At 67.0% G+C, this 53,766-nt stretch carries 58 protein-coding genes (1 of these 58 only partly in view); 32 read left to right on the top strand and 26 right to left on the bottom strand.

From position 1 onward, the window contains the following. Window position 1 precedes the first annotated feature (1 nt). The 6 genes from trmD to ffh all read right to left on the bottom strand — a co-directional run bounded on the left by trmD (window position 2) and on the right by ffh (window position 4,859). Complete coding sequence (gene trmD / locus GV161_RS18370) at window positions 2-721, bottom strand: tRNA (guanosine(37)-N1)-methyltransferase TrmD (RefSeq protein ID WP_152017049.1); 720 nt, start codon at window positions 719-721, stop codon at window positions 2-4. Window positions 722-783: 62 nt separating this feature from the next. Next, window positions 784-1,419, bottom strand: coding sequence for a type B chloramphenicol O-acetyltransferase (gene catB, locus GV161_RS18365; protein ID WP_152017048.1), 636 nt, complete (start codon window positions 1,417-1,419; stop codon window positions 784-786). A gap of 202 nt (window positions 1,420-1,621) precedes the next feature. Further along, entirely contained in the window at window positions 1,622-2,293 is a 672-nt protein-coding gene (locus GV161_RS18360) for an HAD family phosphatase (protein ID WP_152017047.1), read from the bottom strand. Next, window positions 2,283-2,804 carry a ribosome maturation factor RimM gene (gene rimM / locus GV161_RS18355; RefSeq protein WP_152017046.1) on the bottom strand — a complete coding sequence of 174 codons (522 nt, stop codon included), beginning with the start codon at window positions 2,802-2,804 and terminating at the stop codon, window positions 2,283-2,285. Before rimM ends, GV161_RS18360 begins: the two co-directional genes overlap by 11 nt. Before the next feature lie 101 nt (window positions 2,805-2,905). After that, on the bottom strand, window positions 2,906-3,259 hold the full coding sequence (gene rpsP / locus GV161_RS18350; protein WP_152017045.1) for a 30S ribosomal protein S16: 354 nt from the start codon (window positions 3,257-3,259) through the stop codon (window positions 2,906-2,908). 31 nt (window positions 3,260-3,290) lie between these two features. Beyond that, window positions 3,291-4,859 (bottom strand): signal recognition particle protein, encoded by a 1,569-nt coding sequence (gene ffh, locus GV161_RS18345; protein WP_152017044.1) that lies wholly within the window; start codon window positions 4,857-4,859, stop codon window positions 3,291-3,293. A gap of 264 nt (window positions 4,860-5,123) precedes the next feature. Between ffh and GV161_RS18340 the strand changes: the two genes are divergently transcribed. Beyond that, window positions 5,124-5,537 (top strand): hypothetical protein, encoded by a 414-nt coding sequence (locus GV161_RS18340; RefSeq protein ID WP_152017043.1) that lies wholly within the window; start codon window positions 5,124-5,126, stop codon window positions 5,535-5,537. Here GV161_RS18340 and GV161_RS18335 read toward each other — a convergent pair. Then, the gene (locus tag GV161_RS18335) at window positions 5,534-5,917 is read right to left on the bottom strand and encodes an SgcJ/EcaC family oxidoreductase (protein ID WP_152017042.1); all 384 of its coding nucleotides are present in this window, start codon (window positions 5,915-5,917) and stop codon (window positions 5,534-5,536) included. The genes GV161_RS18340 and GV161_RS18335 overlap by 4 nt on opposite strands. A gap of 102 nt (window positions 5,918-6,019) precedes the next feature. Here GV161_RS18335 and GV161_RS18330 point away from each other — a divergent pair, with 102 nt between their 5' ends. The 6 genes from GV161_RS18330 (at window position 6,020) to GV161_RS18305 (ending at window position 9,625) form a co-directional block, all read left to right on the top strand. Then, window positions 6,020-6,607, top strand: a complete 588-nt coding sequence (locus GV161_RS18330; RefSeq protein ID WP_152017041.1) for a CAP domain-containing protein — start codon at window positions 6,020-6,022, stop codon at window positions 6,605-6,607. 64 nt (window positions 6,608-6,671) lie between these two features. After that, complete coding sequence (locus GV161_RS18325) at window positions 6,672-6,887, top strand: type II toxin-antitoxin system PrlF family antitoxin (RefSeq protein WP_152017040.1); 216 nt, start codon at window positions 6,672-6,674, stop codon at window positions 6,885-6,887. Further along, window positions 6,874-7,218, top strand: a complete 345-nt coding sequence (locus GV161_RS18320) for a type II toxin-antitoxin system PemK/MazF family toxin (protein WP_152017039.1) — start codon at window positions 6,874-6,876, stop codon at window positions 7,216-7,218. Before GV161_RS18325 ends, GV161_RS18320 begins: the two co-directional genes overlap by 14 nt. A 58-nt stretch (window positions 7,219-7,276) precedes the next feature. Further along, entirely contained in the window at window positions 7,277-7,903 is a 627-nt protein-coding gene (locus GV161_RS18315; protein WP_152017038.1) for a LysE family translocator, read from the top strand. A 10-nt stretch (window positions 7,904-7,913) separates the two neighbouring features. Next, window positions 7,914-8,513 carry a class I SAM-dependent methyltransferase gene (locus GV161_RS18310; RefSeq protein ID WP_152017037.1) on the top strand — a complete coding sequence of 200 codons (600 nt, stop codon included), beginning with the start codon at window positions 7,914-7,916 and terminating at the stop codon, window positions 8,511-8,513. A gap of 53 nt (window positions 8,514-8,566) precedes the next feature. After that, on the top strand, window positions 8,567-9,625 hold the full coding sequence (locus GV161_RS18305) for an MBL fold metallo-hydrolase (RefSeq protein ID WP_152017036.1): 1,059 nt from the start codon (window positions 8,567-8,569) through the stop codon (window positions 9,623-9,625). Between the two features lie 66 nt (window positions 9,626-9,691). Here GV161_RS18305 and GV161_RS18300 read toward each other — a convergent pair whose 3' ends face one another. Next, window positions 9,692-10,558 (bottom strand): GyrI-like domain-containing protein, encoded by an 867-nt coding sequence (locus tag GV161_RS18300; protein WP_152017035.1) that lies wholly within the window; start codon window positions 10,556-10,558, stop codon window positions 9,692-9,694. A gap of 141 nt (window positions 10,559-10,699) precedes the next feature. Between GV161_RS18300 and dapF the strand changes: the two genes are divergently transcribed. The 3 genes from dapF (at window position 10,700) to GV161_RS18285 (ending at window position 13,501) form a co-directional block, all read left to right on the top strand. Then, entirely contained in the window at window positions 10,700-11,584 is an 885-nt protein-coding gene (gene dapF, locus GV161_RS18295) for a diaminopimelate epimerase (protein ID WP_152017034.1), read from the top strand. Beyond that, window positions 11,584-12,858: a tRNA (N(6)-L-threonylcarbamoyladenosine(37)-C(2))-methylthiotransferase MtaB gene (gene mtaB, locus GV161_RS18290; RefSeq protein WP_152017033.1), complete on the top strand. Its 1,275-nt coding sequence runs from the start codon at window positions 11,584-11,586 to the stop codon at window positions 12,856-12,858. Before dapF ends, mtaB begins: the two co-directional genes overlap by 1 nt. 73 nt (window positions 12,859-12,931) lie before the next feature. Next, on the top strand, window positions 12,932-13,501 hold the full coding sequence (locus GV161_RS18285; protein WP_152017032.1) for a hypothetical protein: 570 nt from the start codon (window positions 12,932-12,934) through the stop codon (window positions 13,499-13,501). Between the two features lie 87 nt (window positions 13,502-13,588). Here GV161_RS18285 and GV161_RS18280 read toward each other — a convergent pair whose 3' ends face one another. The 3 genes from GV161_RS18280 to GV161_RS18270 all read right to left on the bottom strand — a co-directional run bounded on the left by GV161_RS18280 (window position 13,589) and on the right by GV161_RS18270 (window position 18,304). Next, a complete protein-coding gene (locus GV161_RS18280) occupies window positions 13,589-15,307 on the bottom strand; it encodes an AMP-binding protein (protein ID WP_152017031.1) in 1,719 nt (572 codons plus the stop codon). 358 nt (window positions 15,308-15,665) lie between these two features. Next, a complete protein-coding gene (locus tag GV161_RS18275; RefSeq protein ID WP_152017030.1) occupies window positions 15,666-17,744 on the bottom strand; it encodes an elongation factor G in 2,079 nt (692 codons plus the stop codon). A gap of 215 nt (window positions 17,745-17,959) precedes the next feature. Next, a complete protein-coding gene (locus tag GV161_RS18270; protein WP_152017029.1) occupies window positions 17,960-18,304 on the bottom strand; it encodes a helix-turn-helix domain-containing protein in 345 nt (114 codons plus the stop codon). A 90-nt stretch (window positions 18,305-18,394) separates the two neighbouring features. On the opposite strand from GV161_RS18270, the gene GV161_RS18265 reads away from it, so the two are divergent. After that, on the top strand, window positions 18,395-19,258 hold the full coding sequence (locus GV161_RS18265) for an NmrA family NAD(P)-binding protein (RefSeq protein ID WP_159650290.1): 864 nt from the start codon (window positions 18,395-18,397) through the stop codon (window positions 19,256-19,258). On the opposite strand, the gene GV161_RS18260 is transcribed toward GV161_RS18265, so the two are convergent. Together GV161_RS18260 and GV161_RS18255 are read right to left on the bottom strand one after the other, a co-directional pair. After that, window positions 19,255-20,043, bottom strand: coding sequence for an SDR family oxidoreductase (locus GV161_RS18260; RefSeq protein ID WP_152017027.1), 789 nt, complete (start codon window positions 20,041-20,043; stop codon window positions 19,255-19,257). The two genes, GV161_RS18265 and GV161_RS18260, sit on opposite strands and share 4 nt — an antisense overlap. Before the next feature lie 65 nt (window positions 20,044-20,108). Beyond that, window positions 20,109-20,852 (bottom strand): sulfite exporter TauE/SafE family protein, encoded by a 744-nt coding sequence (locus GV161_RS18255; protein ID WP_152017026.1) that lies wholly within the window; start codon window positions 20,850-20,852, stop codon window positions 20,109-20,111. Window positions 20,853-21,025: 173 nt separating this feature from the next. Between GV161_RS18255 and rplS the strand changes: the two genes are divergently transcribed. The 4 genes from rplS to GV161_RS18235 all read left to right on the top strand — a co-directional run bounded on the left by rplS (window position 21,026) and on the right by GV161_RS18235 (window position 24,734). Beyond that, window positions 21,026-21,418, top strand: a complete 393-nt coding sequence (gene rplS, locus GV161_RS18250) for a 50S ribosomal protein L19 (protein WP_110487983.1) — start codon at window positions 21,026-21,028, stop codon at window positions 21,416-21,418. 177 nt (window positions 21,419-21,595) lie between these two features. Then, the gene (locus GV161_RS18245) at window positions 21,596-22,054 is read left to right on the top strand and encodes a MarR family transcriptional regulator (RefSeq protein ID WP_152017025.1); all 459 of its coding nucleotides are present in this window, start codon (window positions 21,596-21,598) and stop codon (window positions 22,052-22,054) included. 62 nt (window positions 22,055-22,116) lie between these two features. Further along, complete coding sequence (locus tag GV161_RS18240; RefSeq protein ID WP_152017024.1) at window positions 22,117-23,697, top strand: MFS transporter; 1,581 nt, start codon at window positions 22,117-22,119, stop codon at window positions 23,695-23,697. After that, window positions 23,694-24,734, top strand: coding sequence for an HlyD family secretion protein (locus GV161_RS18235; RefSeq protein WP_152017023.1), 1,041 nt, complete (start codon window positions 23,694-23,696; stop codon window positions 24,732-24,734). Before GV161_RS18240 ends, GV161_RS18235 begins: the two co-directional genes overlap by 4 nt. A gap of 17 nt (window positions 24,735-24,751) precedes the next feature. On the opposite strand, the gene GV161_RS18230 is transcribed toward GV161_RS18235, so the two are convergent. Together GV161_RS18230 and GV161_RS18225 are read right to left on the bottom strand one after the other, a co-directional pair. After that, window positions 24,752-25,165, bottom strand: a complete 414-nt coding sequence (locus GV161_RS18230; RefSeq protein WP_152017022.1) for a hypothetical protein — start codon at window positions 25,163-25,165, stop codon at window positions 24,752-24,754. Between the two features lie 55 nt (window positions 25,166-25,220). Next, window positions 25,221-26,423 (bottom strand): aminotransferase class V-fold PLP-dependent enzyme, encoded by a 1,203-nt coding sequence (locus GV161_RS18225; protein WP_152017021.1) that lies wholly within the window; start codon window positions 26,421-26,423, stop codon window positions 25,221-25,223. A 110-nt stretch (window positions 26,424-26,533) separates the two neighbouring features. Between GV161_RS18225 and kynA the strand changes: the two genes are divergently transcribed. Next, entirely contained in the window at window positions 26,534-27,382 is an 849-nt protein-coding gene (kynA, locus tag GV161_RS18220; RefSeq protein WP_152017020.1) for a tryptophan 2,3-dioxygenase, read from the top strand. A 118-nt stretch (window positions 27,383-27,500) separates the two neighbouring features. Here the strand turns inward: kynA and GV161_RS18215 are convergent, their stop codons facing one another. Further along, window positions 27,501-27,899: a hypothetical protein gene (locus GV161_RS18215; protein WP_152017019.1), complete on the bottom strand. Its 399-nt coding sequence runs from the start codon at window positions 27,897-27,899 to the stop codon at window positions 27,501-27,503. 152 nt (window positions 27,900-28,051) lie between these two features. Here GV161_RS18215 and GV161_RS18210 point away from each other — a divergent pair, with 152 nt between their 5' ends. The 6 genes from GV161_RS18210 (at window position 28,052) to leuD (ending at window position 31,758) form a co-directional block, all read left to right on the top strand. Continuing rightward, window positions 28,052-28,228 carry a hypothetical protein gene (locus tag GV161_RS18210; RefSeq protein WP_159650289.1) on the top strand — a complete coding sequence of 59 codons (177 nt, stop codon included), beginning with the start codon at window positions 28,052-28,054 and terminating at the stop codon, window positions 28,226-28,228. A gap of 90 nt (window positions 28,229-28,318) precedes the next feature. Next, window positions 28,319-29,737, top strand: coding sequence for a 3-isopropylmalate dehydratase large subunit (gene leuC, locus GV161_RS18205; protein WP_152017018.1), 1,419 nt, complete (start codon window positions 28,319-28,321; stop codon window positions 29,735-29,737). Window positions 29,738-29,763: 26 nt separating this feature from the next. After that, window positions 29,764-30,009: a hypothetical protein gene (locus GV161_RS18200; RefSeq protein WP_152017017.1), complete on the top strand. Its 246-nt coding sequence runs from the start codon at window positions 29,764-29,766 to the stop codon at window positions 30,007-30,009. Further along, the gene (locus GV161_RS18195; RefSeq protein ID WP_152017016.1) at window positions 30,009-30,467 is read left to right on the top strand and encodes a metallopeptidase family protein; all 459 of its coding nucleotides are present in this window, start codon (window positions 30,009-30,011) and stop codon (window positions 30,465-30,467) included. Before GV161_RS18200 ends, GV161_RS18195 begins: the two co-directional genes overlap by 1 nt. 5 nt (window positions 30,468-30,472) lie before the next feature. Beyond that, entirely contained in the window at window positions 30,473-31,105 is a 633-nt protein-coding gene (locus GV161_RS18190; RefSeq protein WP_152017015.1) for a LysE family translocator, read from the top strand. 50 nt (window positions 31,106-31,155) lie between these two features. Next, window positions 31,156-31,758, top strand: coding sequence for a 3-isopropylmalate dehydratase small subunit (leuD, locus tag GV161_RS18185; RefSeq protein ID WP_152017014.1), 603 nt, complete (start codon window positions 31,156-31,158; stop codon window positions 31,756-31,758). A 209-nt stretch (window positions 31,759-31,967) separates the two neighbouring features. Here the strand turns inward: leuD and GV161_RS18180 are convergent, their stop codons facing one another. From GV161_RS18180 to GV161_RS18170, 3 genes are all read right to left on the bottom strand, one after another. Then, window positions 31,968-33,212: a DUF1501 domain-containing protein gene (locus GV161_RS18180; RefSeq protein ID WP_244624263.1), complete on the bottom strand. Its 1,245-nt coding sequence runs from the start codon at window positions 33,210-33,212 to the stop codon at window positions 31,968-31,970. A 2-nt stretch (window positions 33,213-33,214) separates the two neighbouring features. Continuing rightward, the gene (locus GV161_RS18175; protein ID WP_348521257.1) at window positions 33,215-34,645 is read right to left on the bottom strand and encodes a DUF1800 family protein; all 1,431 of its coding nucleotides are present in this window, start codon (window positions 34,643-34,645) and stop codon (window positions 33,215-33,217) included. A 169-nt stretch (window positions 34,646-34,814) separates the two neighbouring features. Then, window positions 34,815-35,603 carry a DUF4394 domain-containing protein gene (locus tag GV161_RS18170; RefSeq protein WP_152017012.1) on the bottom strand — a complete coding sequence of 263 codons (789 nt, stop codon included), beginning with the start codon at window positions 35,601-35,603 and terminating at the stop codon, window positions 34,815-34,817. Window positions 35,604-35,809: 206 nt separating this feature from the next. Between GV161_RS18170 and GV161_RS18165 the strand changes: the two genes are divergently transcribed. The 3 genes from GV161_RS18165 (at window position 35,810) to GV161_RS18155 (ending at window position 37,958) form a co-directional block, all read left to right on the top strand. Beyond that, window positions 35,810-36,373, top strand: coding sequence for a sigma-70 family RNA polymerase sigma factor (locus tag GV161_RS18165; RefSeq protein ID WP_152017011.1), 564 nt, complete (start codon window positions 35,810-35,812; stop codon window positions 36,371-36,373). After that, entirely contained in the window at window positions 36,370-37,128 is a 759-nt protein-coding gene (locus tag GV161_RS18160) for an anti-sigma factor (RefSeq protein ID WP_152017010.1), read from the top strand. The genes GV161_RS18165 and GV161_RS18160 overlap by 4 nt, the downstream gene beginning before the upstream one ends. Window positions 37,129-37,208: 80 nt before the next feature. Continuing rightward, the gene (locus GV161_RS18155) at window positions 37,209-37,958 is read left to right on the top strand and encodes an SDR family oxidoreductase (RefSeq protein WP_152017009.1); all 750 of its coding nucleotides are present in this window, start codon (window positions 37,209-37,211) and stop codon (window positions 37,956-37,958) included. 12 nt (window positions 37,959-37,970) lie between these two features. Here the strand turns inward: GV161_RS18155 and GV161_RS18150 are convergent, their stop codons facing one another. Next, complete coding sequence (locus tag GV161_RS18150) at window positions 37,971-39,155, bottom strand: MalY/PatB family protein (protein ID WP_152017008.1); 1,185 nt, start codon at window positions 39,153-39,155, stop codon at window positions 37,971-37,973. Window positions 39,156-39,305: 150 nt separating this feature from the next. Between GV161_RS18150 and GV161_RS18145 the strand changes: the two genes are divergently transcribed. Then, entirely contained in the window at window positions 39,306-39,776 is a 471-nt protein-coding gene (locus GV161_RS18145) for a hypothetical protein (protein WP_152017007.1), read from the top strand. Here the strand turns inward: GV161_RS18145 and GV161_RS18140 are convergent. The 3 genes from GV161_RS18140 to GV161_RS18130 form a co-directional block, all read right to left on the bottom strand. Beyond that, entirely contained in the window at window positions 39,760-40,851 is a 1,092-nt protein-coding gene (locus GV161_RS18140; protein ID WP_152017006.1) for an AAA family ATPase, read from the bottom strand. The genes GV161_RS18145 and GV161_RS18140 overlap by 17 nt on opposite strands. 67 nt (window positions 40,852-40,918) lie before the next feature. Further along, the gene (locus GV161_RS18135; protein WP_244624302.1) at window positions 40,919-42,595 is read right to left on the bottom strand and encodes a methyl-accepting chemotaxis protein; all 1,677 of its coding nucleotides are present in this window, start codon (window positions 42,593-42,595) and stop codon (window positions 40,919-40,921) included. Window positions 42,596-42,737: 142 nt separating this feature from the next. Further along, entirely contained in the window at window positions 42,738-43,322 is a 585-nt protein-coding gene (locus GV161_RS18130) for a GNAT family N-acetyltransferase (protein WP_152017004.1), read from the bottom strand. A 92-nt stretch (window positions 43,323-43,414) separates the two neighbouring features. On the opposite strand from GV161_RS18130, the gene GV161_RS18125 reads away from it, so the two are divergent. Further along, entirely contained in the window at window positions 43,415-44,032 is a 618-nt protein-coding gene (locus tag GV161_RS18125) for a LysE family translocator (protein WP_152017003.1), read from the top strand. Between the two features lie 4 nt (window positions 44,033-44,036). On the opposite strand, the gene GV161_RS18120 is transcribed toward GV161_RS18125, so the two are convergent. Then, on the bottom strand, window positions 44,037-44,732 hold the full coding sequence (locus GV161_RS18120; protein WP_152017002.1) for an SDR family oxidoreductase: 696 nt from the start codon (window positions 44,730-44,732) through the stop codon (window positions 44,037-44,039). Between the two features lie 147 nt (window positions 44,733-44,879). Then, window positions 44,880-48,479: a hydantoinase B/oxoprolinase family protein gene (locus tag GV161_RS18115; protein WP_152017001.1), complete on the bottom strand. Its 3,600-nt coding sequence runs from the start codon at window positions 48,477-48,479 to the stop codon at window positions 44,880-44,882. A gap of 233 nt (window positions 48,480-48,712) precedes the next feature. Between GV161_RS18115 and GV161_RS18110 the strand changes: the two genes are divergently transcribed. From GV161_RS18110 to GV161_RS18090, 5 genes are all read left to right on the top strand, one after another. After that, window positions 48,713-49,261 carry a TRAP transporter small permease gene (locus GV161_RS18110; RefSeq protein WP_152017000.1) on the top strand — a complete coding sequence of 183 codons (549 nt, stop codon included), beginning with the start codon at window positions 48,713-48,715 and terminating at the stop codon, window positions 49,259-49,261. Continuing rightward, window positions 49,261-50,565 carry a TRAP transporter large permease subunit gene (locus GV161_RS18105; protein ID WP_152016999.1) on the top strand — a complete coding sequence of 435 codons (1,305 nt, stop codon included), beginning with the start codon at window positions 49,261-49,263 and terminating at the stop codon, window positions 50,563-50,565. Before GV161_RS18110 ends, GV161_RS18105 begins: the two co-directional genes overlap by 1 nt. A 34-nt stretch (window positions 50,566-50,599) precedes the next feature. Further along, window positions 50,600-51,586: a TRAP transporter substrate-binding protein gene (locus GV161_RS18100; RefSeq protein ID WP_152016998.1), complete on the top strand. Its 987-nt coding sequence runs from the start codon at window positions 50,600-50,602 to the stop codon at window positions 51,584-51,586. 273 nt (window positions 51,587-51,859) lie between these two features. Further along, window positions 51,860-52,378: a winged helix DNA-binding protein gene (locus GV161_RS18095; protein ID WP_152016997.1), complete on the top strand. Its 519-nt coding sequence runs from the start codon at window positions 51,860-51,862 to the stop codon at window positions 52,376-52,378. Between the two features lie 21 nt (window positions 52,379-52,399). After that, window positions 52,400-52,726: a hypothetical protein gene (locus tag GV161_RS18090; protein ID WP_152016996.1), complete on the top strand. Its 327-nt coding sequence runs from the start codon at window positions 52,400-52,402 to the stop codon at window positions 52,724-52,726. Between the two features lie 7 nt (window positions 52,727-52,733). Here the strand turns inward: GV161_RS18090 and GV161_RS18085 are convergent, their stop codons facing one another. Continuing rightward, window positions 52,734-53,766, bottom strand: the 3' portion of a protein-coding gene (locus tag GV161_RS18085; RefSeq protein WP_152016995.1) for an acyl-CoA dehydrogenase family protein. The gene runs 641 nt beyond the window's last position; only the last 1,033 of its 1,674 coding nucleotides appear in the window; the start codon falls outside the window, past its right edge — the gene reads right to left on this strand; the stop codon is at window positions 52,734-52,736.

Genomic DNA, 53,766 nt, shown 5'->3' with positions numbered 1-53,766 from the left:
GTCAGCGCTTCGCGCTGCCACCTTCTCCCCCGAGGGGAGAAGGAGAGAGCAGATCCGGCCGCCGCTCCCGCGTGATCTGCTCCGCCTGCTCGCGGCGCCAGCGCGCGATGCGGGCATGGTCGCCGGAGAGCAGCGCCTCGGGCAGGCCCCTGCCCTCCCATTCGCGCGGGCGGGTATAGTGCGGATATTCCAACAGGCCGTTCTCGAAGCTCTCCTCAGTGCCGGAGGCCTCCTTGCCCATCACGCCGGGGATCAGGCGCACGCAGGCGTCGAGCAGCACCATGGCCGCCATCTCGCCACCGGAGAGGATGTAGTCGCCGACCGAGACCTCGGTCAGCCCCCGCCCCTCGATCACGCGCTCGTCGACGCCCTCGAAGCGGCCGCAGACGATGACGACGCCGTCGCCGGCGACGTAGTCGCGGACCATGCGCTGGCTGAGCGGCCGGCCGCGCGGCGACATCAAGAGGCGCGGCCGGGCATCGCCTGCCGGAACCGCAGCGTCGATCGCCGCCGCCAGCACGTCGCAGCGCAGCACCATGCCGGCGCCGCCGCCGGCCGGGGTGTCATCGACATTGCGATGGCGGCCGATGCCATGCTCGCGGATCTGATGCGTCTCCAGCGACCAGAGCCCGGTACGCAGGCCCTCTCCCGCCAGCGAAGCACCGAGCGGGCCAGGAAACATCTCGGGATAGAGGGTGAGGACGCTGGCGCGAAAGGTCATGGCCTCTGCTGGCATGAAATGGCGGCCGCGTCATCACCCGAGCGCAGCCGCCAACAGCGGTCTCAAGCCTGCCGGACGTGCTCGCACCAGTGGGTGTGGAGCTCCTCGATATCGCCGCTGGTCAGCAGCGCCATCGCAGCGCGCAACTGCTCGTCGCTCCAGTCCCACCAGGACATTTCAAGCAGCAACGCGATCCGCTTGTCATCGAAGCGCTTGCGGATCAGCTTGCCCGGATTGCCGCCGATGATGGCATAGGGCTCGACATCGCGGGTGACGAGCGCCCGCGTCCCGATCACCGCGCCATGGCCGATGGTGACGCCAGGCATGACGATGGCTTCCGAGCCAATCCAGACATCGTTGCCGATGACCGTGTCGCCGGCCGGCAGATAACCGTCGCACGCGCCGGCGAAGTTTGGTTCCTCCGGAACGTAGTGGAACGGGAAGGTGCTGACCCAGTCGTTCCGGTGGCCCTGATTGCCGGCCATGATGAAAGCGGCGCCCGAACCGATCGAGCAGAAGCTGCCGACGATCAGCCGGTCGGCGCCCTCGTGCGGCGGCAGGAAGCGGGCGCAATCGTCGAAGCCGTGGCCATGGTAGTAGCCGGAATAATAGCTGTAGCGCCCCGCGACGATGTTGGGATGGCGCACCTGCTCGGTGAGCGGAATGCCCTTGAACGGGCTCTCGAAGAAGTTGGTCATGTTCAGCTCGCAAAGGCTGGCGCTTTCTGGGAAGCCGCCGGCCGAAAGACACAGGAAAACGCGGGCGATCGGCCTTGCCGATCCCCGTCCGGTCTTGCGTTCCTCGCCTCAGACGAGTGGGAACGCGATGGAGCTGGTACAGTGAGCCTGCTTCATGGAGTGCGCAGCCTAAACGGGCGCGCTACGAGCAGCAACCGCCCGGTCAGGCGAAGGCGAGCGCCGGATTGCCATTCAGCGCCGCATAGTCGTCGACGCTGGCGATGACGTTGTCGAAGGCGGCGAAGGCCTGCGCCGGCAGCATGGTCAGTACTGCGACGGCGCGCATGCCGGCGCGGCGGGCCGCCTCGACGCCGTTGGGCGCATCCTCGAAGACGATGCAGTCGGCCGGCTTGACGCCCATGCGCTCAGCCGCCGCCAGGAACATGTCGGGACGCGGCTTGCCCGGGAAACCCTGGCTCGGCGAGACAATGGTGGCGAAGCGCTGGCGCAGGGAGAGCGTGTCGAGGATCAGGGCAATGTTCGGCGGGGCGGCGGCGGTGCCGACCGCCATCGGAACCTCGTGATCGCGCGCCCGGTCGAGCAGGTCGATCAGTCCGCCCAGCGGCTTGACCAGCGGGCCGTAGGTCTCGCGATAGAGCCCTTCCTTTTCCTCGGCGAGCCGGTCGAGCTCGGCCGCGTCGGCACCGGGGAAATGTGGGCCGATGATGTCGGAGATTGCCATGCCGGCGGTGCGGGCCGAGAAGGTCGCGCGCTCGAAGGGCAGGCCGTATTTGCGGTACCAGACCTCCCAGGCATCGTCGTGGTAGCGCATATTGTCGACGATGGTGCCGTCCATGTCGAAGATCAGAGCCTTGGCCGGTGTCTCAGGCAGCATCGTCATCCTCGAACAGACCGGCGGGAGGCAGAGCCTCGATGCGCTTGGCGGCGATGTCGATGCGCGGCGCATAGGCCTTGGTGAAAGGCATCAGCACCGAGCGGCCATCCGGCGTCTCGATGTCGATGAGGTCGCCGGCGCCGTAATTGGCGACGGCAGTGACAGTCCCGAGGATGGCGCCGTCCGGCCCGACGACGCTGCAGCCGACGAGGTCGGCCTGCAGGAACTCGTCCTCGTCCTCGGGCTGCTGCAGGCGCGAACGCTCGATATGGAGCTTCACGCCGTTGAGCAGTTCCGCTCCCTCGCGGCTGGTCACGCCCTTGAGGCGGGCGACGACCACTTCCTTGGCGGGCCTGATATCGGCGATCTCGAAGCGCCGGCCCTTCTCGTCGACAAGCGGGCCGTATTCGGCGAGCGCCAGCGGATCGGCCGTGAAGGTCTTGATCCGGACCTCGCCGCGCACGCCATGCGGCGCGCCGACGATACCGAGCAGGACGAGATCGTCGCTCATGTCAGCGCGTCATGCTCGGGCTTGACCCGAGCATCTCCTGCCGGAGATTCCCGGGTCTACGCTGCGCTTCGCCCGGGAATGACGCCCTGCACATGGTTGGCTCACTCAGCCGCAGGGGCGGCGGCCTTCTCGGCCTTCTTCTCGGCGCGCTCCTTGGCCTTGTCGCCGGGAACAGCCTTGTTCGGGTTATTGCGGGCCGGGCGCTTGGACACGCCGGCAGCGTCGAGGAAGCGCAGGACGCGATCGGTCGGCTGGGCGCCCTTGGCAAGCCAGGCCTTGGCTTTTTCCAGATCCAGGACAACGCGCTCGGGAGAGTCCTTGGCCTTCATCGGGTCGTAGGCGCCGATCTTCTCGATGAAGCGGCCATCGCGCGGCGAGCGGGCGTCGGCGACGACGATGCGATAGTACGGGCGCTTCTTGGCGCCACCACGGGTCAGGCGGATCTTCAGGGACATTGCTCTTCTTCCTTTGGTTCGAGCGGTAGAATTACTTCTTCTTGAACGGGTTGTTGCCGAGGCCGGGCATGCCGCCGAGGCCGGGCAATTTCGGCATCATGCCGGCGGGCGGGGTGACGCCCTTGGGCAGACCGGGGAAGCCGCCCGAAGGCAGCGAAGGCAGGCCGCCACCGGCGCCGAGCTGCTTCTGCAGTTCGGCGAGCTGGGCGGGATCCATCTTCGAGGGGTCGGGCATGCCGGCCGGCATGCCGCCACCACCGAGCCCGAACATGCTGCCGAGCTTGCCGAGCATGCCGCCCTTCTGGCGGGACATCTGCTTCATCATGTCCGCCATCTGGCGATGCATCTTGAGCAGCTTGTTGATCGCCTCGGGCGAGGTGCCGGAGCCGGCAGCGATGCGCTTCTTTCGGCTGTTCTTGAGCAGATCGGGATTGCGACGCTCGGCCGCCGTCATCGAATTGATGATCGCGATCTGCCGGGCGATGACCTTGTCGTCCATCTTCGAGCTGGCGATCTGGTTCTTCATCTGGGCCATACCAGGCAGCATGCCCATCAGCCCGCCGAGGCCGCCCATCTTCTCCATCTGCTGGAGCTGGGTGCGCAGGTCGCCGAGATCGAAATTGCCCTTGGCGAGGCGCTGCGCCAGTTCCTGCGCCTTGTCGGCGTCAACCGTGGCGGCCGCCTTCTCGACCAGGCCGACGATGTCGCCCATGCCGAGGATGCGGTTGGCGACGCGCGAGGGATGGAAGTCCTCGAGCGCGTCTGTCTTCTCGCCGGTGCCGACGAGCTTGATCGGCTTGCCGGTGACGGCGCGCATCGAAAGCGCCGCGCCGCCGCGGCCGTCGCCGTCCATGCGGGTCAGGACAATGCCGGTAAGGCCGACGCGGCCGTCGAAGGCCCGCGCCGTGTTGACCGCGTCCTGGCCGGTCAGCGCGTCGGCGACGAGCAGGACTTCATGGGGATTGGTCGCCGCCTTGACCTCGGCGACCTCGGCCATCAGCGCCTCGTCGAGCGTGACGCGGCCGGCGGTGTCGAGCATGACGACGTCGTAGCCGCCGAGCTTGCCGGCTTCGATGGCGCGCCGCGCGATCTGCACGGCCGACTGGCCGGCGACGATCGGCAGCGTCTCGACGCCGACCTGCTTGCCGAGGATGGCGAGCTGCTCCATCGCGGCCGGACGGCGCGTATCGAGCGACGCCATCAGGACCTTCTTCTTGTCCCGATCGGTCAGGCGCCTGGCGATCTTCGCGGTCGAGGTCGTTTTACCCGAACCTTGCAGACCCACCATCAGGATCGGCACCGGCGGCACGGCGTCGAAGGTGATGCCTTCGCCCTCGCCGCCGAGCGTGTCGATCAGGACGTCGTTGACGATCTTGATGACCTGCTGGCCGGGCGTGACCGACTTCAGCACCTCGGCGCCGACGGCGCGCTCACGGACCTTGTCGGTGAAGCTGCGCACGACCTCGAGCGCGACGTCGGCCTCGAGCAGCGCCCGGCGCACCTCGCGCAACGCGGCGTTGACGTCGTCCTCGGTCAGCGCGCCCCTGCGGGTCAGGCCCGAGAGGATGCCGGAAAGTCTATCGCTCAGCGTGCCGAACATGCGGTCCTGCTTTGCCTGGCCTCAAGAAGCCGATATCGCATCAGTCATCCGCCAAACGGTTTCGCGCCCGAGGGCGCAGACGCGCTGTCGGGCGTTGACCTCCGGGCTCATGAAAGCCGCTGGGCGGCCCGGTCGGCGGATGAGGTTTCGGCGATGTCGGCGAAACGAATGCGCGCGTTAAAGCGGACAAATGCGGCGAAAGTCAAGCTGAAGCGCGCAAGCGGCGGCTGCGCCAGCCGCGCGCTATCCTATCACGGAGATGACATGAAGCTTCCGGTCCTTGCCGCCGCGCTGTTCGCGCTCGGCCTCACCCAGGCGCAAGCCCAGTCCTGCGAAGGCAATTTCTCCGTGGTCGGCACGCCGATGCTGACCGGGCTGACCTACAAGACCTGGGATATCGTGCAAAAGCGCGCGCCGGCCCGGGTGTTGAAGGATCTCGGCGCCGCCGTCTCGTCCGAAGGCTTCGCCGACATGCGCATCGAGAATGCGACCAGCTCCGTGGTCGCCATCCAGGAAACCTCCGGCTCGGGCCGGCCGCAAACCCTGCGCATCACCGCCCGCAAGAGCGGCAGCGGCACGCGCGTCGATGCGGTCTTCGTCGTCCAGCAGGGCCAGGTCGCACCGGAAGCTTACGTCCGCGACGCTCTCTGCCGTGTGATCTCCGGCGCGCAGGGCTAATCCTGCGTCGTCAGCAGATTGGCGTCGCGGGAGAGCCGCCAGCGCCCGTCGGCTTCCTTGCGCAGGATCGTCAGCGTGTATCCGGAACGGCGGATGGCCTTGCCGTCCGGCGCGGTCGCCGTCATCTCGATCCGGTTGCGCAGCCAGGCGATGTCGCCGAGCACTGAGAGCTCATGGATGTCGCTGCGGCCCTCGATCGTCATCGTTCCCAGCCCCTTCAGCGCGGCGGCGAAAGCCTCCTTGCCAAAGGGCTCGGCGCCGGGAACCATGAAGACCACGTCGTCACTCATCAGGTCGAGCACGGTCGCCGCATCGCCCGCCTTGGTCGCGCTCATCCAGGTCTCGACGAGTTCCCGGATCGCCTGTTCGTCATCGCCCATGGGGTTTCCTCCTGGCTAGGGCTGCGATAATCGCGCCGTATTCCTCGCCTAGGTCCGGCCCTGCTTCGTCGGCGTGGCGCAGCAGAAGCCGAGATCGACACAATGACAAGACATGTGGGCGCAGCCCTCCTGACCGCCCTGCTTCTGGCCGGCTGCGCCGGGGCGCAGCGCGAAACCACGGCGCCGAGCCCGCGCAAGATCGAGCGCCTCGCCGCGGTGAAGGCCGATCCGGCCGAAGCGGTGCGTATCCTCAACGCCTATCGCGCCGGCAAGGGCCTCGGCCCGGTCCGGCTCGATTCGACACTGACCACGATGGCCCAGCGCCAGTCCGACGCGATGGCGGCCAGCGACGACCTCTCGCATAGCGCCGCCGGTAGCTTCAGTTCCCGGGTCAACGGCGCCGGCCTCGACACGGTGCGGGCCGCGGAGAATCTCGGGGCCGGTTACTACTCGACGCAGGAAGCCTTCGACGGCTGGAAGAAATCGTCGGGCCACGAGGCCAATCTCTCCATGCCGCAGGCGACGCGCATCGGCCTTGCCCTCGCAAAGAATCCGCAGACCCGCTACGGCGCCTGGTGGACGCTGGTGCTGGCGGGCGAACCCGAGAAGCGGCAGGAAATGTCGGCCGGGCCGCTGGTCCCCGTGCGCGGCAGCGGGACGACCACCTTCCGCTGGGGCGCGCCGCTCTAAGACGGCATCGCGAACGGATTGCAGAAAGAAAGGAAATTCCTTACCTATCCGACAGGAGGTCGTGATGATCACAAGCAAGCTGACAAGCAAGGCGCAGACGACGATTCCGCAATCGGTCCGCGCCGCCCTCAAGCTCCGGGATGGCGATGAGATCGCCTATGTGATCGCCGACGATCATGTCGTGATCAGCAAGGCGACCTCGCCGGCTGCTGAAGACCCGTTCGCGACATTCGGCGAATGGGACAGCGAGGCGGATCGGAAGGCTTATGCCGAGCTTTGAGCAGGGCGACGTCGTCCGTGTCCCCTTTCCCTATACCGATCGCGCGACGCGCCAGCATCGGCCAGCGCTGGTCGTGTCGGCCGGCGGCATTGGAGACGGCGCTGCGCTGCTTTGGGTTGTGATGATCACCAGCGCAGAGAACCGTCCTTGGCCGGGTGACGTGCCGCTGGGAGCGCAATACCGTGAAGCGGGGCTACCCGCGCCATCGACGATCCGCCCTTGCAAGATCGCCACGATCGAGGCGCGCCATGCGCAAGCGATCGGCCGGATCGGCAGCGAGCAGCTTGCAGAAGTCATGACGGCCTTGCACGGCTATCTGCGCGCAAGATAGCCCTTTACAATGACCCCACTCTGGTGATGGCTCTGGTTTTTAGCGGAGCCTTCACATCATGACCTTCGAAGCCTGGGCCGCCTTCGCCGCCGCCACCGCCATCCTCCTCGTCATCCCCGGGCCGACCATCCTGCTGGTGATCTCCTATGCGCTCGGCCAGGGCTGGCGCACCGCACTGCCGATGGCGGTCGGCGTCGCGCTCGGCGATTTCACCGCGATGACCTTGTCGATGCTCGGGGTCGGCGCGCTGCTCGCCACCTCCGCGACGATCTTCACCGCGCTGAAATGGGCGGGCGCGGCCTATCTGATCTATCTCGGCGTCAAGCTCTTCCGGGCCGGCGGCAGCCTCGATGCCGAGCCGCGCCGGGACGCGAGCTCGACGCTGAAGATGCTCGGCCATGCCTGGCTGGTGACGGCGCTGAACCCGAAGAGCATCACCTTCTTCGTCGCCTTCCTGCCGCAGTTCCTCGACCCGAAGGCCGACTTCTGGACGCAGATGCTGATCTTCGAGGCGACCTTCATCACCCTCGCCTTCGCCAACGCCTTCGGCTACGCGCTGATCGCCTCGCGCGCCCGCACCCTCGTCGGCAATCCCCGTGCGATCGGCCTGTTCAACAAGGCCGGCGGCACATTGCTGATCGGCGCCGGCATCGCCACCGTCGCGGTGCGCTCGGGCAGCAACTAAGGGATCACGCATGAGCGGACGCGACGCGGATACGCTCGGCTTCTACGCGGCCGAGGCACAGGTCTATGCCGGGCGCGCCCGCGAACTCGGCGAGGCGCGGTTGCGACGCTTCGCCGAACTCATACCGACAGGCGGCCAAGTGCTCGAACTCGGCTGCGGCGGCGGGCAGGACAGCGAAGCCCTGCTCGGGCTCGGCCTCGACGTCATGCCGACCGACGGCTCGCCCGAGCTCGCCGCACAGGCGCAGAAGCGCCTTGGCCGGCCGGTCTCCGTGCTGCTGTTCGAAAACCTCGTGGCGGATGCTGCCTTCGACGGCGTCTGGGCCAATGCCTGCCTGCTGCATGTCCCGCGGCCGGCCCTGCCCGGTATCGTCGCGAGAGTGCATCGGGCCTTGCGGCCGGGGGGCGTCTTCTACGCCAGCTACAAAGCCGGCGAGGCGGAAGGCCGCGACCGCTTCGGCCGCTACTACAACTATCCGGACGCTGCGTGGCTGCGCACGGCCTATGGCGAGAACGGCTGGAGCCGCATCGATATCGAGGAGGATCTGGGCGGCGGCTACGACCAGGAGCCGACACGCTGGCTGCACGCGACGGCGATCAAGTTGTCTTGAAACGGACGGCACGGTCTTGACGCTGCGCGATACGCGCACGACCTGACTATGCCATGACACGCCGCAAGCTCCTGCGCCTCCTCGGCATCCCCGCCCTTCTCGGCTCCTCCGGCTTCGCCTGGGCCTCCTATGCGCGCTCGCGCAATCCCTATTACCAGGGCCCGGTCAGCGACCATTTCGACGGTCTGATCTTCACCGACGGCCGGCCGGTCACCAAGGGTTTGACCGATGTGCTGCGCTGGCAGTTCTCGAAGCGCAAGCGCGAGGTCTTCCCGGCGCTGTATGAAGCGCCGCCGCAGGACAAGCCACCCGCGCGTGTCGAAGGCTTGCGCGTCGTCCATCTCGGCCACGCCTCCTTCCTCTACCAGGTCGCCGGCCTCAACATCCTGATCGACCCGGTCTTTTCCGAACGCGCCAGCCCGTTCTCCTTCTTCGGGCCCAAGCGCGTGAACGCCCCCGGTGTCGCCTTCGCCGACCTGCCGAGGATCGACGTCGTGCTGGTGACGCACAACCATTACGACCATCTCGACGTCGAGACGCTGGCGCAGGTCCATGCCCGCGACAATCCGCGCATGATCATGCCGCTCGGCAACGATGTGATCGTCAAGGCGCGCGAGGCGAGCGTTCGGGCCGAGGCGCATGACTGGGGTACGCGGCTCGAATTGTCGGACAAGGTCGCGACCGCGCTGGTGCCGAGCTATCACTGGTCGGCGCGCGGCGCCTTCGACAGGCGCATGGCGCTGTGGTGCTCCTTCGTGATCGAGACGCCGGCCGGCAAGCTCTTCCATATCGGCGATACCGGCTACCATGACGGCTCGCTCTATGAGCGGCTCGGCAGGGAGCACGGCCCGTTCCGGCTGGCGGCGCTGCCGATCGGCGCCTATGAGCCACGCTGGTTCATGAGCGACAATCACATGAACCCGGAAGAGGCGGTCAAAGTGATGCGCTCGCTGCGCGCCGAGCAGGCGCTCGGCCACCACTGGGGCACCTTTCAGCTCACCGACGAGGGCGTCACCCGCCCGCCCGAAGCGCTCACGATCGCGCTGGAGAAGGCGGGATTGCCCGAGGAGCGCTTCCGGCCGATGCGGCCGGGGCTGGTGTGGGAGGCGTGAAGACTGCGCCCGCCGTGACGTGGATGGTCGGGACAAGCCCGACCATGATGAGGGCAGCGCTGCCCGCTATTTCGGCTGGACGTAGACGTTGATCTCGAGGTTCGGATCGCCGGCGTCCTTGAGATCGCTGACATACTCCTCGAGGAAAGCGTCCTTCACGACGATGTTCTTGGCCTCAAGATAGGCCGTGATCGTCTCATAGGTCGAATCGATGTCGTCATAGGGCGCGGTATGAACGAAGCGCAGGGCGCGGCCGACCGGTGACTGCGCATTGCGCACGCCGTTCGCCAGCGGCGCGGCCGCTGCCTTGTCGACCGGCAGCATAGCCTCGAACTTGAAGCCGTTGTCGTCGGTCTCGACGAACAGGCTGAGTGGCCGGCCCGCGACCTTGAGCCCGGCCTTGTCGGCCTCCGCTCGCAGGAGCGCGATGGTTTCCCCCAGCTTCTTGAAGCCCTGGTCCCAGCTCGCCTGCCCGGCGAACAGCAATACGGGCTTGGCCGTCAGCTGGACCTCGTCGACATCGGAGGGGTCGCCCTTCTTGCCGGCGAGCGTCGCATTCGAGTCGGGCGTGCCGGTCTGCTGTTGCTGCACGGGCGGCACCGGCTGCGGGCTGGGCAGGGTCGGCGGCGGTTGGACGGGTTGCGGCTCGGCCGGCGCCTGGGGAGCCGGCTGCACCGGCTGCGGCGTCACGGGTGATTGAAGCGCCGGCGGCGGCTGCACCGGCTGCGGTTCGGCCTGAGCCGGCTGGCTGCCCTGGCTCTGGGTCGGCGCCTGCTGGGCCGGCTGGGCATTCTGCGCCGGCGTCGCGGTCCCCGGCGGCGCGGCGAGCGGCGTGCTCTCCACAGCCGTAGGCGGCGCCACGCGCGTCTGCGCGGCGGCCGGATAGGCAAAGGCGAGCACAATAAGGAGCGCGCTGAATCTCGACTGCCGCATACCCGAATATCCCGAGCTGACACGACCGATTCGCGCCGTGCCGCAAACTACGATGATCCCGCTACGGCAGGAAGATCGCGAAGGGTGGCATTTTTTCGGCATCGCGCTCATATACCGCCAGCATCATGGACTTGTGACGATATGAACGCCCTCGCCAATCGCCGGTTCCTCAAGATGAACGGGCTCGGCAACGAGATCACCGTACTCGATCTGCGCGGAACGAAGCATATCGTCTCCGAGGCCGAGGCTCGCGCCATCGCGAGCCAGGAGCGCACCCGCTTCGACCAGTTGATGGTCCTGCACGACGCCAAGGCGGCGGGAATCGACGCCTATGTCCGCATCTACAACACCGACGGCTCCGAGGCCGGCGCCTGTGGCAACGGCACGCGCTGCGTCGCCTGGGCGATGACCGCCGACCCTGAGATGGGTCAGGCCGGCCGCAACGGGCTCCTGCTGCAGACCAAGGCCGGGCTGCTGCCGGTGGCGCGTCTGTCGGAGGCCGTCTTCACTGTCGACATGGGGGCGCCACGCCTGGCCTGGGACGAGATCCCGCTGGCCGAGCCCTTCGAGGACACCCGCCGTTTCGAACTGCAGATCGGGCCGATCGACGATCCGATCCTGCACACGCCCTGCGCCGTCAGCATGGGCAACCCGCACGCGGTGTTCTTCGTCGACGATCCCTATCGCTTCAATCTCGAGCAGATCGGCCCGCTGCTGGAGAACCACCCGATCTTCCCGGACCGCGCCAATATCGGCCTCGCCGCGGTCAAGGCGCCGGACCATATCGTGCTGCGGGTCTGGGAGCGCGGCGCCGGCATCACCCGGGCCTGCGGCTCGGGCGCCTGCGCGGCGCTGGTCGCTGCCGTGCGGCGCGAGCTCTCCGAACGCAAGGCGACCGTCAGCCTGCCCGGCGGCGACCTCGTCATCGAATGGCGCGAGAGCGACGGCCATGTGCTGATGACTGGCCCGGCGGCGCTCGACTGGGAGGGCGTGCTGGAGCCCGGTCTCTTCGCCGCCGTCGCCTGATGGGCGTCGAGCTCGTCACCTTCGGCTGCCGGCTGAACCTCGTCGAGAGCGAGACGGTCGAGCGGCAGGCACGCACCGCCGGTCTCTCCGACCTCGCGGTGATCAACAGTTGCGCGGTGACCGCGGAAGCCGTGCGCCAGGCCGGCCAGGCGATCCGCCGGCTCGCCCGCGAAAAGCCGGAGCGCCCGATCGTCGTCACCGGCTGCGCCGCGCAGATAGAGCCCGCGCGCTTCGCCGCCATGCCGGAGGTGGCGCGGGTGCTCGGCAACGCCGAGAAGCTCGACGCGGCAAGCTGGCGGGCCCTCGCGAGCTCGAACAGCCTGCGGGCCGGTGCACCGGCCGACGTGCCGAGCAAGATCATGGTCGGCGACATCATGCAGGCGCGCGACGCCTCTCCACAGCGCACGCAGGCGCTCGGCCAGCATACGCGTGGCTTCCTGCAGGTGCAGAACGGCTGCGACCATCGCTGCACCTTCTGCGTCATCCCGCTCGGGCGCGGCAATGCCCGTTCTTCTTCGGTGGAAGAGGTCGTCGCGCAGGCGCGCCGCCTCGTCGAGGAGGGCGCCAGCGAGATCGTGCTGACCGGGGTCGACCTGACGAGCTATGGCCGGGAGCAATCGGACGGGCCGACGCTCGGCGCTCTCGTCGGCGCGATCCTCGCAGCGCTGCCCGAGCTGAAGCGCCTGCGTCTGTCCTCGCTCGACGCTGTGGAGGTCGACGACGATCTGCGCGATCTCATCGCCGAGGAATCGCGGCTGATGCCGCATCTGCACCTGTCGCTGCAATCGGGCGACGACCTCGTGCTGAAACGGATGAAACGCCGCCACAGCCGTGCCGAAGCGGTCAGCTTCTGCAAGGAGTTGCGGGCCCTGCGCCCCGACATCGTCTTCGGCGCCGATCTGATCGCGGGCTTCCCGACCGAGGACGAGGCAATGTTCTCGCGCACGCTCGCACTGATCGAGGAGTGCGGACTATCCTATGTCCACGGCTTCCCGTTTTCGCCGCGGCCCGGCACGCCGGCGGCACGCATGCCGCAGGTCGCCGGCGGCGAGATCAAGGAGCGCGCGGCCCGCCTGCGGGAGGCCGCAGAGGCTGCCTATGGTCGGCATCTGTCCGCCCGCATCGGCCGGCCGCTCTCGGTCCTGACCGAGCGCGGCGATACCGGCCGAGCCGAGGATTTCACGCTGGTGCGCTTCGGCCATGGCGTTGCGCCCGGTCAGATCCTGGCGGTGACCGCCCATGCCCAAAACGGCAAATCGTTGCTGGCTGCTTGACCAGGCTCCCCTCCCCGGCCATAGCCGGCAGCGTTTCATCCGTCTCGCTGCCGTCGCAATCCGGAACTAGCCCGTGACCATGACCAGATCGCTTCGACTGTCCGCCGCCCTCGCCGCCATCCTGTCCACCGGCGCCGCAGCCGCGCAATCCTATGGCGATTCTGCGAGCGGCCTCTCGGTTTCGCCGCCGGCCGGCTTCAAGGCCGAGGCCGGCCAGCCGCATCCGCTCTTCGACGTGACGATCGATATCAGCCCGAAGACCGGCACGCCGAAGGCGGTGAACAGCACCGGCCAGCTCTGCACGCTCGGCTTCAAGCCCGCGGCGCAGAACGCCCAGCTGACTCGCGAGCTCATCAACGCGCAGATGGCCAGGCCGGAGTGGCAGCAGCTCTATCGCACGATGTTCGAGACGATCGGCACCGTGTCCGACCTCAAGCTGTTCGAGCATCAGGGCTTCAACGGCATCGAGTTGATCGTGACGCCCAAGGCCGGACCGAACGCGCAGGATGTGCGCATGTTCGCCTCGGCCCTGGAGACGGCCAAAGGCCGGACCGCGCTGATCTGCGCAACCGACCAGACGGGGCTGGCCACCGCGCTGCCGCTGCTCAAGGCGCTGCGCGCCACGATCCACGCGCCGGAGTAAGAGCCTTTCGGCTTCCCGGAGCTCTCATCCTTCGAGACGGTCGCTTGCGCGGCCTCCTCAGGATGAGAGCTGTGGAACCGAAACCGCTCAGCCCTTCTGCGCGGCGATCTCCTCGCGCAACGCCCGGCGCAGCACCTTGCCGACATTGGTCTTGGGCAGCGTCTCGCGGAAGATAATCTGCTTGGGAACCTTGTAGCCGGTCAGGTTCTCCTTGCAGAAGGCACGCAGTTCCTCGGCGGTGACGGCCGCATCGCGCTTGACCACAAAGGCGGTCACCGCCTCGCCCGAATGCTCGTCCGGCAGACCGATGACGGCCGATTCGAGCACGCCGGGATGCTTGGCGAGCACGTCCTCGACCTCGTTCGGGTACACGTTGAAGCCGGAGACCAGGACCATGTCCTTCATCCGGTCGACGACCCTGATCTGCCCGTCCGGCAGGAAGACGCCGACGTCGCCGGAGCGGAAATAGCCGTCCGCCGTCATCACCTTGGCGGTCTCGTCCGGCCGGTTCCAGTAGCCGGCCATCACCTGCGGCCCGCGAATGCAGATCTCGCCGGCTTCTCCGGCGGGCACGTCGTTGCCCTCGGCGTCGCGGATGGCGAAGTCGGTCGAGGGCAGCGGGTAGCCGATCGTGCCGGTGAACTCGGTGATGTCGGTGCGGTTGACCGAGGCGACCGGCGAGGTCTCCGACAGGCCGTAGCCCTCGATGATCGGCCGGCCGGTGACCTCCTTCCAGCGCTTGGCCACGGCTGCCTGGGTCGCCATGCCGCCGGCGATGGCGAAGCTGAGCTCCGAGAAGTTCACGTCCTTGATCTCGGGATGGCTGGCGAGCGCATTGTAGAGCGTGTTGACGCCGGAAAAGAGCGTGAACCGGCTCGCCTTCAGGATCTTGATGAAGCCGGCGATGTCGCGCGGGTTGGCGATCAGCAGCCCCTTGGCGCCGATGCGCAGCATGAACATGCAGCAGCAGGTCAGGGCGAAGATGTGGTAGAGCGGCAGCGCCGTCACCATGACATGCTGATAGTCGCTGCGGCCATGCGGCGCCTCGAGCTGCCAGCCGAGCCAGAGCGCGCATTGCGCAACATTGGAGGCGACGTTGTGGTGCGTCAGCGTCGCGCCCTTGGAGACGCCGGTGGTGCCGCCGGTATACTGCAGAAAGGCGACATCCCCGGGCGCGACCGTGACCGGGCTCATCGTCCCCGGATGGGCGAAGATGGTCTTGAGCGGCACCGCGCCCGGCAGGTTGTAGGGCTTGACCACCTTCTTGATCTTGCGGGCGACGAAATTGACGATCGTCCCCTTGAACCCCATCAGGTCGCCAGCAGTGGCGATGAGGATCGCGTCGAGCTTGAGGTTGGGCCGCGCCTCCTCGACGACATGGGCGAAGTTCTCGATCACCACCAGCGCGCGCGCTTCGGCGTCGTTGACCTGATGCGCCAGCTCGCGGGCGGTGTAGAGCGGGTTGACGTTGACGACAGTGAAGCCGCCGATCAGCGCGCCGAAGATCGTCGCCGGATAGGCGAGGATGTTCGGCATCATCAGCGCGATGCGGTCGCCCTTCTTGAAGCCCTGCGCCTGCAGCCAGGCGGCGAAAGCGCGCGCGGCGCGCCCAACCTCGGCGAAGGTGATCGACTTGCCGAAGCTCTCGAAGGCCTGGCGATCGGCATAGGTATCGCACGCATTGCGGATCAGGTCGGCAAGCGTGCCGACCCCGGCTTCGTCGATCACCGGCGGCACGGCCGGCGGATAATGCGCCAGCCAGGGGCGCGCATCCGATGTCGCCTGAGCCGCGGAAAGAACCGTCATCCCCATCCTCCCCTGTGCGGTCCGCCCTGTTGCCGGGTCTGGATGCCGCGTGGCGGACGCCCGGCTGCCCGCCGGCCACGATCCGCACCTTCTGATTGTCCTGCGCTACACTGCGCAAGCCTAGCGGCGGGCGCAAGCACCCGCCGCTAGAAAGTTTACATATAAACCTTCTTACTGCAACTCGGTAAAGGCGGCGCTCGACGAGCCTGGAAGCCAAGCGCCACCGCGAGGCCGGGGCGGAACCCGGTCAGGCTTGAATGGCCCGGCCGGGGAATTGCCATCATCTTTTAGTTCGTAGACTTTAGTCTAAATCTCCCCGCTCCAGCCAATTTGCCGCACTGGCTGGCTGAAACGGGCTCTAGCGCGCCTGCGCCATAGCCTGCGCCGCGACCACGGCGTCAGCCGACTTGCCGGCGAGCTCGGCGAGATGGTCGAAGCGGGCGCTGAAGGAACCGACGCCAGCGGTCGCCGAGCGCAATTCGACGATCAGCCCCGCCATCTCCGCCTCCGGCATCAGCGCGTTGATCTGGTCCCAGCCGCGCCAGCCGGGCCTCGCATCATAGCCGAGGATTTGGCCGCGCCTGGCCGAGACGATCGCCGAGGCCCGCGACATCGCGTCCGAGGGGATCACGATCTCGACCGCCAGGATCGGCTCGAGCAGCACGGGCCTGGCCTGCGGGCAGGCTTCCGTCATCGCGAGCCGGGCCGCCTGGCGGAAGGCCATGTCGGAGGAATCGACCGTGTGGTAGGAGCCGTCGGTCAGCGTCACCTCGATATCGACCAGCGGGAAGCCGAGCGGGCCACGCTGGCAGTAATCGCGCATGCCGGCCTCGACCGAGGAGATGTACTGCTTCGGCACGACGCCGCCGGTGATCCGGTCGACGAAGCGGATGCCCTCGCCACGCGGCAGCGGCGCTATCTCCAGCACGACATCGCCGAACTGACCATGACCGCCGCTCTGCTTGCGATGCCGGCCACGGGCGCTGGCCTTGCCGCGCAGGGTCTCGCGATAGCCGATCTGCGTCGCGCCGCTGTCGACATTGACACCATAACGCCCGGCGAGCCGTTCGAGCGCGACGCGCAGGTGCATCTCGCCTTGGCCAGAGAGACGCATCTCGCTGAACTCCGGACGATGCTCGAGGGCGAGCGCCGGATCCTCCTCGATCAGCTTGGCGAGGCCGGTGGTGAGCCTGACATCGTCCTTGCGATCCTTGACGCCGACCGAGAGGGCATGGACCGGCTCGGGCGGCGCGACGGCGCTGACGACATCGGGCCGGACCTTGCCGACCGCGACCGCATCGCCGGTGCGCACGCCTTCCAGCCGCGCGAAGGCGACGGTCTCGCCTTCCTCCGCCGTCGGGCGGCGCTGCTGCTCGGCGCCCTTGAGTTCGAGCACGCTGGCGATGCGGGCCTCGACGCCGCCGGACGAGGTGATCACGTCGCCTTCGGCCATCCGGCCGCGCAGCACGCGTGCCAGCGAAAGCTTGCCGCCCTGGCCCGACTGCCAGGTCTTCATGACCAGCGCGAGTGGCGCGCCACTGTCGACCACGCCAATGCGGCCGCGCGTCACCTCCAGGGACGGCGCCTCGTGCCTCAGCGCCTTGAGCAGGCGGGTGACACCGTTTCCGCGCTCGGCCGCGCCGATCAGCACCGGCACGACATGGCGCTGCTTGAGCTCGCGAGCGAGGTCATCGAAGACGAGATCGCGCGGCGGCTCGATGTCGCCGAGCAGGCCTTCCATCAGCTCGTCGTCATAGTCCGCGAGCTTCTCCAGCATCGAGAAGCGTGCGTCGCGCTCGCGCTCGACCTCTTCGGGCGCCAACGGCACGACCTCGCTCGGCGCGTGCTCGCGATAGATGAAGGCCCGCTCCAGCGCGAGATCGATGAAGCCGACGGCGATGCTGCCCTGCCAGATCGGGATCTGCCGCAGCAGCAGCGGCGTGCGCGAGGCGCGCTGCAGCAATCCGAGCGTCTCGCGCACGCGCCGGGAGGCGGTGTCGATCTTGTTGAGAAAGAGGAAGCGCGGAATGTCGGCCTCTTCGAGCTCGCGCAGCACGAGCTCCAGCGCCGGCGCCTTGCGGTCATCGGCCTCGCAGACGACCACTGCGGCGTCGACCGCCGGCAGAACGTGGCGCATCTCCTGGAGGAATTCGACGGAGCCGGGGCAGTCGATGAAGGTGTAGCGCTCGCCCATGAAGTCGACGCTGGCGACATTGGGCTCGGTGCTCATCTGGTGAGAGCGCGCCTCGGGTGAGGCATCGCCGACGCTGTTCCTGGTCTTGACCGAGCCGGCGCGCGAAACGGCGCCGCAACGCTCCAATATGCTCTCGAACAGGCTGGTCTTGCCACTCTGGAAGGGACCGACGATCGCGATGCATCGCGGCCCCCTGCCTCTGACGCCGGACGGGTTTCCTCCAGTGCTGGCAGTCGCAGCCATGTCGTCCTCCTTCGGTTCTGGCCACGCACGGACGATGGCCTTGAAGGCTTCTCGTCCGGGGCGGCGATTGACCGGCGGGAACGGGAATGGAGCGCCCACGCCGGAAAGGCGGCGGTCGCACAGGCCCGACAGGGTCGGGCGGCCGTCGAAGAGGGATGTCGGAGGGCAGGTTCGCGCCGTTCCGGGGGCGGCGCAAGCGGAATATTGCCGCTGGCTCAGGCCGGCTCCGAGCGGCGCGCGCCATGCGCCTGCCCCCACAGCGTCATCGCCTCGAAGATCGGCGCCAGCGCCCAGCCCTGGGCGGTCAGCGCATATTCGACCTTGGGCGGCACCGTCTCCTGCACGCTGCGCGAGATGATGCCGTCCTCCTCCAGCGCCCGCAGCTGCAGGGTCATCATCCGCTGCGTCACATGCGGCAGCAGCCGGCGCAGCGCGTTGAAGCGGTGTGGTCCCCGCGTCAGCTGAAACAGGATCAGCGCCTTCCACTTGCCACCGATCACGTCGATCGTCGCCTCCACAGGGCACCAGACATAGGGGATGTCCTTGAGCGAAGGGCGCATCGGCTGCTCCAGTTCGGTATAAAAATTGTGCGTACTTACGTCTTCGATACTGCCCTGCTACCTCGTCTCCATCAACCGATGGAGGACATGATGTTTGCGATCTTGGGAGCGACAGGACAGACGGGCGGCGCGGCGTTGGCAGCTGCCCTTGCAGCAGGACAGACGGTCAAGGCGATCGTCCGCGAGCCGAGCCGCGCCACCGCGCTGGCCGACAAAGGGGCCGCTGTGGTCAAGGCCGATCTCGACGACGTCGAAGCGCTGACGGCCGCCCTTGCCGGCACTGAGGCTGCCTACGTCCTCAATCCGGTCCCACACGCCGCCGAGGACGTTTTCGCTGCGGCAGCAAGGAACGGCGCCGCGATCGCCGAAGCGATCCGCCGCGCCGGGGTGCCGCATGTGGTGGCGTTGTCGTCGAGCGGCGCCCACCGCACGGAAGGCACCGGCATCGTCAGGGCACTGCACGATTTCGAGCAGGCCCTGCGCGGCTCAGCGCCGTCGCTGACCTTCATCCGCGCGACCGAGTTCATGGAGAACTGGGGCAGCGTCCTTGGTGTCGCGGCCGAGCACGGCATCCTGCCGAGCATGCGCCAGCCGCTCGACTCTGCCGGCGAGACGGTCTCCGCGATCGATGTCGGTCGGCAGGCGGCCGTCGAGCTCAGCCGCCCGCATGCCGGCGAGCGCATCGTCAACCTGAAGGGGCCGGCTGAGTATTCGCCGGAGGACGCTGCGCGAGCGCTTGGCGAACTGCTCGGCAAGCCCGTTGCGGCGGTGCCGACGCCGCGCGAGGAGTGGGAACCCGGGCTCGTCGCCGCCGGGCTGAGCGCGAGCCATGCGCGCGAGCTCGCCGGGCTTTATGACGCCATGAACGCCGGCCGCGCCGCCTTCGAGGACATCGGCGAGACGCGCCGCGGCGACGTCACACTGAAACAGGCGCTGGCCGGGCTGCTGGGCTAGCGGTTGCGCCGCTGACCACGCAGCGTCGGCAGGCCGATGCCGACCGCGTCGAAGCCGCCATCGACTGCGAGCACCTGGCCGGTGATGTAGCTCGCCCTGTCGCTGCACAGGAAGAAGATCGCCTCGGCGAGTTCTTCTTCCGCGCCATAGCGAGCGAGCGGGATGGCATCGTGATAGTCGGCGCGGATCTCGGGCGAATGCACGGCCTTGGCCATGGCGGTCTCGACCGGGCCGGGGGCTACGGCATTGACGCGGATGCCGAGGCCGGCGAGCTCGGCCGCCTGCTGCTTGGTGAGATGGGCGAGTGCCGCCTTGCTGGTTCCGTAGGCGACGCGCAGCGTTGAGGCGCGCAAACCCGAGATCGAGGTGATGTTGACGATGGCGCCGCCGCCATTGTCCGCCATCACCGGTGCGGCCGCCTGCGTCGTCAGGAAGGGGCCGTCGAGATTGACTGCGAGGACGCGCTGCCATTCGGCATAGGTCGTCTCGAGCAGCGGCTTGAACACGGCGGTGCCGGCATTATTGACGAGGGCATCGAGCCGGCCGAAGCGCTCGACCACCGCATCGACAGCCTCCGCGACCTGCCCTGGCACCGAAACGTCGCAGCCGATCGACATCGTCGCGGTCGGCGCGTCGAGATCGGCCATAGCTTTCGCGAGTTCCGGCTCGTCGATGTCGAGCAAGGCGACGCGCCAGTTGTCGGCGAGGAAGCGCTTGGCCGTCGCGAGCCCGATCCCGCGCGCAGCCCCGGTGATGAGGGCGGTCTTGATCGAACTCTCGGACATGATGCTGCTCCGCAATCTCAATGCTGGTATCCTGCATACAGCCCGGCGCGCCCCGCCGGAAGCGTTCAGCGAAACGCCGCCAGCAGCAGGAACAGGCCGGAGAGCAGCATCATCCCGTCGAGCAGGAGCTGGAAGCTGCGCTCGTCCATGCGCCGCACCAGCGCCTTGCCGATGAAGGCGCCGAGCATCAGCAAGGAGCCGACGATGACCCCCTTGGCGAAGATCGCAAGCGGCATCGCGCCGAAGCTGCGGAAGGTCCCGACCTTGGTCAGATAGATGAAGAGCGAGGTGGCGGCCTCCGTCGAGAGCAGTGCGCCCTTGCTCAGGCCATAGGCGGCGAAGGCGGGAACGCTGAGCGGCCCGGTCGAGAGCACGAGGCCGGTCAGGAAGCCGATCGCCGCCCCGGCCAAAGCGAGCTGCCAGAGGCCAAGCCTGATCTGGCGCGCCGCGAGCCAGCGCCGGCCGGGAATCATCAGCAGGAAGAACAGGCCGAGGCCAATATCGATCGCCGCGGCCGGCAATTGCAGCAGCGTGCGTGCGCCGAGCATCGCCGCCGGGATGCCGGGCAATGCATAGGCGAGGAAAGCGCGCCAATCGACCTCGCGCCACCAGGCCGCAAGCCGCGCCAGATTCGCCATCACTGCGGCCACCGCCATGATCGGCACCGCCTGCTTCGGCCCGAACGACCAGACCAGCACCGGCAGCAGCATGATCGAGGAACCGGTCCCGACCACGCCGCCGACGGTGCCGGCGATCAGCCCGACCGCCAGGGTGAACAGCGAGGCATAGGACAGAATCTCGGCCGGCATGCTGAATCTCGTGGCCTTCCCGGCGACATTGCGCAAGATGAGCGGGAACTGGCCCGGTGCGACCGTTGCAGCGTCTCGACAAAGCCGCCGCCCTGCTGTAAGGTCACGCCCTCAACTTAAAACAGCGAGCCGAAAGCCCGCGCATCCGCGCGAACACGGCCATGGAGAGACCCATGAACATCATCGAGCAGATCGACCAGGAACAGATCGCCAAGCTCGCCGACGGCAAGGAAATCCCGCATTTCCAGCCCGGCGACACCGTGCAGGTCAACGTCAAGGTCAAGGAAGGCGAGCGCAGCCGCGTTCAGGCCTATGAGGGCGTCTGCATCGCCCGCAATGGCGGCGGGCTGAACCAGAGCTTCACCGTCCGCAAGATTTCCTATGGCGAGGGCGTCGAGCGCGTCTTCCCGCTGTATTCGCCGAACCTCGACTCGATCAAGGTCGTCCGCAAGGGCAAGGTTCGCCGCGCCAAGCTGTATTACCTGCGCGATCGCCGCGGCAAGTCGGCCCGTATCGCCGAGCGCGTCGATGCCAAGCCGGCCAAGGGCGAGAGCAAGGGCAAGTAAGCCGCTCTTCCTTTTTGAGGTTTCAGGAACGCGGCCTTCGGGCCGCGTTTTTTGTTGCCTGCGCCAACGCAAGCCGCCGCACGCCTCATTCCAAAAACGCATATCGAAAGCAAAAATCAGAATTTGCAATGCATCATTAGCATTGCTATGTCAGCATATCATTAGCAAGCTATTCATATGGACGCGATGAACTCTCCGGAGCTTCAGGCCGCCTTCACGGCCGAGCTGGCATCGGCCAACCGCAAGCTCAGGGCCCTGGTCGACGAGCGCGCCCGCGACATGGGGCTGACGCTGTCGCGAGCCCGCCTTTTGATGCAGCTCGCCAAGGCCGATGGGCCGATCCAGTCCGATCTCGCCGGACTGCTCGACATCGAACAGCCGACTTTGGTGCGCCTGCTCGATGGCCTCGAGCGCACCGGCATGATCGAGCGCCGCGCCGTCAAAGGCGACCGGCGCGCCCGGCGGGTCTTCCTGACCGAGGCTGCGCGCGCCCAGGCCGAGGATATCCTTGCCTTCCTGACCGATTTGCGAGCCGATGTGCTCGACGGGATCGACAGAGAGGAGCTGGAAATCGCCCTGCGTGTCCTCTCCCGAATGTCGCGGAACATCGTCGCCAATCGCGGGGCGGCAGGATGAACGCGCCCTCCTCTCCCGCTCCGCAAGCTGCATCACCACCGCCGCCTCCTGCGGCGGCGAGCATGAGCCGGCCGCGGGCGTTGGCCTACATGCTGGCAGCGACCATGCTGGCGATGACGCAGCAGGTCGGCGCCAATCTCGTCACGACCAATGTCTACCAGATCCAGGGCGAGCTCGGCGCTACCGTGGCCGAGACCAACTGGCTGATCGCCGCCTATATGGCGCCGAACGTCTCGCTCTCGATCGCGCTGATCAAGATCCGGATGCAGTACGGCCTGCGCAATTTCGCCGAGATCAGCATCGTCGGCTTCGTCATCGCCGCCCTGCTGAACTTCTTCGTGCACGACCTGCAATCGGCGCTGGTCGTGCGCTTCATGAGCGGCATCGCGGCCGCGCCGCTGTCCTCGCTCGCCTTCCTCTACATGATCGAGCCGCTGCAGCCGCGCCAGAAGCTGACGGTCGGCCTGTCGCTGGCGCTGACCAACACCACGCTCGGCATCCCGGTCACGCGGCTGATCTCGCCGAGCCTGCTCGAGATCGGCGGCTTCCATGGCCTGACCCTGTTCGAGATGGGGCTGGCGCTGGTCGCCTTCGGCCTGGTCTACGCCCTGCCGCTAGTGACGCCGCCGCGGGTCAAGGTGATCGGCCCGCTCGACGGGGTGAGCTATCTCCTGATCGCGCTCGGCTTCGGCGCCATCGCCGTCGCGCTCTCGCTCGGGCGGATCTACTGGTGGCTGGAGGCGCCCTGGCTCGGCTGGCTCTTCGCCGGTGCCATCCTCTGCCTGACGCTGGCGGCGCTCATCGAGCTGCATCGCCAGAGCCCGCTCATCGACATACGTTGGCTGACCAGCCCGGCAACGCTGCATTACGCCACCGTGCTGCTGCTCTTTCGCGTCGTGCTGGCCGAGCAGACGGTCGGCGCCTCCAATTTCTTCCAGGCTCTTGGCTTCCAGAACGAGCAGACCATGCCGCTCTATGGCGTGATCCTGGCGGCAATCCTGGCAGGCGGCTTCACCTGTGCCGCGCTGCTGCGGCCCGGCCGGGAAAATGCCTTCTACGCGGCGGCGCTGATCTGCATCATGGCTGGCGCGATCCTCGACAGCAGCGCCACCAACCTGACCCGGCCGGATGACATCCATCTCAGCCAGGCGCTGGTGGCCTATGGCTCGGCCCTGTTCCTGCCGGCTGCGATGGGACAGGGCCTCGCCCCGGCGCTGGCGCGGGGACCGGTCTACATCCTCAGCTTCTTCGTGATCTTCCTGTTCACCCAGAGCATCGGTGGCCTGCTCGGCTCGGCGCTGTTCGGCAGCTTCATCACGCTCAGGACCAGCTTCCACTACAGCCAGCTCGCCGAGCATTTCTCGCTGGCGAACCCGCTCGTCGCCGAGCGTATTCAGCAGCTCGGCGGCGCCTATGGCCACGTCCTGACCGATCTCGGGTTGACGCGGGCCGAAGGCATCACCCTGCTCGCCCAGCAGGCGACCCGGGAAGCAACCGTGCTCGCCTATAACGACGCCTTCCTGCTGATCGCCCTGATCGCCGGCAGCGCGCTGATCGGCCTCCTCACCCATCTTGCCGTCCTGCGTCTGCGGGAACGCTTCGCCGCTCCTGCCGCCACCCCTGCCCCTGTGCCCCAGCCATGACCCGCATCTTCCGCTCCGTCTCGACCTATATCGCCCTCGCCATCGGCCTCGCCGGCATCGGCATCATCCTCTACGCATGGCGGCTGCCGCCCTTCGCCAGCGCGATCGAGACCACCGAGAACGCCTATGTGCGCGGCCAGGTCACCGTGATCGCGCCGCAGCTGGCCGGCTACATCGCCGAGGTCGCCGTGCAGGATTTCGCCACGGTCAAGCAGGGCCAGCTTCTCGTCCGCATCGACGAGCGCATCTTCCAGCAGCGGCTGGAGCAGGCCCGGGCCAGCCTCGCCGCGCAGCACGCCGCGCTCGCCAATTCCGAGCAGGCCCGCCACGCCGCCGAGGCACGCCAGCGCGCCAGCGAGGCCAATGTCGCCAGCGCCGAGGCCGCGCTTCGCACAGCGGAAGCCAATTGGGGCCGCATCGAGCCGCTACGGGAGCGCGGCATCGTCAGCCAGACCAACACCGATCAGAGCCAGCAGGCATTCGACCAAGCTAAAGCCGCCCTGACGGCGAGCCACGCCGCGGTCGATGTCTCCCGTCAGGACGTGCAGAGCGCCATCGTCAACAAGGCATCGCTGGAAGCCGCGGTGCAGGGCGGCGAGGCGGCTGTCCACCTCGCCGAGATCGACCTGCAGAACACCCGCATCACCGCGCCGCAAGACGGGCGCCTCGGCGAAGTCTCGGCCCGGCTCGGGCAATATGTCTCGGCCGGCACGCAATTGATGGCGCTGGTGCCGAGCCAGGTCTGGGTGATCGCCAACTTCAAGGAGACGCAGCTTTCCGGCATGCGCATCGGCCAGAAGGTCTCCTTCACCGTCGACGCGCTGCGCCATGCCCGGCTGACCGGCACGATCGAGCGCTTCTCGCCGGCGGCCGGGTCGGAATTCAGCGTGATCCGGCCGGAGAACGCCACCGGCAACTTCGTCAAGATCGCCCAGCGCGTGCCGGTGCGCATCGCGATCGATCCCAGCCAGGGCCTGGCCGAACGGCTCTCGCCCGGCATGTCGGTGGTGGTCAGCGTCGATACCGCGCAGCGCTGACGCGCCGCATGACCTGATCAATCGGCGATATCGACGTCGGTGAGCAGGAATCCGGTCGGCGTCTTGGTGAAGGTGAAGATGCTCCCGCCACAGGCGACGGCATAGATCTCGTTCCTGGCGCCGTCGCGGTCGTAGACCGGCTTGGTACGCTGCAGGCAAGCGCGGTTCTTTGCGCCGAAATCGCGCGGCCAGGCCTTGGCACGGAACTGCGCGGCATCGGCAATGGTGGCATCGGCCATATAGGGCAGCCGCGTCATGCCGGCGACGGCTGCTGCATCATTGGCCTTCAGCGCCGCGCGGAACTTTCCGATGAAGCCGTCGAACTCCTTCTGCACGGCCGGGGAAGCCGTGGCTGGCTTGGGAGCCTGAGCGAAGGCGGGAGCGAGAGAGGCGAGAGCAGCGGCTATCACCAGGGCCGGCAGAGTCTTCATGCGTCAGCTCCGTCCGATCGATCAGCGCAGGATGCAGGCTGATCGGGGGAGGAGTCTACCGCAACGTCAGCAGCCGCTCCAGCAGCAGCTTCACGTCGCCTTCCGTCTGGTAGAGCCCGAAGCCGACGCGCAGGCGGTCGCCGCGCAGGTCGACGGTGATGCCGGCCTGCTTCAGCTTCTCGTGCCAGAGAGCTGCGTCGGCGTGGCGGAAGGTCAGGAAATTGCCGCGTGCCGGCTCGGAGAGCGGCACGACCAGGTTCTCCAGAGCGAGCACGCCGCAGGGCCGCTGCGCCAGCCCCTCGGCGAAGATCTCCTGAAGGCCATGGGCGTGGGCATGGATCGCTGCAGCGTCGAGGCCCTTGGCATCGAGCCAGTCGAATATCGCGCCCATGCGATAGAGGCCGGATGGGTCGAAGGTCGCGCCCATGAAGCGCCAGCCGTTCTCGGCATAGCCAACCGAGCCTTGCGCACCCTCGAGCGCGCCGAATGAGGCGTACCAGCCGGTGTCGCGCGGCCGCAGGGCGAAGCCGGGCGGGCAATGCATGAAGCAGGCGCCCTCGCCCGACATCGCGTATTTGTAGCCGCCGGCGATGTAGAAGGCCTTGTCGGCGATGGCCGAGAGATCCGTCGGCCGGGCCAGGAAGCCGTGATAGCCGTCGATGACGACGAGCCGGCCGGGGGCGCTGACGCCATCGACCAGTTTTTCGAGATCGGTCAGCGCGTAGCCGGAATTAAAGTGGACCTGGCTGACGAAGACCATGTCGGGACCCGGACCCTGCTGCGCCGCCGCAGTCAGCCTCTCCGCCAGGCCGGCGAAGGGCTCGGCTGGCACGATGGTGAGCTCGATCAGGCCATCCTCGGCGAGCCGCTCGATCTGGCGCCGGAATGAGTGGAACTCGGCATCGCTGGTCAGGATGCGCGGCTTGCGCTCGCGCGGCAGGCAGGAGAGCAACCGGTTGACGAATTCATGGGTGTTGTTGGCCGGGACGAGCCCATCGATGCCGGGCAAATTGAGATGTTTCGCCACGCCCTGCGCGAGCTTTTGCCAGACCGGGCCGAGCACCTCCTGCCATTTGCCGTCGACGAGGCGGGCGGCATCGTCCCAGGCGCGCAAATGTGCCTCGCGGGTCGCATCCGGCCAGAAATGATGGCTGTGGGCGGCAAAATGCAGGCTGGAAGGCCAGTTCCGCCGGAAGCGCGAGAACTCGGTGGAGAGATCGAAAGGCGGAAACCCGAGCCCTGCGGAAGCATTCGTCATCTGGTCCATCATCATGCTCCGCCGCCTTGCCGAACCGGCAAAATACTTTAAGCTTAAAATATCTTGCGCCTCTCCCCAGTCAAGGCGCGAGGCGAAGCGAGGACGGCATCATGACCAGCGGGACGGGCGATCACCAGAGCCGGATCGAGCCGGGCATGCAGACCGATTTCAAGGAGCGGATGGATTATGGCTCCTATCTCGGCCTCGACCTGCTGCTCGCGGCGCAAAAGCCGCTGAGCGACGCGCCCGACGAGCTCCTGTTCATCACCATCCATCAGGTCCAGGAACTCTGGCTGAAGCTCGCCGCGCACGAGCTCGATGGCGCCATCGCCGCGATCCGGGCCGACGAATTGCAGCCGGCCTTCAAGTCGCTGGCGCGGGTCTCGCGCATCCAGGCGCAATTGATCAGCGCCTGGGACGTGCTATCGACCATGACACCGGCCGATTACCTCGCTTTCCGCGACGCGCTCGGCCAATCCTCCGGCTTCCAATCCCATCAGTACCGCGCCTTCGAGTTCCGTCTCGGCGCCAAGGATCCGCGCATGCTGGCGATGCACAAGCATCATCCCGAGCATCACGACCATCTGAAGGAGTTGCTGGAGGCGCCGAGCCTGTATGACGAGGCGCTGCGGCTGCTGGCCCGCCGCGGCCTGCCCGTCCCGGCCGAGTGCATCGAGCGCGACTGGAGCCAACCGCATGTCGCGAATGAGGGCGTGAAGGCTGTCTGGCTCGCGATCTATCGCGATACGCACACCTACTTCGATCTCTACGAGTTCGCCGAGGAGCTGGTCGATGTCGAGGACCAGTTCCAGCAATGGCGCTTTCGCCACATGAAGACGGTCGAGCGCATCATCGGCTTCAAGCAGGGCACCGGCGGCTCCAGCGGCGTGAAATTTCTGCGGACGGCGCTGGAGCGCTCGTTCTTCCCGGAGCTCTGGCAGCTGCGGAGTGAGCTTTAAGGCGAAGGCGCCCCACTACGTCATGCTCGCCCTTGTGGCGAGCATCCACGTCTTGAACACCGCCCTCGTCACAAGAAGACGTGGATGGTCGGGACAAGCCCGACCATGACGGTAACGGTTACTCGTTGTTGCCGAAGGTCATATCCCGCCGCGCCGTCAGGATGCTGATCGAATAGCCGGCGATCACGTCGACCAGCGCTATCAGCGTGATGATCACGAAGGTGCCGGTGCCGAAGCCGGGCACGAACAGGAAGATCAGCCCGCAGGCGATGAACACCACCATGGACAGGCCATGGTTCAGGATCGAGCTCGATTTGGCGCTGGTCGCATTCATGATCTCGAAGAACAGCACGACCGTCGAGATCGCGAGCAGAAGCTCGCTGACAGTGAGGACGAAGGCCGTGCCGGACGGCAGGCCGATATTCAGAAGCTCGCGCGAGAGCGGCACGCCCAACGCCGCGACGGTGACGCCATAGGCGATGACCGCCAGCAGCATGAAGGGAAAGAAGCGCGCCATCGCATCACCGTTCCGTTTGCCGGCGCAACCTGCTCTTTCGCGGCGCACCGGGAGCCGCTAGATAACAGCCCTGCACTGAACGCGCTACGCGGCTGCCGCTGCGACAGGCGCACCGCGTTGCCGGTGCAGTTTGGAACTGGTAGAAGCACGTCATGACGGTGAAACGGCAGAACAGGGGCGAAGTCCGGCGCGTGATGCGCCGCACGCTGAACCTGCGCCGTTTTCCGACCACCCAGGGCTTCGCCGCGCTGCATGACCATGCCCGCCTGCCCTGGCGCTTCTTCGGCCGCTTCACGGCCTCGCTCGCAGCTGGCCTTACGCTCGCCTGAGACCGGCCGTCCGGCCGGCGACAGGCTTTTGCGATGCGTGTTGGCCCCTCAGGGCCGCTACCCGATTTCCATACCGAAGGCGATGAAGCCATGACTGCGACCAAGGCCCCCACCACCCTCTACGACAAGATCTTCGAGGACCATGTCGTCGACCGCCAGGACGACGGCACCTGCCTGCTCTATATCGACCGGCATCTCGTGCATGAGGTCACCAGCCCGCAGGCCTTCGAGGGCCTGCGCATGACCGGCCGCAAGGTCCATGCCCCCGGCAAGACGCTCGCCGTCGTCGACCACAACATCCCGACAACCGACCGCAGCAAGGGCATCGCCGAGGAAGAGAGCCGGATCCAGGTCGAGGCGCTGGCCAAGAACGCGAAAGAATTCGGCGTCGAGTATTTCAACGAGCTCGATATCCGCCAGGGCATCGTCCACATCGTCGGCCCCGAGCAGGGCTTCACCCTGCCCGGCACGACCATCGTCTGCGGCGACAGCCACACCTCGACGCATGGCGCTTTCGGCGCGCTGGCCCATGGCATCGGCACCTCGGAGGTCGAGCATGTGCTCGCCACCCAGACGCTGATCCAGAAGAAGGCCAAGAACATGCTGGTCCAGGTCGACGGCAAGCCCGCTCCGGGCGTCGGCGCCAAGGACATCACGCTCGCCATCATCGGCGAGATCGGCACCGCCGGCGGCACCGGCTCGGTGATCGAGTATGCCGGCGAAGCCATTCGCGGCCTCTCGATGGAAGGCCGCATGACCGTCTGCAACATGTCGATCGAGGGCGGCGCCCGTGCCGGCATGGTCGCGCCGGACGAGAAGGCCTACGCCTATCTCAAGGGCCGCCCGAAGGCGCCCCAGGGCGCCGCCTGGGACGAGGCCGTGCGCTACTGGGAAACGCTGCGGACCGACGAAGGCGCGCATTTCGACCGCATCGTCCGGCTCGATGCCGCCAACCTGCCGCCGATCGTCTCCTGGGGCACCAGCCCCGAGGACGTGATCTCGGTGACCGGCGCCGTGCCCGATCCCGAGCAGATCGAGGACGAGGTCAAGCGCGCCTCGAAGAAGCGGGCGCTCGACTATATGGGCCTGACCGCCGGCACCAAGATGACGGAGATCCCGCTCGACGTGATCTGGATCGGCTCCTGCACCAATGGCCGTATCGAGGATCTGCGCACGGTCGCCAAGATCGTCGAGGGCAAGAAGATCCATGAGAGCCTGGACTACGCCATGATCGTGCCGGGCTCCGGCCTGGTGAAGCAGCAGGCGGAGGCCGAGGGGCTCGACAAGATCTTTATCGCCGCCGGCTTCGAATGGCGCGAGCCGGGCTGCTCGATGTGCCTCGGCATGAATCCCGACCAGCTCAAGCCGGGTCAGCGCGCCGCCTCGACCTCGAACCGCAATTTCGAGGGCCGTCAGGGCTATCGCGGCCGCACTCACCTGGTCTCGCCGGCCATGGCGGCGGCGGCGTCCCTGATCGGCCACTTCGTCGACGTGCGGACGCTGGGCTGAAGCGGGTCGTTTCGCGGGAGGACGTCATGAGCACCGATCCCCGCGAAGCCGCTCGCGCCAAGGAGGCCAAGGAAGCGCTCGATCGCGTCAGGCGCGACGATGAGAGCTTCCTCGGCTCCTCCATGGGGCGCGCGGCCGACCACTTCTCCGGCAAGGACGCGCCGGAAGGCGACAGAATAGAGCTCTGGGGCCGCAGAATCGGCCGCGGGCTCTCGCTGATCGCCTTCATCGGCCTGTCCTGGTGGCTCGGGCATCAACTGAAGATCTGGTGATGGGCTCAGTTCCGTCGATCAAGGCAGCCGCTTCGGGCGAGGCCTCGCAGAGCCTCGACTGGGACGGCGTGCGTGCGCCCTCTGGCGCCGAGTTCGAGATCCTGGCGCAGGCGGCCTATGACCGTCTGCCCGAGGATTTCCGCAAGCTCTGCGCCGACCTCGTCATCAACGTCACCGAGTTCCCCGAGGACGACGTGCTGAAGGAGCTCGAGGCCGAGAGCCCCTTCGATCTGCTCGGCCTGTTCTCGGGCGTAGGCCTGCCGCAACAGGGCTATGCGCCACGGACCGGACAGATGCCCAACACCATCCACCTCTACCGCCGGCCGATCCTCGATTACTGGGCCGAGCATGACGAAACGCTGGGCGCCATCGTCACCCATGTGCTCGTCCACGAGATCGGCCACCATTTCGGCTTCGATGACGACGACATGGACGCGATCGAAAAGGCGGCGGGATAAAAGACATGCTGGACGAACTGATCCGCCACCTGCCTGACCTGACCCTGGTCTTCTCGGCCTTCTTCATCGCCGTCGCCAGCCCTGGACCGAGCAATCTCCAGGTGATGGCGACCTCGATGGAGCATGGTCGGAAAGCCGGGATGACGCTGGCGCTCGGCGTCACCACGGGATCGCTGACCTGGGGCATCCTTGCCGCAGTCGGCGTCACCGCGCTGATCGTCGCCCATCCCGGTGCGCTCTACGCCATCAAGATCGTCGGCGGGCTCTATCTGCTGTTCCTGGCCTGGCGCTCGGCCCGCTCGGCCATGCAGGCGGAGATGCCGCCACCGAAAGCCAGTGGTTCGGGCCGCCGCCTCTATCTGCGCGGCTACCTGATGCACCTCACCAACCCGAAGGCGATCCTGAGCTGGACGGCGATCATCGCGCTCGGGCTCAGGCCCGAGACGCCGGCGGTGGTGCTCTACGCCATCATCCTCGGCTGCCTGACGATCTCGCTCGCGATCAACCAGACCTATGCCTACCTGTTCTCGACCGCCTCGATGGTGGCGGGCTACCGCAGAATCCGCCGCCGGGCGGAAGCCTGCCTCGCCGCCTTCTTCACCTTCGCCAGCTTCAAGCTCCTGACGGCGCAGCTCTGACTTAGCTGTCGCCCCAACCTGACCAGACAAGACCTGCCGGAGTACCCGCCATGCAGCCCTTCACCACCCTGACCTCGACCCCCGCCCCGCTGAAGGTGATCAATGTCGACACCGACATGATCATCCCCAAGCAGTACCTGAAGACGATCAAGCGCACCGGGCTGGGCACCGCGCTGTTCTCGGAGATGCGCTACAAGGAAGACGGCTCGGAGAACCCCGACTTCGTCCTCAACCAGAGCGCCTATCGCAAGTCGGAGATCCTGGTCGCCGGCGACAATTTCGGTTGCGGCTCATCGCGCGAGCATGCGCCCTGGGCCTTGCTCGATTTCGGCATCCGCTGCGTGATCTCCACCAGCTTCGCCGACATCTTCTACAATAACTGCTTCAAGAACGGCATCCTGCCGATCGTGGTCAGCCAAGAAGACCTGGAAAAGCTGTTCGACGACGCCGATCGCGGCTCGAATGCAACCCTGACGGTCGACCTCGTCGGCCAGACGATCAAGGGCCCCGATGGTGGCGAAGTCCGCTTCGAGATCGACCCGTTCCGCAAGCACTGCCTGCTCAACGGCCTCGACGACATCGGCCTCACCATGGAGAAGTCGAGCAAGATCGACGCCTTCGAGGAGAAGCTGGCGAAGCGCGCCTGGGCTTGAACCCTTTTCTCCCCTTGGGGAAGAAGGTCGCTCGGCGAAGCCAAGACGGATGAGGAAAGGGCCGCGCAAGCGGCCCTTTTTTGTCTCACCCGGTCGGGCCGCCCTCATCCCCTGCCGGGACCTTCTCCCCAGTGCATGTCGGATGTTTCCGACATGCACCACCTAAAGTGCCGATCTCGGGCAAGCCCGAGATCGGTGGGAGAAGGAGGCTAGACGATCAGCCCCTGCATCGGCGCCAAGCCACTGGTCCCGGGGAATACCTTCTCGGCGAGCACCGGCCCTGACAGCCCGAACAGGTCGGCGACCACGCCCTTCGCAACTGCACGAACATCGGTGGTCGGCTTGAGATCGCGCTGCTCGTGCAATTGCTCCGGCTTGAGACCCGGCCAATCGACGATCATTCGCTTGCCCTTGACCGCACCGCCGACCAGGAAAGCGACCGTGCCGGTGCCGTGATCGGTGCCGACCGTGCCGTTGACGCGGGCAGTGCGGCCAAACTCGGTGACGACCATCACCACCGTATCCTTCCAGACGGGTTTCAGCCCGCTCTCGAAGGTGGCGAGCGCGCCGTCCAGGCCACCGAGCAGCGTCGCGAGCCGGCCCTTGGCCCCGCCCTCGTTGGCATGCGTGTCCCAGCCCTCGAATGCGAGCGCGGCGATGCGCGGGCCATCCTCGGCGCCGACCAGCCTCGCCGCGCCCTCAGCGATGCGCTTCATGCCCTCGGCGCTGTCCGGGCCGCCGCCGCCGCGCGGCTGCTCGGCACCCTGCTTCGATGCGATCAGCTCGGTCTCGATCGCCCGCTTCAGCACCAGCGCCAGGGCCGGATCGCGCTCGCCATAGAGATCGCCGAGGCGCTGGACGAGATCCGAGCCGGCCCGCGCCATGCGTGGTGGCGCCCAACCCAGCACCGGCGCCGCGCCCCGCACCACCAGAGGCGGGACCACGCCGACGCCGAGCGCACCATGGCGCGAAACCGCTTCGCCCGGCGGCAGACTGGCGATCAAACGGTTGAGCCAGCCACTATCGGTCTTGCCCGGACCGCCCTGCCCGCTTTCGAGCACGTCCTGCCCATCGAAATGCGAGCGCTCGCGGTAGCCGGTGGCGCTGGCATGGACGATCGATGCCTGCCCGCCGGCGTAAAGCCGCGCCAGGTTGGGCATCGCCGGGTGCAGGTAGAAGAAGCCGTCGAGCGGCAGCGCCGCCTCCGGCCCGTCCTTGGCCAGCGCGATGCCGTCACGCAGATCGGCATAACCGGGATCGCCGAGCGGCGGCACGGCCGAGAGCCCGTCGAGCGCGCCGCGGAGCACGACCAGCAGGAAGCGGGAATCGCGCGAGCCGGCCGCCGCATGGGCGAATTTCGGCATATAGGACCAGGCGAAGAGCGCACTCGCCGCTCCGAGCACGGCCCGGCGCGAAGGCGTCATCCGTTCGCAATCATCGTCGTCGGCGGCCATGCTCACCTCCGCTGGAATTCGGGCGACATCAGCAGCAGCGCGAGCGCCTGCGGCTTGCTCTCAGCCCGCGCCACCGCCTGCTGTGTCTGCGGAGAGGCAAGCGGCCCGAGCACCTCCTCGACCAGCTTGCGCGGATCGGCGACGGAGCCCGCCGCCTGCCGGCCGAGCTGTGCGGCGACGTCGATGCGGGTCTTGATTCCCTCGGGCGTCGCCCAGGCGGCATTCGTATCGGGATAGCCGTCCGGGCCGGAGGGCTGCCAGAGCGGCTGCCCCATCGCGCCGAGCGGCCCGGCGATCTGGCCGAAATCCGGCTTGCGGCCGAGCGCCCGGAACGCGGCGATGAGGAATTCCTGCGGAGTCCGCAGCTTGGTCGCGGGCGCGGTCGCAGCAATCTCCGACGTCACCAGCGTTCGTGATAAAGCGGCGAGGTCGCCACTCGTGTCGCGGAAGACACGGGCGAGCTCGGCGACCAGCGCCTGCGGTGGATCATCGGCGACGAAATGACGGGCGAGCTTGCGGGCGATGAAACTGGCCGTGCTCGGATGGCGGGCGAGATCGGCGAGCGCCGCCATGCCCTTCTCCTTGCCCTCCTGCCGATAGACCTTGCCGAGCAATTTCTGGCCACCGGGATCGTGCAAGCCGGGATTGAAGGCGAAGGAACCGGGAAAGCCGAGGCGGGCATCGCGCCCGACGATGGTCCAGCCGGTGATGATCCGTGCCAGGCTGGTTACATCTGCTTGCGTGTAGCCGCCGGAGACGCCGAGCGTATGCAGCTCCATGATCTCGCGAGCGAGGTTCTCGTTGAGACCACGGCCGCGGCGCTTGCCGGCGCGCGAATCCGGGCCGATCGAGAGCTGGTTGTCGAGGAAATTGAGCATCGCCGGATGGCTCTCGACCGCGACCAGCAGATCTTCGAAGCGGCCGAAGATGTTGGGGCGGATCGCCTCGCGCTCGAAGGCGCCAGCCATGGCGCGGACGAAATTGCCCTTGGCGACCGAGACGCAGAAATGGTTCGACCAGAACTGCACCAGCCGCTCGGCGAAACCCGCTTCGGCATCGAGTGCACCCTGGATGCGCGCGACCGCTTCCTCGCGATAGACCTTCGCCGGAAAAGGCGGCTCCGGCGGCGGCGGCTTCGCCATAGGGCCTTGCAGTTGGCCGGGCATGGGCGACGCGGCCGCGACCTGCACGCCCTGTCCCATGGCTTGCTGTCCGCCCTGCTGGGCGGCGACGCGCTTTGCCTCGCGCGCAGCGCGCTCCTTGTCCTCGAAGGCGTAGAGCGCCCGGCCGATCGGCGCTGCGCCGGAAAAGCTGACGCGCGGCTGCGGCGCGCCTTCGCTGCGAATCTCCGCGAGCAGGCGCTCGCGGACGTCTCCCGACATTCCGCCCTGCCCCGGCTTCGAACCGAGGCCGAAGCGTTGCAAGGCCAGCATCCTCAAGCGTGGGTCTGACCAATCCGCCATGCCCTCGCCTCCGCCATCTGCGTCGCTGACCACAGATATCACTGCAACTATGGCGAAAGCCCGGCCGTCTCCGCAACGGAAAAAGGCCGCCGCTCCCTAGGGAACGGCGGCCTCCTTTAGATCGGAGGATGCGTTCAGGTCACATCGCAGGCATCGCAGCGATATCGCGCACCGCCGCGCTGATCCCCGCGATCTTGCCGACCATTGCAGCCTTGCCCGTGGCGAGATCGACCTTGTAGAGGCCGCCATCGGCGACGAGCCAGCCGGTGTTGGTGCCGTCGGCGGCCGTCTCGATGTCGAAGGCGATCGCCTTCGGGGTAACGCCGAGCTTGCCGATCGCACCGAGCACGCCGTCATTCGGCGGCGCCTGCTTCAGGAGCCCGCCGATCTTGCCGTCGATGTCGTAGAGCGCCGTTTCCTTGGTGCCCTTGACCGAATTGCTGTAGGCGCCGGCGACGACCATCGGCGTCTCGCCCTTGTGCATGTCGGTCTCGGCGAATTTCAGCTTGCCGTCGACGGTGGTCTTGCCGTCGTCGACATTGACGCGAAGGTTGGTGCCGTCGGTGCCGATGACGCGCAGACGATCGGCGGCCGGGTTGAAGTCGACCGTCGCCATGGTGCTGGCAGGAAGCACCGTGTCCATCTTCGACTTCATCGTCGCCTTGCCAGCCTTGTCGACCGTGTAAATCGTGCCGTCGGTGGCGAGCGCATAGAGCATGCCGTCGGCCGGGCGGACATCGATGCCGGCGATCTTGCCGTTGATGCCGCTGACCTTCATCGACTTGCCGGCCTTCTGGGTCGCGGTATCGACCATGGTCAGCGTGTCGTCGCCGGTCAGCACAGCGAGCGTGCCGGCCTGGGCTGCAGTCGCAGCAAAAGCTGCTCCGAGAATGGTCGAAGCGAGAAGCAGGTTGCGAGCCTTGGTCATGTGATGTCCTCCGGTTCGTGTCGCGATCTCAAAAAAAGGGTCGGCCTGCGCTTGCTTTGACGCGGCACCCATGGCGGATAGCGGCCGGATCGCGGACCAGATGCGAACGAAAAAATAAAAGCTGAGATGGCATCCAAAGCCGCAGCTATCGCGTATCAATGGGCTCGCCGCACCCGAGAGAGGACGGCCGGAGACCGGGGAGACGGATGGCGACTGACGCTACGCAGCCGCGACAGGCCGGCGAGATCGAAGCCGCGCTGCTCGCCTGCGCCGCCGGCGATAAAACTGCACTCCGCCGCATCTACGAGGCCGAGTCGCCGCGTATGCTCGGTGTGGCGCATCGTTTGCTGAAGCGCCGCGCCCTGGCGGAGGAAGCGGTGCAGGACGCCTTCGTATTGATCTTCAGGCATGCCGGCCGCTTCGACCCCGAGCGTGGCGCCGGCCTGACATGGATCTACGCGATCCTGCGCAACCGTTCGCTCTCGATCCTGCGCGACGAGAAGCGCACCGAGACGAGCGACACCCCGATCGCCGAGGAAACGGCGAGCGAGGAGGACGATCCCGAGACCGTGATGGCGAAGCTGTCGGATGCCAGTGCGCTGCGAGCCTGCCTGGAAACGCTCTCGCCGCAGCGTCGCGGCCTCGTGCTGCTCGCCTTCGTGCAGGGCCTCACCCATGGCGAGATCGCCGGCCGCCTCAAGCTGCCGCTCGGCACCGTCAAGTCGTGGATCCGCCGCTCGCTGCTCTCGCTTAAGGAGTGCCTCGGATGAGCCCCTCCCGCGACGACCATCTCAGCCCGCCTGAACGCGACGCGCTTGCGGGCGAATACGTGCTCGGTCTGCTCGATGGAGCCGAGTTCGCGGCGGCTGAGCGCCGACTGGATACGGATCGCGATTTCGCCGCCTCGGTCGAGCGCTGGCGCCTGCACTTCTTCGCGCTCGATGCGACTGTCACGCCGCTCGCACCATCCGTTGATCTCTGGCCCCGGATAGAGGCCGGACTGGCGGAGCTGCTCAAGCCGGCAGCCTCCTTCCCGGCCGCGACGTCGCGCGCAACGATGGCGGGGCCCAGCCGCTTCGCCGAATGGTGGAACAGCCTGTTCGTCTGGCGCGGCGCCGCTTTCGCTGGTGCGCTCGCGACGGTGGTGCTGGCCGTCGGCCTGTTCGGCGCACTCGATCGCGCCAAACGTCAGCCGCTGATGGTCGCGGTGCTGCTGACCGAGGGCAATGCCGCCGCCGCAGTCGTGCATACATTTGCCGACGGGCGCGTCGAGATGCTGCCTTTGCAGAGCATCGATGTGCCGGCCGGCAAGGCACTCGAGATCTGGACGTTGTGGGACCGCGCCGTCGGCCCGCGCTCGGTCGGCCTGATCGACCGCGCCCGCTCGACGCCGCTGCGGCTCGACAACCTGCCTCTGGGCAATGGCCAGCTCTTCGAGATCACGCTGGAGCCGGCAAGCGGCTCCCCGACCGGGCGCCCGACCGGCCCGATCATCGCCAAGGGCACGACCTCGCAGCGGCTGTGATGGACCGGGCCAGTGCTGACGCGATAGGACGCCGCCGACCGACAAGCTCGGCGAACCTGCAAGGCTGACGGCGATAGGCGATGACTGATCTGAACGGACGAACGGCTCTGGTCACCGGCGCCGGCAAAGGCCTTGGCCTTGCGATCGCCAAAGGGCTCGCCGCGCGCGGCGCCCATGTGGTGATCCACGGCCGCAGCCAGGCCGCGCTCGACAGCGCTGCTGGAGAGCTGGCCGCCGAAGGCCTCGCGGTCTCGACCTTCGCCGCCGACCTCGCCGACGAGGAGGCGACCGCGCAGGCGCTCGATGCGCTGCTCGCGCGTCATCCCCGCATCGACATCCTCGTCAATAATGCCGGCCTGCGCGACCGCAGGCCGCTGGATGCGCTCGACCGTGCCGCCTTCCGCGCGCTGCTGGAAGTCAATCTCGTCGCGCCGTTCGACCTGGTGCGGCGGCTCGCCCCGCACATCCCGGATGGCGGGCGCATCGTCAACATCACCTCGATCGCCGGCTCGATCGCGCGGGCTGGCGATCCCGGCTACATCGCGACCAAGGGCGGGCTGGAGGCGCTGACCCGTGCGCTTGCGGCCGAACTCGGCCACCGGGGCATCACGGTCAATGCCGTCGCGCCCGGCTTCTTCGCGACCGAGGCCAATTCCGGCCTCGTCGCCGATCCCGGCATCGCCGGCATGCTGGCGCAGCGGACCTCGATCGGGCGCTGGGGCGTTCCCAACGAGCTGGTCGGCGCCATCGCCTTCCTGTGCTCGCCCGAAGCGGCCTATGTCACCGGCGTGACCCTACCGGTCGACGGCGGCTATCTCGCGCATTTCTGAGCGATATCGCGCTCACTGAAGGTCGGCAAAGGCCTGCTTCAGGCGCTCTGCCGCCTCGACCACGACGGCGCGCTGGGTGGCGAGATTGAAGCGCAGGAAATTGTCGCCGCCGGCGCCGAAGCTGTTGCCGTGGTTGACCGCGATCTTCGCCTGCTTCTCGACGCGGGCGATGAAGTCCTTCGGCTCCATGCCGGTGCCGGAAAAATCGACCCAAGCAAGGTAGGTCGCCTCCAACGGCATCGAGCGCAGGCCGGGAATGGCGTTGATGGCCGCGTCGAAGATCCGGCGGTTGCCATCGAGATAGGCGGCGAGCGCATCGACCCAGGCGGCGCCCTCCTTGCTGTAGGCCGCCGTCGACATCTCCATGCCGAATGAGTTCGGGGATATGCCGAGCGCGTTCATCCGGGCGCCGAACGGGGCGCGCAGTTTCTCGTCGGGGATGATGACGTTGCCGACATGAGCGCCGGCGATGTTGAAGGTCTTGGTCGTCGCCGTCATCATCACCAGACGATCGATGATCTCCGGTGCGGCAAGCGGCATGACCGTGTGCTTGTAGCCGGGCATGACCAGGTCATGGTGGATCTCGTCCGAGACCAGGATCAGGTCGTGGCGGACGCAGAAATCGGCGATCTGGCGGAGTTCATCACGGCTCCAGACCCGCCCGCCGGGATTATGCGGCGAGCACAGGACCAGCATCTTCTCCTTGCCGGTCATCTGCGCATCCCAGGCAGGGATGTCGAGGACATAGCGGCCGGCCTCCTGCGCAAGCCGGCATTCGACGACCTCGCGGCCAGCCGACTTAATGACGCGGGCGAAGGCGTGATAGACCGGCGTCATCAGCACGACGCCGTCGCCCGGCCTGGTATAGGCGTCGACGCAGAGCGCCGTTCCGTTGACCAGCCCATGGGTGGTGAAGATCGCCTCCGGCTCGACCGTCCAGCCATGGCGCTCCTGCATCCACCAACGGATCGCGTCGCTGTTCGTCTTCTCGTGGCCGAAATAGCCATAGATGCCATGGCCGGCCATCGCCTCGATCGCAGCCTGGACGCAGGCCGGCGGGCGGAAATCCATGTCGGCGACCCACATGGCGATGCCCTCGGAAGCGGGCACGCCGTAGATCGCCTCCATCTTGTCCCATTTGGCGCAGTTGCTGCCGCGGCGGTCGATGTGCAAGTCAAAGGTCGAAGCTGCGATCATCTCAGGTTCCGATGCATTGCCGGGCCAGCACAGGATCATCGCATACCAAGAAAATTCTTCTCCGCCAGCAGCGTTTCACGCAATTCCAATCTACCGTGGCGGTCTGGCGCGGGCTCGTCGCAACGCCCCGAAGCCTGCTATAGGCCGCTCATGAGCCTTCCGGCGCCCCTGATCGAGACCCTCGGTTCCGTCGCTGCGATCATGAAGACGGCGCGCGATCCCTGGTGGATCATCGCCAGCGCCGCCGCAGCTCTGCATGGCGCCAAGCCCATCATCGTCGCCGATGTCGATGTCCTGCTCAGTGTCGAGGATATCGGCCGCATCCTGCCGCAGCTGGGGATCGGGCCCTATCCGGCACCGCCGAACCCGCTGTTCCGCTCGGATGTCCTGGCCAAATGGCCGGCGCCGCCGATGCCCGTCGACCTGATGGCCGGCTTCGAGCACCGCGTCGGCAATGCCTGGCATCCGGTCCAGCCGATGACGCGTCAGACGGTCATGATCGGCATGGCAACCGTCTACGTCCCCGAGCGGGGCGAGCTCCGGCGCATCATCGAGGGCTTCGGGCGCCCCAAGGACCTCGAACGCGCCCGCCTGCTGGCAGAACTTACATCACCACCGTGATCGTCTCGGCCGCGCGGGTCAGGCCGGTATAGAGCCAGCGCGCCCGGTGCTCGCGGAAGGCGAAGGCCTCGTCGAACATGACGATGTTGTCCCATTGCGAGCCCTGCGCCTTATGCACGGTCAGCGCGTAGCCGAAGGTGAACTCGTCGGTGTGGCGGCGCAGTTCCCAGGGCACCTCGTCCTCGGTGCCGTCGAAGAAATTCGGCATGACGGAGACCTTGACCGGCTTGCCGCCGGTATCGTCCTCCGGCGTCACTCGCATCGTGATAAGGCCCTTCTTGGAGGTCTTCAGCTCCTGCACGATCCAAGCGCCGCCGTTGAGCAGGCCCTTGCTCTTGTCGTTGCGCAGGCAGACCAGCTTTTCGCCGACCGCCGGCACATTGGCGGTATGGCCCATCAGCTGGCGCATGCGGGCATTATAGAGCCGGCGCGTCTTGTTGAGGCCAACCAGCACCTGGTCGGCCGAGAGCACTAGCTCCGGCGTGATCTCGGCGCGCCGGATGATCCGGCTGGCGCCATATTCGCCGACCTCGAGCCGGCCCCCTTCGCGCACGATCATCGACATGCGCACGATCGGGTTGTCGGCCGCCTGGCGATGGACCTCGGTCAGCATGATATCGGGCTCGGCCTCGGTGAAGAAGCCGCCGCCCTTGACTGGCGGCAGCTGGGCGGGATCGCCCAGCACCAGCACCGGCGTGCCGAAGGAGAGCAGGTCGCGCCCGAGCTCCTCGTCGACCATAGAGCATTCGTCGATGATGATCAGCTTGGCCTTGGCGGCGGTGCTCTCGCGGTTGAGCACGAAGGTCGGGCTCTCCTCGTCGACGCCGCGCGAGCGGTAGATCAGCGAATGGATGGTCTGCGCGCCCTCGCAGCCCTTGTTGCGCAGGACCAGCGCCGCCTTGCCGGTGAAGGCGGCGAAGACGACGGTGCCGTCAACGCCCTCGGCGATATGGCGAGCGAGCGTGGTCTTGCCGGTGCCGGCATAGCCGAACAGGCGGAAGAGCTGCGGCGAGCCGACCTTCAGCCAATCGGCCACGGCGGCGAGCGCCGCGTCCTGCTGCGGCGACCAGCTCATGGGGTGATGCGGATGCTGTTGGGCATGGCGCACAAGGCCGCGAGTCGGGCGGCCAAGGCAAGCCGGTTCAGGCGGCGCGCAGCCGCCGGGCGAATTCGTCGGCCTCCGCCTGCAGGGCCGAGATGCGCTCATCGAGCTGGCGGGCGCCGCTCGCGCCCTGCTCGGCATGGACCGTGGTCTGGACACCGGCGCCGGCGATCGTCGTCACCGCGGCCGCCGCCTGTCCGGTGACCACCGAGATGCGTGCGATGGTCTCGCCAAGCCCCTGCAGCAGGCCGGTATGCGAGGCGACCATGGTCGAGATCTCGGTGCTCGCCTGCTCGACCGCGCCGGCCCGGCTGGCGATGCCCGTGATCGCCTGCGCGGCTTGCGACAGAGCGACGTCCACGGCCGCGATCCGGGCCGATATCTGCGCCGTAGCACCTGCGGTCTGCGTCGCCAGAGCCTTGACCTCGCTGGCGACAATGGCGAAGCCGCGGCCATGCGCACCGGCGCGGGCCGCCTCGATGGTGGCGTTGAGAGCGAGCAGGTTGGTCTGGCGTGCGATCGCCTCGATCAGCTGGACGACGTCGCGGATCTTGCCGGCGTTCTCCGTCAGCCGGCCAACAAGGCCGACCGTCCCCGCTGCATCGCGGGTCGCGAGGCTCGCGGTCTCGGACACCCGCCGGACCTCGCGATTAATCTGCTCGACGACCTCCTCCAGCCGCACCGCGGCGTCGGCGATGCGCTCGGCTTCGTCGCCGGCTCCGGCGACGGCCTGGGCCGCTGCGTTGCCGCTGTGCGAGATCTGGCCCGCGCGGAGGGCGGATGAAGCGAGCGCGGCGCGCAATCCCTCGCTCAACCGGCCGATATCGGCGAGGAGACGGCCGATGCGCGCCTCGAACTCCTGGGCGATCCTGTGCAACTCCTCCGTCCGGTGCTGCCGGTGCTGCTGGGCCAGATCGGCCTCGGCATCGCGGGTGACGAGCGTGGCGCGGACCTCGCTCAGCGTGCGCACCGTCCGGGCGAGCTGGCCGATCTCGTCGCGCCGCTTGCCATAGGGCACTTCGACAGCCCCATCCGAGGAGGAGACCTTCGCTATGGTCTCCATCAGCACGCGCAGGGGCCGCGTCAGATAGGTCCGCAGCAGCAGGATCGCGATCAGGCCGCCGGCCAGCGGCAGACCGGCGGCGATCAGGATCACGCGCAGCCTGACCTCTTGCGCCAGAGCGCCGGCACGGCTGGCTGCGAGGCCGGCCTGACGATCAAGGTCGTCGCGCAGCCGCGCCGTCGCCACGATGATCTGGCGGACGTTCTCGCGCGCCTCGGCAGCTGAGGCTTCGATCAGTGCCGCCTTCGGTGAGATGCGCCGGCCGATGTCGACGATGTCGCGTTGAAAGGCGATGAACGTCTTGATGCGAGGATCGAGCGCGGCGTTGCCCTGCCGTTGGGCGGCAGGCAGCGACGACATCAGGTTGGCGCGGGCGGCATCGACCAGCTCGACCGCTTCATCGAGCTGGTCGAGCGCGGTCGCGACCGCCCCCGGCTCCGTCGCATCGTCGAAGCGGCTGAGGAGCGAAGCCTGCGCGACGCGGCTCGATAACAACGACGCCTTGTTGGCGAGCTGCTGTCCGGCGAAGGCCTCGCGATCGATGCCATGGACAGAATCGAGACCGCTGACCGCGCTCGCCAAACCGAGCGCAGCCGCGATCCCGAAGATCGCAAACAGGACAGTGATCTTGGCAGTAAGCCCGAACGGCCGCATCGTCTTCACCGCTTCGTCAGCGGGCAGAGCTTTCGCAAATGCGAGACAAACAGATCCTTAACGGAGCCAGCTAAGTATCTTAAAAATATAAAATATTTGGCTTGACACCTACCCTTTCGGCACCCTTGCGAAGACGCTCCCGCTACAGGACGAAGCGCATCAGCGGTCGACCCGGCTTCTGCCTGGCAACCTCGACGAAGCCGGCGCGCTGGAACACGCTCTGCGGCCCGACATAGAGGCCCTCGGCGCTGCGCTTATCCGCATTGTCCATCGGCGCAGCCTCGACCAGACACGCGCCGCTGGCCCGGGCCAAATCCAGACCGCCGGCGAGCAGCGCCGCCGTGACACCCTTGCCGCGATCCCCCCTGCGAACGAAGAAGCAGGAAGCCGCCCAGTTGCGCTCGTCCTCAGCGGGTGCATCCGGCAGCGGCGTCGAGGCCCGGCGCGGATTATTCCATTCGGGCACATGCGCCCGCGGGCCGATCTGCAGCCAGCCTACAGGAACCTCGCCGGCGAAAGCGAGCACGCCCGGCGGCGGCCCCTTGTTCACGCGCTCCTCGAAACGTTGCCGCGCACCCTCGCCGAGCAGCGGCTTGCGCAGTTTCAGCGGCATGCGGAAATGGTTGCACCAGCAGCCATAGCAGGGCCCCTGCGGGCCGAAGAGATCCTCCAGCGCCGGCCAATGCTCCGGCGTCAGCGGGACGACCTGAAAATCCGTCTTCTGCACGCGCGCTCCCCTCTCTCGACAGGCCGGCGCAAACAGGAGAGGAATGACGCGCCGTCTTCAAGGCGGCCGCCAAGCCTCGGGAGGCTTCCTCCATGTCACTCGAACTCTTCGCCGCCTATCTCGTCGCCTGCCTGGTGATCATCATCGTGCCCGGCCCGACGGTGACGCTGATCATCGCCAACAGCCTGAGGCATGGTAGCCGCGCCGGGCTTCTCAATATGGCAGGAACGCAGGCCGGGCTCGCGATCATGATCGCGATCGTCGGCATCGGCTTGAGCTCGGTGATCGCGGCGATGGGCCACTGGTTCGACTGGGTCAAGCTCGCCGGCGCCGCCTATCTGATCTGGCTGGGCTGGAAGATGTATCGCAGTGCCGGGGCGGCCACCGAGGGCATGATCGAGGCGCGCCCGCCGCGCGGCGGCTTCTTCCTGCAGGGCTTGCTGGTCGCGCTGAGCAATCCGAAGACGCTGGTCTTCTTCGGGGCCTTCTTCCCGCAGTTCCTCGATCCAGCCCGTGACCACGCCACCCAGATCGCGATCATGGGCGCGACCACGATGCTGTTCGCCGCGCTCAGCGACGGCGCCTACGCGATCCTCTCCGGCCGCGCCGGCCGCTTCCTCTCGCAGCGGCGCGTCCGACTGATGTCCAAGGTCAGCGGCGGCTTCCTGATCGGCGGCGGGCTCTGGCTCGCCTCGACCCGCGGCAGCTGATCCCCTACCAAGGGATCTCTTCGCCCTTCCAATTGCGGAAGCTGTTGGTCTGAGCCATGCCGGAAGCGTCGATCGTGGCGATCAGCCCGGCGGCGCTTTCCGTCGGCGGAATATCGGCGCCACCGCCGCCCATGTCGGTACGGACCCAGCCGGGATGGAAGAGCAGCACCGCGACCTCGCTGCCGCGCACCGCATTGCCGAAGCCGACCATCGCCATGTTCACCGCAGCCTTCGAGGAGCGATAGGCGATGGCGCCGGAGGGATTGCTGCCGATCGAGCCCATGCGGCTCGATATCGTCACGATCTTGCGGCCGGAACCCGCCTCGATATTGGGCAGGAAGGCTTGTGCCACCCGTAAGGGGGCATAGACATTGACCTCGAAGACCTCGCGCCAGGCCTTGAAGTCCATGTCGAGCGCCGATTGCCGGTCACGCGGGCCGTAGACGCCGGCATTGTTGACGAGCACGTCGATCGGCCGGCCATCGAGCGCCTGCTTGGCTGCGGCGACGCTCTTGTCGGAGGTCACGTCGAGCTCGAGCGGAGTCAGCGTCCCGGCCTGCCCGCCGGCGACCTCCGCCAAGGCCCCGCCCCAGGGATCGCGCGCTGCGGCGACGACATGGTCGCCCCGCCGCAGCAATTCCATCGTCAAAGCCAGGCCGATGCCGCGATTGGCACCGGTGATCATCCAGGTCTGGGGCATGGTCGGTCTCCGTCTCCAGAGCCGGATCCGATCAGGTTGAAACAACCTGATCGGTGAATCCGTCTCTAACTTTTAGATTGAGACCGTTTTACCGATCAGCTTGCGATGCAAGCTGATCGGACCGGGCTCAAAGACCAGACCTAAGCCTCAGCCCTTGCGCTTTCCATAGCCGCCGGCGGTCGGCGTGATCACGGTCACCGCTTCGCCGGCCTGCAGCAGGGTCTGGTCTGATGGCTTCAGCTCCTCGATCTCTCCGGAAAGCCGCCGGACCAGCGTCCGGCCGAGCTCGCCGGGCTCGCCGCCCTTCATGCCGAAGGGGCGGACCTTGCGGTGCGAGGCGAGGATGGCGCAGTCCATCGTCTTGAGGAAGCGGATGGTGCGGCTGGTGCCGTCGCCGGCGTTCCATTCGCCCTTGCCGCCCGAACCGGCGCGGATGTGGAAATCCTCCAGCACGACCGGGAAACGCGTCTCCAAGATCTCCGGATCGGTCAGGCGCGAATTGGTCATGTGGACGTGCACGCCCGAGGTGCCGTTGAAGCCCGGCCCAGCCGGCGAGCCCGAGCAGATCGTCTCGTAATACTGGTACTGGTCGTTGCCGAAGGTCAGGTTGTTCATCGTGCCCTGTGAGGACGACATCGCCTCCAGCGCGCCGAACAGCGTGTTGGTCACGGCCTGGCTGACCTCGACATTCCCTGCGACGACGGCGGCCGGATAACGCGGCGCCAGCATCGAGCCCTCCGGCACGATCACCTTGATCGGGCGCAGGCAGCCGGCATTCATCGGGATCGCATCGTCGACCATGACTCGGAAAACGTAGAGCACGGCAGCGCGTGTCACAGGTGCCGGCGCGTTGAAGTTGTCCTCACGCTGCGGCGAGGTACCGGTGAAGTCGACGGTGGCCTCACGCCTCTCGCGGTCGATGGTGATCTTCACCTTGATCGCGCAGCCCTGGTCCATCGGATAGGTGAACTCGGAGTCGTGCAGGCGGGTCAGCAGGCGCGCGACACTCTCGGCGGCATTGTCCTGGACATGGCCCATATAGGCCTGGACCACATCGAGGCCGAAGGAGCGGATCATCTTGCGCAGCTCCGCCACGCCCTTCTCGTTGGCTGCGATCTGCGCCTTCAGATCGTTGACGTTCTGGACAACGTTGCGCACCGGCCAGCGCGCGCCGGTCAGGAGCTTGACCAGCCCCTCCTCGCAGAAGCGGCCCTGATCGACGATCTTGAAGTTGTCGATATAGACGCCTTCTTCCTCGATATTGGTCGCGAGCGGCGACATCGAGCCCGGCGCTGTGCCGCCGACATCGGCGTGGTGGCCGCGGCTCGCCACCCAGAACAGAATGTTCTTGTCTTCGTTATCGAAGACCGGAGTGCAGACCGTGATGTCGGGCAGATGCGTGCCGCCATTATAGGGAGCGTTGAGGCAATAGACGTCGCCCGGACGGATCACCGGATTGTTCGAGATCACCGTCTCGACCGAACGGTCCATCGAGCCGAGATGCACCGGCATGTGCGGCGCGTTCGCGACCAGCGCGCCGGTCTGGTCGAAGACGGCGCAGGAGAAGTCCAGGCGCTCCTTGATGTTCACGGAATAGGCGGTGTTCTGCAGCGTCACGCCCATCTGCTCGGCGATCGACATGAACAGGTTGTTGAAGATCTCGAGCATGACCGGATCGGCCTTGGTGCCGATCGCGGCGTTCTGGACCAGCGCCTTGCTGCGGGTGAGGACGAGATGGTCCTTGGCGGTCAGCCTGGCGGTCCAGCCGTCCTCGACCACAACGGTCTGGTTCGGTTCGATCACGATGGCCGGACCAGCGACCCCCTGCCCCCGCGCCATCGCCTCACGCCGGACGATCGCAGCCTCGTGCCATTGCCCCTTCGAGAAGAAGCGGGTGCGCTCGGCAACCTCTGGCTCGCCGGCGCTCTCGGCTGCCGCGGCCTCCTCGAACCGGGCGCCGCCGCCGACAGCCTCGACCTCGACGGCCTCGACAACCAGTGCCTTGGTCTCGTCCATGAAGCCGAAGCGCGCCTTGTGCGCTGCCTGGAAGGCGTCCTGCATCTCGGCGCGGCTGCCGAAGGGCGTCGCGATCGCGGTATCGGTGCCGGCATAGCGGATATGGGCGCGGACATGGATGGCGATGTCGCCTTCCGGCACGCCCTGCCCGGCGACCTCGCCCTTCGCTTCAGCGCCGAGTCTGTCGGACAGCATACCAATCGCAGCCTTGGCATCGGCGTCGAGCGGCACGTCGAGCGCCGCGGTGCGGGTGGCGCGGATCTCGGCGAGGCCCATGCCATAGGCCGAGAGCAGGCCGGAGAACGGGTGCAGCAGCACGGTCTTGATGCCGAGCGCATCGGCGACGAGGCAGGCATGCTGGCCGCCGGCGCCGCCGAAGGAGTTCAGCGCATAGCGGGTGATATCGTAACCGCGCTGGACCGAGATCTTCTTGATCGCCTCGGCCATGTTGGCGACAGCGATCTGGACAAAGCCGTCGGCGACCTCCTCCGGGGAACGGCCATCGCCGACCTCGCTAGCGAGCGTCGCGAACTTCTCGCGCACCGTCGCGACATCGAGCGGCTGGTCCTGGCCGGGGCCGAAGATCGGCGGGAAATAAGACGGGATCAGCTTGCCGACCATGACGTTCGCATCGGTCACCGCGAGCGGGCCGCCGCGACGATAGGCGGCCGGGCCCGGATTGGCGCCAGCCGAGTCGGGGCCGACGCGGAAACGCGAGCCATCGAAATGCAGGATCGAGCCGCCACCTGCAGCAACGGTGTGGATCAGCATCATCGGGGCACGCATGCGCACGCCGGCGACCTCGGTCTCGAAGGCGCGCTCATACTCGCCGTCGAAATGGGCGACGTCGGTCGAGGTACCGCCCATGTCGAAGCCGATGACCTTGTCGAAGCCAGCCGAGCGGCCGGTCTCGGCGAGGCCGACGACGCCGCCGGCCGGGCCCGACAGGATCGCATCCTTGCCCTGGAACAGCTCGGCGGCGGTGAGACCACCCGAGGACATCATGAACATCAGCCGCGCGCCGGTGCGGGCGATGTCGAGCTCTTCGGAGACCTGCGCGACGTAGCGGGCGAGGATCGGCGAGAGATAGGCATCGACCACGGCAGTGTCGCCGCGCCCGACCAGCTTGATCAGCGGCGAGACCTCATGGCTGACCGAGACCTGCGGGAAGCCGATCTCGCGAGCGACCTTGGCGGCAAGCTGCTCATGCGCCGAATAGCGGTAGCCGTGCATGAAGGCGATCGCGACGGCGCGGAAACCGGCATCATATTGCGCCTGCAAGGCAGCACGGATCGCGGCTTCGTCGGCGACCTTCTCGACCGAGCCGTCGGCGAGGACGCGTTCATCGACCTCGACCACAGCGTCATAGAGCTGCTCGGGCTTGATGATCTCCTTGGCGAAGATGTCGGGCCGGGCCTGGTAGCCGATGCGCAGCGCATCGCGGAAACCCTTGGTCGTGACGAGCAAAGTGCGGTCGCCCTTGCGCTCCAGCAGCGCATTGGTCGCGACCGTCGTGCCCATGCGGACTTCGCCGACCGTGCCGGCCGGAATCAGCTCGCCCCGTTTCAAGCCGAGATGATCGCGGATGCCCTGGACGGCGGCGTCACGATAGGCGCCGGGATTCTCGGAGAGCAGCTTGCGGGCATATAATTTGCCTGCGGGATCACGGCCGATCACGTCGGTGAAGGTGCCGCCACGGTCGATCCAGAAATCCCAACGGCTCGCGGTCATCTGATCCCCCGATTATTGGCCATAGCGGCTCTTTGACGTTTCATCGATAAATCGTCGATGAAACGTTGACAAGCTCATTTCGCCGATTAGGATCGACGTCAGTGATCGGGACATGGCTGAGGGGCCGGACCGATCTTAGGGGAGGCTTTCATGACAGGACCGGTCCTGGCAACCGTTGCTTTGCGCATGGCCGAGCGGCCCGGCGCGGCGACGCATCGTCGCGAGGCGCGCGCATGATCCGCCGCTCCCTCGACGCCCTCTATTTGTTCGCCGGCTGGCTCTCGGGCATCAGCCTCGTCGCCATCTTCGTGCTGATGATGTTCATGTCGATCGGCCGCGAGATCAATTTCAACATTCCTTCCGGCGACGACTTCGCCTCCTGGGCGCTGGTGGCGATGGCGTTTTTTGGCCTCGCCCATACTTTCAAGCGCGGCGAGATGATCCGTGTCGGCCTGCTGATCGAGCGGCTGCACGGCAGGAGCCGGCAGGTCGCCGAGCTGATGTCGCTCACGGTCGCTGCCGCCTTCATCGGCTATTTCACCTGGCAGACCGGGCGTCTCGCGCATGATTCCTGGCGCTTCAACGACATGTCGACCGGCGTCGTCTCGGTGCCGCTCTGGATTCCGCAGCTTGCGATGGTGATCGGCCTCGGCATCCTGCTGATCGCGCTGATCGACGAATGGATCATAGTGGCGCGCGGCGGACGGCCGACCTACCAGCCCGAGCCACCTAAGACCGTCGAGGAACTGGTCGAGCGCGTCGCACAGGGTGGAGGCGTCTGATGTCCCTGCCCGAACTCTCGCTCGTCCTGCTGCTCTTCCTCGTCTTCGTCCTGGCGAGCGGCGTCTGGATCGCCGTCGGCCTCGGCCTGGTCGGCCTGATGGCGATGACCCTCGTCACCAATGTCCCGATCGGCCAGGTGCTGGCGACGACGGTCTGGAGCGCGACCGCCTCCTGGACGCTCGCTGCCCTGCCGCTCTTCATCTGGATGGGCGAGATCCTGTTCAGGACGCGATTGTCCGAGCAGATGTTCCAGGGCCTGTCGCCCTGGCTGCAATGGCTGCCCGGTCGGCTGATCCACACCAATATCGTCGGCTGCGGTATCTTCGCGGCTGTCTCCGGCTCGTCGGCCGCGACCGTCGCGACGATCGGCAAGATCGCCCTGCCCGAGCTGAAGAAGCGCGGTTATCACGAAGATCTGAGCCTCGGCACGCTCGCTGGCTCCGGTACGCTCGGCCTCCTGATCCCGCCATCGATCCCGATGGTGGTCTATGCGGTCACCGCCAACGTCTCGGTGCTGCAGGTCTTCCTCGGCGGCTTCCTGCCCGGCCTGCTCGTGATGGCGCTCTACATGGGCTACGTCATCGTCTGGTCGCTGCTCAACCCCGACAAGACGCCGCCGCGAGACCCTGTCTTGCCGCTGGCCGAGAAGCTGCGCCAATCAGCCAAGCTCGCGCCCTGCCTGCTGCTGATCGCGGGGGTCTTCCTGTCGCTCATCCTCGGCTTCGCCACCGCGACCGAATGCGCCGCCTTTGGCGTCACCGGCGCGCTGCTGCTCGCCTGGTGGAGCGGTACCCTGACCTGGCCGACGCTGCTCGAAAGCATCATGAGCGCGACGCGCCTCACCTGCATGATCATGCTGATCCTGGCGGGCGCGGCCTTCTGCACGGCGGCGATGGGCTTCACCGGCATCCCGGCGGCGCTGGCGCAATGGGTCAAGGGCATGGACCTCTCGCCACACATGCTCGTGCTGGCGTTGACCGCGATGTACATCCTGCTCGGCTGCCTGATCGACGGCATCTCGATGATCGTGCTGACCGCGGTGATCGTGCTGCCGATGATCCGCGAGGCCGGCTTCGACCCGGTCTGGTTTGGCGTCTACCTCGTCGTCCTGGTCGAAATGGCGCAGATCACGCCGCCGGTCGGCTTCAACCTGTTCGTGCTGCAGAACATGAGCGGCAAGGACACCTGGACAGTTGCGAGAGCGGCCTTTCCGTTCTTCATTCTGCTCAACGTCGCCGTGTTCATCATCACGGCGTTCCCGCAGATCGTGCTCTATTTGCCAAAGCTCGCCTTCCCAGATTGAGTTCAAGACCAAGCAAAAGAGAGAGGGACAACGCATGTTCAACCGCAGAACCGCCATCGCCGCCTTCGCTTTGGGTTGCAGCGCCTTCGCGCTCGCCGCCCCGGCCTCCGCCCAGACCAAATGGAACCTGCCGGCCGCCTATCCGTCCGACAATCCGCATTCGGAAAACCTCGTCCTCTTCGCCAAGGACGTCGAGACCGCGACATCAGGCAAGCTGCAGATCACCGTCCATCCCGGCGCGGCCCTGTTCAAGGCACCGGAGATCAAGCGCGCGGTCGCCAGCGGCCAGGCCCAGATGGGCGAGGTGCTGATTTCGCTGCACGAGAACGAGGACCCGGTCTTCGGCATCGACGTCGTGCCGTTCCTGGCGACCTCGTTCGCCGACTCGATGAAGCTCTACAAGGCCTCGAAGGCGGCGGTCGAGAAGAAGCTCGAGAGCCAGGGTGTGAAGCTGCTGTTCATGGTCCCGTGGGCGCCGCAGGGCGTCTACACCAAGAAGGAACTCAACACGATCGACGACATGAAGGGCCTGAAGTGGCGCGCCTACAATGTCGGCACGGCCCGCCTCGGCGAGTTGCTCGGCATGCAGGCGGTGACCATCCAGGCGGCGGAGCTGCCGCAGGCGCTGGCGACCGGCGTGGTCAACTCCTTCATGTCCTCGGGCGGCACCGGCTACGACTCGAAGGCCTGGGAGACGCTGACGCATTTCTACGACGTCCAGGCCTGGATCCCGAAGGACGCGACTTTCGTCAACAAGGCCGCCTTCGACGCGCTCGACAAGCCGACGCAGGAGGCGATCCTGAAGGCCGCCGCGACGGCCGAAGCGCGCGGCTGGAAGATGTGGGAAGAGAAGACCAACTGGTATCTCGACCAGCTCAAGGCCAAGGGCATGAAGGTCCAGGCTCCGTCGGCCGCGCTCGCCGCAGGCTTCAAGAAGGCAGGCGAGACCCTGACCGCCGACTGGCTGAAGAAGGCCGGCGCCGACGGCCAGGCGATCGTGGACGCCTACAAGAAGATGTGAGGCAGCCCAGGACGAGGGCGGCGTGAACCCTTCTCCCACCAATCTCGGGCTTGCCCGAGATTGGCACTCTAGGTGGTGCATGTCGGAAACATCCGACATGCACGGGGGAGAATGTGGCAGCGCGAAGCGCTGACGGATGAGGGAAGGACGGGCCACAACCTGCCCAACTCTCACCCGGCCGCACCGCCCTCATCCGTCTGCTGCGCAGACACCTTCTCCCCCGAGGGGAGAAGGAAGCCGCTCACCTCCCGCCCCCTTCCGGCAAGAGACAGCATGCACCCCTCCGACGACCTCGGCCCGATCGTCTCCTCCGGCCATCTCGCCTCCGGCGCGATGCCGGCGCTGTCGGAGTTCGAGTTCGCCCTGACGATGACCGTCAATGCTTTCCATCGCTGGATGCTACGCGGCATGACCGCTGCCGGCATTCCCGAGCTGACGCCGATGGACGTGCTCGTCCTGCACAACGTCAACCATCGCGGCAAGGCCAAGCGCCTCGCCGACATCTGCCTGGTCCTCAATATCGAGGACACGCATCTGGTGAACTATGCGCTGAAGAAGCTCGAGCGCCTGAAGCTCCTGAAGAGCGGGCGCAAGGGCAAGGAGAAGACCGTCGCCATCACCCCCGCGGGCGAGGAAGCCTGCAAGCGCTACGCCCAGATCCGCGAGCAGATCCTGGTGAAATCGGTTCTGGCGACCGGGATCGACCCGGCCCGGCTGTCGGAAATCGCCGCCGCGATGCGCTCGCTGTCAGGCCAGTACGATCAGGCGGCGCGGGCGGCAGCGAGCCTCTAGAAGCGCGAGGGCTACGGCATGATGCGGAGGATACTGACTTACGCGTCGGCGTCCGGCGACATCCTTGTTCCAATCACCGTAGAGACTCCGCTCCAAGGCGAGCACGACTGGTCCTGCGCCTACGAGATCGGCTGGCCGGATGCCCCCCGCCGCGGCTTCGGCTACGGCATCGATGCAACGCAGGCGATGTTGCTGGCGTTGAAGGCGGCCGGAACCGACCTCTACACCAGCGATTATCACCGTTCCGGCCGGCTCAGATGGATCGAACCCGGCGACGGTTACGGCTACCCGGTGCCGAAAAACATCCGGGAACTTCTCGTCGGAAACGACGCCGAATACGACGGCTAAATTCCTCTCACCCCTCGACCAGTCTCCGCGCGATCACCTGCGCCTGGATCTCGGCCGCCCCCTCGAAGATGTTGAGGATGCGGGCGTCGCAGAGCACGCGGCTGACCGGATATTCCAGCGCAAAGCCGTTGCCGCCATGGATCTGCAGCGCGTTGTCGGCCGCCGCCCAGGCGACGCGGGCGCCCAAAAGCTTGGCCATGCCGGCTTCGAGGTCGCAGCGCCGGTCGGCGTCCTTCTCGCGAGCGGCGAAATAGGTGAGCTGGCGGGCGATGACGAGCTCGGCCGCCATCATGGCGAGCTTGTCGGCAACGCGGGGGAAGGCGATCAGCGGCTTGCCGAACTGGATGCGCTCCTGGGCATAGCGCAGGCCAAGATCGAAGGCGCATTGCGCGACGCCGAGCGCGCGCGCCGCGGTCTGGATGCGGGCGGCCTCGAAGGTCTGCATCAGCTGCTTGAAACCCTGGCCCTCGACGCCGCCGAGCAGGTTCTCTCCCTTGACCTCGAAACCGTCGAAGGCGAGCTCGTATTCCTTCATGCCGCGATAGCCGAGGACTTCGATCTCGCCGCCGGTCAGGCCCGCGACCGGGAACGGCTCGGCGTCGGTGCCGCGCGGCTTCTGCGCGATCAGCATGGAGAGGCCGCGATAGCCCGGCGCGTCCGGATCGGTGCGGACCAGCAGCGTCATGATGTCGGCGCGGACCGGATGGGTGATCCAGGTCTTGTTGCCATAGACCTTCCAGCTGTCACCGTCCTTCACCGCCTTGGTGCGCAGCGAAGCGAGGTCGGAACCGGTATTGGGCTCGGTGAAGACCGCGGTCGGCAGGATTTCGCCGGAGGCGATCTTCGGCAGCCAATAGGCTTTCTGCTCGTCGGTGCCGCCGTTCAGGATCAGTTCGGCAGCGATCTCCGAGCGGGTGCCGAGCGAGCCGACGCCGATATAGCCACGCGAGAGCTCCTCGGAGACGACGCACATCGAGACCTTGCTGAGGCCCATGCCGCCGAATTCCTCGGGGATGGTCAGGCCGAAGACGCCGAGCTCG

Source organism: Bosea sp. 29B, from assembly GCF_902506165.1.
Taxonomy (GTDB): domain Bacteria; phylum Pseudomonadota; class Alphaproteobacteria; order Rhizobiales; family Beijerinckiaceae; genus Allobosea.
Note: the sequence above shows the minus strand (reverse complement) of the source record. Positions and strands in the feature narration are given on the sequence as shown.

Excerpts from the sequence above, each read along its gene's own strand:
- GV161_RS18235 (WP_152017023.1), top strand. The coding sequence starts at position 23,694 with ATGACCCGCATCTTCCGCTCCGTCTCGACCTATATCGCCCTCGCCATC.
- dapF (WP_152017034.1), top strand. The coding sequence starts at position 10,700 with ATGAACGCCCTCGCCAATCGCCGGTTCCTCAAGATGAACGGGCTCGGC.
- GV161_RS18195 (WP_152017016.1), top strand. The coding sequence starts at position 30,009 with ATGGGCTCAGTTCCGTCGATCAAGGCAGCCGCTTCGGGCGAGGCCTCG.
- GV161_RS18090 (WP_152016996.1), top strand. The coding sequence starts at position 52,400 with ATGCGGAGGATACTGACTTACGCGTCGGCGTCCGGCGACATCCTTGTT.
- GV161_RS18160 (WP_152017010.1), top strand. The coding sequence starts at position 36,370 with ATGAGCCCCTCCCGCGACGACCATCTCAGCCCGCCTGAACGCGACGCG.
- GV161_RS18210 (WP_159650289.1), top strand. The coding sequence starts at position 28,052 with ATGACGGTGAAACGGCAGAACAGGGGCGAAGTCCGGCGCGTGATGCGC.
- GV161_RS18175 (WP_348521257.1), bottom strand. The coding sequence starts at position 34,645 with ATGCTGGCCTTGCAACGCTTCGGCCTCGGTTCGAAGCCGGGGCAGGGC.
- GV161_RS18330 (WP_152017041.1), top strand. The coding sequence starts at position 6,020 with ATGACAAGACATGTGGGCGCAGCCCTCCTGACCGCCCTGCTTCTGGCC.
- GV161_RS18260 (WP_152017027.1), bottom strand. The coding sequence starts at position 20,043 with ATGTCCGAGAGTTCGATCAAGACCGCCCTCATCACCGGGGCTGCGCGC.
- rplS (WP_110487983.1), top strand. The coding sequence starts at position 21,026 with ATGAACATCATCGAGCAGATCGACCAGGAACAGATCGCCAAGCTCGCC.
- kynA (WP_152017020.1), top strand. The coding sequence starts at position 26,534 with ATGACCAGCGGGACGGGCGATCACCAGAGCCGGATCGAGCCGGGCATG.
- GV161_RS18170 (WP_152017012.1), bottom strand. The coding sequence starts at position 35,603 with ATGACCAAGGCTCGCAACCTGCTTCTCGCTTCGACCATTCTCGGAGCA.
- rpsP (WP_152017045.1), bottom strand. The coding sequence starts at position 3,259 with ATGTCCCTGAAGATCCGCCTGACCCGTGGTGGCGCCAAGAAGCGCCCG.
- GV161_RS18270 (WP_152017029.1), bottom strand. The coding sequence starts at position 18,304 with ATGCGCCCTTCGCTCAAGGACATCCCCTATGTCTGGTGCCCTGTGGAG.
- trmD (WP_152017049.1), bottom strand. The coding sequence starts at position 721 with ATGACCTTTCGCGCCAGCGTCCTCACCCTCTATCCCGAGATGTTTCCT.
- GV161_RS18225 (WP_152017021.1), bottom strand. The coding sequence starts at position 26,423 with ATGACGAATGCTTCCGCAGGGCTCGGGTTTCCGCCTTTCGATCTCTCC.
- mtaB (WP_152017033.1), top strand. The coding sequence starts at position 11,584 with ATGGGCGTCGAGCTCGTCACCTTCGGCTGCCGGCTGAACCTCGTCGAG.
- GV161_RS18255 (WP_152017026.1), bottom strand. The coding sequence starts at position 20,852 with ATGCCGGCCGAGATTCTGTCCTATGCCTCGCTGTTCACCCTGGCGGTC.
- GV161_RS18275 (WP_152017030.1), bottom strand. The coding sequence starts at position 17,744 with ATGGCTGCGACTGCCAGCACTGGAGGAAACCCGTCCGGCGTCAGAGGC.
- GV161_RS18315 (WP_152017038.1), top strand. The coding sequence starts at position 7,277 with ATGACCTTCGAAGCCTGGGCCGCCTTCGCCGCCGCCACCGCCATCCTC.
- GV161_RS18305 (WP_152017036.1), top strand. The coding sequence starts at position 8,567 with ATGACACGCCGCAAGCTCCTGCGCCTCCTCGGCATCCCCGCCCTTCTC.
- GV161_RS18310 (WP_152017037.1), top strand. The coding sequence starts at position 7,914 with ATGAGCGGACGCGACGCGGATACGCTCGGCTTCTACGCGGCCGAGGCA.
- GV161_RS18125 (WP_152017003.1), top strand. The coding sequence starts at position 43,415 with ATGTCACTCGAACTCTTCGCCGCCTATCTCGTCGCCTGCCTGGTGATC.
- GV161_RS18320 (WP_152017039.1), top strand. The coding sequence starts at position 6,874 with ATGCCGAGCTTTGAGCAGGGCGACGTCGTCCGTGTCCCCTTTCCCTAT.
- GV161_RS18360 (WP_152017047.1), bottom strand. The coding sequence starts at position 2,293 with ATGCTGCCTGAGACACCGGCCAAGGCTCTGATCTTCGACATGGACGGC.
- GV161_RS18245 (WP_152017025.1), top strand. The coding sequence starts at position 21,596 with ATGGACGCGATGAACTCTCCGGAGCTTCAGGCCGCCTTCACGGCCGAG.
- leuD (WP_152017014.1), top strand. The coding sequence starts at position 31,156 with ATGCAGCCCTTCACCACCCTGACCTCGACCCCCGCCCCGCTGAAGGTG.
- GV161_RS18105 (WP_152016999.1), top strand. The coding sequence starts at position 49,261 with ATGTCCCTGCCCGAACTCTCGCTCGTCCTGCTGCTCTTCCTCGTCTTC.
- GV161_RS18150 (WP_152017008.1), bottom strand. The coding sequence starts at position 39,155 with ATGATCGCAGCTTCGACCTTTGACTTGCACATCGACCGCCGCGGCAGC.
- GV161_RS18335 (WP_152017042.1), bottom strand. The coding sequence starts at position 5,917 with ATGGGCGATGACGAACAGGCGATCCGGGAACTCGTCGAGACCTGGATG.
- GV161_RS18155 (WP_152017009.1), top strand. The coding sequence starts at position 37,209 with ATGACTGATCTGAACGGACGAACGGCTCTGGTCACCGGCGCCGGCAAA.
- GV161_RS18215 (WP_152017019.1), bottom strand. The coding sequence starts at position 27,899 with ATGGCGCGCTTCTTTCCCTTCATGCTGCTGGCGGTCATCGCCTATGGC.
- GV161_RS18325 (WP_152017040.1), top strand. The coding sequence starts at position 6,672 with ATGATCACAAGCAAGCTGACAAGCAAGGCGCAGACGACGATTCCGCAA.
- GV161_RS18115 (WP_152017001.1), bottom strand. The coding sequence starts at position 48,479 with ATGACCGCGAGCCGTTGGGATTTCTGGATCGACCGTGGCGGCACCTTC.
- GV161_RS18110 (WP_152017000.1), top strand. The coding sequence starts at position 48,713 with ATGATCCGCCGCTCCCTCGACGCCCTCTATTTGTTCGCCGGCTGGCTC.
- GV161_RS18180 (WP_244624263.1), bottom strand. The coding sequence starts at position 33,212 with ATGGCCGCCGACGACGATGATTGCGAACGGATGACGCCTTCGCGCCGG.
- GV161_RS18095 (WP_152016997.1), top strand. The coding sequence starts at position 51,860 with ATGCACCCCTCCGACGACCTCGGCCCGATCGTCTCCTCCGGCCATCTC.
- GV161_RS18280 (WP_152017031.1), bottom strand. The coding sequence starts at position 15,307 with ATGACGGTTCTTTCCGCGGCTCAGGCGACATCGGATGCGCGCCCCTGG.
- GV161_RS18140 (WP_152017006.1), bottom strand. The coding sequence starts at position 40,851 with ATGAGCTGGTCGCCGCAGCAGGACGCGGCGCTCGCCGCCGTGGCCGAT.
- GV161_RS18230 (WP_152017022.1), bottom strand. The coding sequence starts at position 25,165 with ATGAAGACTCTGCCGGCCCTGGTGATAGCCGCTGCTCTCGCCTCTCTC.
- ffh (WP_152017044.1), bottom strand. The coding sequence starts at position 4,859 with ATGTTCGGCACGCTGAGCGATAGACTTTCCGGCATCCTCTCGGGCCTG.
- GV161_RS18200 (WP_152017017.1), top strand. The coding sequence starts at position 29,764 with ATGAGCACCGATCCCCGCGAAGCCGCTCGCGCCAAGGAGGCCAAGGAA.
- GV161_RS18265 (WP_159650290.1), top strand. The coding sequence starts at position 18,395 with ATGTTTGCGATCTTGGGAGCGACAGGACAGACGGGCGGCGCGGCGTTG.
- GV161_RS18100 (WP_152016998.1), top strand. The coding sequence starts at position 50,600 with ATGTTCAACCGCAGAACCGCCATCGCCGCCTTCGCTTTGGGTTGCAGC.
- GV161_RS18300 (WP_152017035.1), bottom strand. The coding sequence starts at position 10,558 with ATGCGGCAGTCGAGATTCAGCGCGCTCCTTATTGTGCTCGCCTTTGCC.
- GV161_RS18145 (WP_152017007.1), top strand. The coding sequence starts at position 39,306 with ATGAGCCTTCCGGCGCCCCTGATCGAGACCCTCGGTTCCGTCGCTGCG.
- leuC (WP_152017018.1), top strand. The coding sequence starts at position 28,319 with ATGACTGCGACCAAGGCCCCCACCACCCTCTACGACAAGATCTTCGAG.
- GV161_RS18240 (WP_152017024.1), top strand. The coding sequence starts at position 22,117 with ATGAGCCGGCCGCGGGCGTTGGCCTACATGCTGGCAGCGACCATGCTG.
- GV161_RS18190 (WP_152017015.1), top strand. The coding sequence starts at position 30,473 with ATGCTGGACGAACTGATCCGCCACCTGCCTGACCTGACCCTGGTCTTC.
- GV161_RS18340 (WP_152017043.1), top strand. The coding sequence starts at position 5,124 with ATGAAGCTTCCGGTCCTTGCCGCCGCGCTGTTCGCGCTCGGCCTCACC.
- catB (WP_152017048.1), bottom strand. The coding sequence starts at position 1,419 with ATGACCAACTTCTTCGAGAGCCCGTTCAAGGGCATTCCGCTCACCGAG.
- GV161_RS18120 (WP_152017002.1), bottom strand. The coding sequence starts at position 44,732 with ATGCCCCAGACCTGGATGATCACCGGTGCCAATCGCGGCATCGGCCTG.
- rimM (WP_152017046.1), bottom strand. The coding sequence starts at position 2,804 with ATGAGCGACGATCTCGTCCTGCTCGGTATCGTCGGCGCGCCGCATGGC.
- GV161_RS18165 (WP_152017011.1), top strand. The coding sequence starts at position 35,810 with ATGGCGACTGACGCTACGCAGCCGCGACAGGCCGGCGAGATCGAAGCC.
- GV161_RS18135 (WP_244624302.1), bottom strand. The coding sequence starts at position 42,595 with ATGCGGCCGTTCGGGCTTACTGCCAAGATCACTGTCCTGTTTGCGATC.